Genomic DNA, 47,505 nt, shown 5'->3' on the forward strand with positions numbered 1-47,505 from the left:
CCCGTTCGCGATCAACCGTGCGGCGGCGTTCGGGCTAGCGACCGTAGCGAAGAGCATGCTGCCGAGCCAGCTCGAAGGCTACACGTCGACCCTGTGGCCGTACAAGTATGATCCCAATAAGGCCAGAGCCCTACTCTCGGAAGCCGGGTACGGCAAGGGGTTCAGCGTGACGATCGCGTTCAACGCGGGGAACACCGAACGCGAGCAGACCGCGGTGCTCGCGCAGGCCGCCCTGCACAACGTCGGCGTGGATGCGAAGGTCGAGGGCATCCCGTGGGGGACGTTCGTCAACAACTACCAGGACGGCAAGATGGCGATGTTCGTGTTGAGCGGCCTGGAACTCCCGATCGTGGACGACTATGTCGACCACATCTTCTACTCGAAAAGCGCCGGCGCCAAGGGGAACTTCGCATTTTACAGCAATCCCCAGGTCGACCGACTGATCGACCAGCTCGGCGGCACGACGGATCCCGCCAAGCGCAAGCAGATCGTGTTCGACATGCAGCGGTTGATCAACGCGGACGTCCCGAGCGTGCCGATCTACGACGCGCTCCTGATGTACGCGCACCGGGCGTGGGTGAAGGGGTGGGTCCTGTACCCGTCGGGCAACTGGTACTTCTACCCCGTGGAGAAGCGCGCGTAGGGGAGAGGGCGCGCTGACCGGGTTTGTGGCGCGGCGGCTCCTTGCGGTCCCGCCGATCCTCGTCGGGATTACGCTTGTCACGTTCCTGCTGTTACACGTCGTGCCCGGCGATCCGGCGCGGATGTACCTCGGCGAGGGGGCGCAGGACCCCCGCGTTGTCGCGGCGCTGGATCACGAGTGGGGGCTCGACCGCCCGCTTCCGGTCCAGTACGTAACCTATCTGCGCAACCTCCTGCGGGGCAACCTCGGGTTCTCGATCCACTCGGGCCGCCCCGTGGCGGACGACCTCCGCCACTTCCTGCCCGCGACGGTGGAACTCAGCCTGCTCAGCTTCCTGATCGCCGTCGCCGTCGGCGTGCCACTCGGCGTCCTGTCCGGCGCACGCGTCAACACCGGCGCCGACCACGCGAGCCGCATCGGCTCGCTACTGTTCCTGTCGATGCCGAGTTTCTGGTTCGGCCTGATCGTAATCTACGTGGGCTACTTCGTGCTCGGGTGGCTGCCGTCGCCGACCGGCCGGCTGGGCATGACCGACATCGCCCCCCCGCCGGTCACCGGCCTCTACACGATCGACAGCGTGCTCGCCGGCGACCCGGGCGCGCTCGTGCGGGCGCTGTGGTATCTCTTGCCGCCGGCGTTCACCCTCGCGCTCCCCTCGCTCGGCCTCGTCGTCCGGATGCTCCGCACCAGCATCGTCGAGGTATTGGGCCAGGACTACGTGCGGACCGCGCGGAGCAAGGGTGTGGCGGGCCGCGGCGTGCTGTACCGTCACGCCCTGCGCAACGCGCTCATCCCGACCGTCACCGTGCTGGGGGTCCAGTTCGGCCTCCTGTTCAGCGGAAACGTCCTGGTCGAAGCCGTGTTCTCGTGGCCCGGAATCGGCGGCTATCTCGTCCAAGCGATCCAGTGGCTCGACTACTCGGCCGTCATGGGCTGCACGCTGCTGATCGCGGCGCTGTTTGTCGCGGTGAACGTGCTCGTGGACTTCACGTACGCGTTCCTCGATCCTCGGGTGCACTATGGGTAGCCCAGGCCGGTCGTCCTATGGCTGACGTCGCCGCTCACCCCGCGGTCGCCATCGGCAGCCAGTGGCGGATGGCCGGGCGCCGTCTCCGCCGCAACGGCCTCTCGCTCGTCGGGCTTGTGATCCTGCTCCTCTGGACCGTGATCGGGACCGCAGCGCCGCTCGTCGCGCCGCACGATCCCGTCGCGGTGGACGTCGCGGATCGGCTCCAGCCGCCGAGCCGCGCCCACCTGCTGGGGACGGATTTCTACGGGCGGGACGTGCTCAGCCGGATCGTCTACGGCGCCCGCTACGACCTCGCGATCGCGATCGTGGCCGTCGGGGTGGCGGCGGGGGTGGGGACGCCGTTCGGCGTCGTGGCGGGATACTACGGCGCGCACGTGGACGACGCGATCATGCGCGTGTGCGACGTGCTGCTCGCGTTTCCGAGCCTCGTCCTCGCCTTGGCCCTGGGCGCCGCGCTGGGGCCCGGCCTGTGGAAGGCGGTGCTCGCCGTGGCGATCACGAGCATCGCCGGCTATGCGCGGCTGGCCCGCGGTTCGACGCTCGTCGGCCGCGAGGAAACGTACGTGGAAGCCGCCCGCGCCCAGGGCGCGTCCGATGTGCGGATCCTTTGGCGGTACGTTTTTCCGAACATCGTCTCGCCCGTCGTCGTCCGCTCGACGATCGGGATGGGGTTCAGCGTGTTGTTGGCAGCAAGCCTGAGCTTCGTCGGCCTGGGCGCCCAGCCGCCGACGCCGGAGTGGGGCGCGATGATCAACGAGGGCCGGAACGAGCTCGTCACGGGCGTGTGGTGGGTCTCCACGTTTCCCGGTCTCGCGATCATGTCCGTCGTCCTCGGCTTCAACCTGCTCGGCGACGGAATCCGGGACATCCTGGATCCCCGGGGCGCGACGCGGATCTAGGAGAATCGCCGGGCGCTTCGGGGCCCATCACGCGCTGGTCCACAGCGTGACTGCGGGGTCCAACGAACGCGGTGTGCGTTACTGTCTGGCTGCGCAGGGCTGAAGCCATGTCAAGATGAGATCCGCCGGCCCGGGCGTCAACGAGGTGCGCGGCACCATCGAGCGAACCTAGCACGCCCATTGACGTCCCGTGTAGTCGCCGGGGCCGTGCGGAGTGTGGCACGTCACGCAGCTCTGGCCTAGATCGTAGCACGCTATAGGCTAGGTCCCGTCAGGCGAACAGGGGCGTGCGCGGCCGACAAAGAGAGCGGGGCACCCCGGCGGGACCGGGGTGCCCCGTATCGCGATGCTCCGCAGATGAGGTCTAGCGGGAGGCCGCCGTGATCGCCTCCCGCAGCACCGTCACGATGCGGTCCAACGTCTCCACCGGGGTCATGAGCGGCGGCGCCAGGCAGATCGTGTCCCCGATCGCGGGGTCCGCAGAGCCGGCGCGGAGGCGGGGCAGCAGCCCGCGGGACATCGACTCGCGCACCACCTTCGGTCCCAGACCAAGCGCAGGTTTCTTCGTGGCCTTGTCCTCGACCAGTTCCACCCCGCACATCATCCCGAGGCCGCGCACGTCGCCGACCGCAGGCAAGTCCCGCAGGGTTTCCAGTCCCGAGAGCAGCCGCCGTCCCATCTCGCCGGCCCGCTCGACCAGGCCTTCGCGCTCGATGATCTCGACGTTTCTGAGACCGACCGCGCAGCACACCGGGTGCCCCGAGTAGGTCGCCGCGTGCATGTACTTCCGGTCCGGCGGCGCTTCCTGGATGGCCGCGTGCACGCGCTCGGAGACCAAGATCCCCCCGAGCGGCAGGTACGCGCTCGTGACGCCCTTGGCAAACGAGACCAAGTCGGGCTCCACTCCCCAGTGCCCCATCGCAAACCACCGCCCGGTCCGACCGAACCCGGTAATGACCTCGTCTGTGATCAGCAGCACCTCGTGCTTGTTGCAGATCTCCCGCACGCGGGGCCAGTACGTCGGCGGCGGCACGATCACGCCGCCGGCACCCATCACCGGCTCGCCGATAACGGCGGCCACGGTTTCCGGCCCCTCCTTCAGGATGACCTGCTCGAGCGCATCCGCCGCCTCCAGCCCGGAGTCGCCCTTGCCCGACGCGCGATACGGGTAGGGAGGAGGAGCCTGGATGAAGTTCGGGACGAGCGGTCCGAACATCTTGTGATAGGCGGCCATGCCGGTCGCGCTCATCGCCGCCATCGTCACCCCGTGGTACGCGTGGACGCGCGAGATGATCTTGACCTTCTCCGGTTTGCCGAGCACCTTCCAGAAGAACCGCGCGGTCTTGAACGCGGATTCGTTCGACTCGGCGCCCCCGGTCGTGAAGTACACCGCCGACGTGCTCGGATACGCAAGCTTCACGATGCGCTGCGCGAGCCGAATCATCGGCGTGTTCGACTGTCCCGCGTAGGCCGACGCGAAGGCAATCTTTCGCATCTGCTCGGCCGCCACATCGGCCAGCTCGCCCCGCCCGTGCCCGATGTTGACGTTCCACAGGCCCGCGAGGCCGTCGATGTACTCGCGGCCGTCCGCGTCCTTCAGGATCGCCCCGCGTCCCTCGACGATCAGGAGCGGGTGCTCGTGATCTCTCGGATGGTGGAGCGGATGAATCAGGTGCCGCCGGTCCTCTTGGAGCAGGAGCTGGGTATCGTCCGCCATGGTGCCTCCCTCCGTCATCCCCTCGCGTACTCTCGCCGGAACTCCGACGTCACGCGGTCCGGCAGCGGTCGGCGCGGGATGCGTTCAGGATATTCTCTGCGCGATGCATGGACTCCCTGTATCACGAGTGTGCTTAGAGATCCAGGAGGAGCTGGCAGGGCGCATCGACCCGCCGGATGTACCGCGCGGCCTCCATCCCGGCGCGCGTCTTCTCGGCCTCGACGGTGCGCGACACGGCGGCCCGGTAACCGCCCGGCGCGTACTTGCCGCCGTACATCTGCGTGTACCGAGCGAGCAGGTCGGGGCGGTAGCCTTGAAGGAACCGGGTGAACGAGTCACGGGTCACGGCACCGAGGTGAAGCACGTTGTGGCCGAGGAACTGTGCGCCGTGATCCGCCGCCGCCTCCACGACGGCCCTGAGATTGTCGCGCGAATCCGTGAGGCCCGGCAGGATCGGGGCGAGCAGGATGCCGCAGCGGATCCCCGCGTCGGCCAGGAGGCGGATCGTCCGCAGGCGCTGCACCGGCGGCGCGACACTGGGCTCGATCCGCCGCGCAATGCCGGCGTCGGTCGTGACGAGGCTCACGCACACGGTCGCGCCGGCCCCGGCGGCGAGCCGCCGAAGTACGTCCAGGTCACGGCGGACGAGGGGCGAACGGGTCACGATGCCGACCGGCGTCCGGAACTCGCAGAGCGCTTCCAGGATCCGCCGGGTGATGCGATAGCGCCCCTCGATCGCTTGGTAGGGATCGGTCGCCGTGCCGAGCGCTACCTGGTCCCGCCGCCACGACGGACGTGCAAGCTCGCGCCGGAGCACGTCGGGCGCGTTCACCTTGGCGAAGATCTTGGTCGACCACTGATCGATCCCGTCCTCGTCGAGGAACCAATGCGTGCGGCGGGCATAGCGAAAGGGCAGCCGTGCGCGCACCCCCGGTAGGGATTGATCGACCACTCGAACGGCATGCCCGTGACCCTGTTGATGACTGACTTGACCTCGATCTCGACGATCTCGCGGTGTCTCACGGGCATAATCGTATATGCGAACGTACGTTCGAGTCAAGAGGGGCCGGATGGAGGACGGCAAGGTGGCGCGGAGCGCGTGGGTCCGGTCGACGGCACGGCTCGGGCCCGAGCGGAGAAGCATGCGTGGCGCCTGCCTGTGGCGGCCCGGTCGTGCGTGGGAAACAAAGGGGAACGAAAAACGAGAAGGGGAGCCCGACGCGACTCCCCCTCGTAGCCCGATAGGTGTTGCGCCTTTGATGGCCCTAGGGCTTGTAGCCGGCGGGCCACACGACGAACGTGCCGACCTGCCCGAGCGACGCGTGATTGTACTGCTCGCACAAGAAGTTGACCTGGACCTGAGACTTCGGAACAAACGTGACCTGAGCCGTCTTGCCTTGGTCGACCAGGATGTACTTCCAGCCGTCTTTGGCGATGCCTTCCTTCGCATCGCCGGACACGGTGTAGTCCACCGTCGACCAAAACTGCGAGCCGATGCTGTGCGCCCGGCCGGGATGATCCTTGTCGTCGTTGGTGATTTGGAGCGTCACCCGTTCGCCGACGTTCATCGTGATGACGCTCGGGTCGTACTTGAACGACACCATCGATACCTTGATCACGCGCGTCGGCGGAGTCTGCGCCGACGTCACGAGGCTTGCACCGAACAGCAGCGCCCCCCCGAGGAGCGATGCCATCACCACCCGCGTTCGCAAGAACATCCCTCCTTGAACACGCCGTTTGCCCGATGATAGCAACAGAGCGCGATGGCTCCAAGTAAAAGTCATGTCACGGGGTGACACGCTCTTCACATCTGCCTCGTTCCCGTGCGCGGGCGGTGCGGCGTGCGGGAACGAGGTCCGCATTGGAGCAACCAAAACAAGGGAAGGGGCCCCGGCGGGAGAAATGTTGCCTCCAGAGTCACGGATCCCGTGTGCGTGGGGAGGGGCGATGCCGGACGCTCGCCCAGTCGAAGGGTTCCTATCGTTCCACGGGTTTCGCGTCTGGTACCGCATTGTCGGCGTACGCGAGGATCCCGGCAAGTTCCCGCTGCTGGTGCTGCACGGCGGCCCTGGCGCCGCGCATGACTACCTGGAACCCCTTGAGGCGATCGCCGCCACAGGGCGCCGCGTCGTTCTCTACGACCAGTTGGGGTGCGGGAGATCCGACAAACCGCACAACCCGTCGATGTGGGCCGTGGGACTGTTCGTTGAGGAGATCGGGGTGGTGCGGCGCGTATTGGGATTGACGCGGATCCACCTCCTCGGCCAGTCGTGGGGCGGCATGCTCGCGATGGAGTACGCGGCGACCCGCCCGCCGGGGCTGGCCAGCCTCACCGTCGCCAGCTCCCCGGCGAGCATGCGGCAGTGGGTTGAGGAGGCCAACCGACTGCGAAGCGAGCTCCCGCCGGAGGTGCAGGAGACGCTCCTCCGGCATGAGGCCGCCGGAACGACCCAGGACCAGGCCTACCAGGAGGCGATGCTGGTCTACTACCGCCGCCACGTCTGCCGGGTGAACCCGTGGCCGGACTGCCTGAACCGAACGTTCGCCCAACTGGCGGCTGATCCCGAAGTCTATCACACGATGAACGGGCCGAGCGAGTTCCACGTAATCGGGACGTTGAAGGACTGGACGATCGTGGACCGGCTCGGCGCGATCCGCGTGCCGACGCTGGTCACGTCGGGCCGATACGACGAAGCTACGCCGGCAATTGCCGAGACGATCCACCGAGGCATCGGCGGCTCCGAATGGATCCTCTTCGAGCACAGCTCGCACACCGCGCATATCGAAGAAGCCGAGCGGTATTGCGCGGTCCTGGATCAATTTCTCTCCCGAGTAGAGCAGAGGGGCCCGACCACCGCGCGGTCCGCCGACCGGGCAAGCCCAGGTCCGAGGGATTCAGGGATCTAGATCACATAACGGGGATTCTAAAACCTAGGACCCAGGGATTCCGGGGGTCGGATCATCGTGCCAAAGCGGTTGTGGCACCGCTCATGGTCGAGCGCGGATACGGCCGGATCATCAATGTGTCGTCGGTCACCGGACCGTTCGTGGCGTACGCCGGCGGGAGCGCCTATGCCGCGGCCAAGGCGGGGATGGACGGTCTGACCCGCACGCTCGCCCTGGAACTTGGCCCGCACGGCGTGACGGTCAACTCGGTCGCCCCGGGATGGATCCTGACGAGTCCGACGCCGTCCTCGGTCGTGGTCGACGCAGGACGCTGCACGCCGGTGGGGCGCGCCGGGCGCCCCGAGGAAGTGGCGGCGGTCGTCGCCTTTCTCGCCGCGGAGTCGGCAAGCTATCTGACGGGGCAATCGATCGTGGTCGACGGCGGCAACATCATCCAAGAACACAAAGGTCGCCAAGCGGACGATCGATAGGTCCGCGTTGCCGCCGCGGCGACGGGTCGTCCCGGGACGTACCACGGGGAATCACAGGTGAGCGTCACCGGGCTCGCCGCGGCGTCTGTCTCCGGTCAATTCGTCGAGCGTCCGCAGCCGCGGCATAGGAGACGGAATCAACCACAGGATGCCGGCCACGGCGCCGATCGTCGCGACCCAGAGCGTCGGCCGGAGACCAATGGCGGCACCGAGGAGTCCGCCGACCACCGAGCCGAGCGGGCGGATGCCGTTGTTGACCAAGCTGTACGCGCCCGACACGCGGGCGCGCAGTCGGGCGGGGACCAGGGCCGCAGACATCGACCCATAGCTGATGTCGAGAATCATCACCCCGAGGCCCGATCCGAATCGAGCGGCGAGGAGGCACGCCAGCACGAGGGGGGCGGGCCCGCCGGCCAACGGCACGAGCACCAACGGCAGCGGAAACAGGACGCAGCCGAGCATAAACGTCGGTCCGAAGCCGAGTCGGCCGACGAGGCGCCCCGTCACGATCGAACCGAGCACGGCACCCACCGCCCCCGTGCCGAGCACGAGCCCGAGGATCCCGGGCTGCACGCGGAGCGTCTGCGTCGCGTAGAGCACAAAGAGGGCGGAGAACGCGAAGTTGAAGAAATTGACCGTCGATGTCGCCGCCAGCGCGGCGCGCGCGAACGGCGAGTGCATGATGAAACGCGCACCCGCGATGACCGTCCCCTCCCCTCTCGGTTCGGCCGGCGGCTCGGACGGGGAGATCCTGGCGAGGCAGAACGCCGATACGAGGAACGACAGGGCATCGGCGGCAAGTGCGGCGGGCGCCGAGAAGACCTGCACGAGAAACCCACCGAGGCTCGGGCCGCCGACGAACGACAGCGCGCGGCTGCCGTGAAGGATCGCACTGCCTTCGACGTATCGCTCGCGAGGCACGATCGACACGAAGAGCGTGCTGTAGGCGACGAAGAACACGACGCTCAGCGCCCCGATCAGGAACGCGGTCGCATACAGGTACCCCATCGTCAGCCACCCGGCCCTGTATGCGAGCGGTATCGTCGCAAGCAGCACGACACGACCCAGGTCGGCGGCGATCATCGAGCGGCGGCGTGTTCTGCGCTGGTCGACCCACGCGCCGGCGTGCAGCGAGAACAATAGGTACGGCACCCATCCGGCCGCCGACAGATACCCCATCGCACGCGCGTCGGCGTGAAGCACGAGGACCGCCGCAAGAGGCAGAGCCAGGAGGGTGATCTGATCGCCGAACAACGAGATCACCTGTCCGGCCCAGAAGGTTCGGAACTCGCCGTTTTCGGCAAGGAGCGCGGGAACGAACCTCGGTCCCTGGCCCTTCGAGTGTCCGGGGAGCGACATCGTGGCTCGGCGCTCTATTCCCGAAGTGCGTCTTCGACGGCGCGGCCGGGATCGGGGAGTTCCTGGTGGTCACCGGATGTTGGCTCGGGGTGATCACCCATGTACCGGACGAGGAACACGGGCATCAAGACCATGAACGTGGCGAGGGCAAGGACCCACACAACCGCCGCATGGACCCACTCGGGCACCTGACCCCGCCACTGTGCCAATTCGACGAGGCACCCCAGATATAGGAGCAGGGCCACCGATTGTTGCCATTCCTTCAACGGCCGGCGGGAAGTATCGAGTATGAAGAGCGCGATCAGCAACGCCGCCCACGCCAGCACGTCGGGGAGCGGCATCGACGCTCGGCCTCGCCAGATTAAGTGGACCAAGAGGTACAACCCGATCAGCGTGATAACAAGAGTGTACGGGGTGTCGGGTCGGCGCCGCCTGGGGGTGTCCCGTTGGCGATTCATCGCGAGGGGTGGCGCAAGCGGACCCGGTAGCTCCGGCTTCGCGCGAGTAACGGCGGGCCGATGCGGGCGTCTCGGTGTGGATCGAACGACTCGCCGGCGACCTCGAATCGATCCGCGACAAGCCCGGTTCCTTCGAGCAGCAAGAGAAAGTCCGCCGGCGAGTAGCACCGGACGGTTTCCACCATCGCGTCCTGCTCACACCCGGTCCGCCACCACTTGCTGAGGAACCGGCATGACGCGGGATCGAAGTCATACCTGACCATCACGGATACATCCAACGGCACAGTCCGGACCTCGCCGTCGACCAGCCGCAACACCTCCTCGACATGGCGGCGCTTTCCGGTTTGCGCGGCCCAGAACGCGGGCGAGAACACGTCGAGCAGCATGGCCCCGTGCGCCGCGAGCCACTCCAGTCGGGCGCGCCGCAGCAATCGCCGCTGGTCGGCGTCGCTGCCGACCCCGAAGCCATCCCAGTAGCAGACCACGTCGAACGCCCCCTCGATGGCGGCCGTATAGAAATCCGCCTCGAGCACCGTCAACCGGCCGCGTCGCTGTTCAGCCAGGGCGCCTGCGAAGGCCGCCCGCACCGGGCTAATCTCGACGGCGGTCACGAGGTGGCCGAGATCGGCGATCGCGGCGGCTGTGCCTCCCGCCCCCGCGCCAAGATCGAGGACGCGCTTCCGCCCGCCGCCGCACAGGCGCTCAAGATCCCGGGCCCGGGCCCGGTGTTCGGGGAAGACTCCGGTCGGACCGAACCATGCGCTTCTCGTATCGTAGAAGGCACGTACCCACTCCATCATCTGGACACCCTCTCGGCGGTCAGGCTTCCCTCACCCGAGCGGTGCACCTCACCTTCCGTCCTCCGTTCGGCGAGCGGCCGCCTTCCCCTCGTGGGGCAGCCAAGACGGCACGGTCCGGAATTGGCCGCGTTGGGGAATTCATAAGCTGCTCATGTGGAGGAATCACGCTGGTTTCTTGATGCGGTTGGCAGGATTCGCGTACCGCCCGTCGAATCCGCCGCACCAATTGCAAGCAGGTGGGAGACAGACAAACCAGGAGTCGCGGCATCGCAGGCTAATGCGCCGTAGCAGCCATCGTCGCAGTCAGTGGCACGCGGGGTTGTGGACCTTGGTGGTCCTGTGCCTCGCCACCGGGCCGGCGTTGGCCGGCGGCCCGCCCCTCTGGCCCGGCGTCAAGTCCTCTCGCAGTTGGACCGCTCCGATCGCCCCCGGGGTTCAATATACACACTTCCGCGTCGCCACGTCCAGCGGACCGCTCAGCATCCACCATCTTCGTGTCGATCTGACCAACCCGAGCGTGCGCCTCGGGATGGGGCTCGCCCACGATCAGCTGATCAGCCCGGACGAAACCGTCTCCTCGATGGTCGCTCGCACCGGGGCCGTCGCGGGCGTCAACGGGGATTTCTTCGACATCCGCGACTCCGGAATGCCCCTCAACATCGTGGTCAAGAACGGTGAGTTTCTCCGCAGCCCGGTGGGGCGGGCGGCGCTCGCCATCGACAAAGACGGCGCGGCACGGATCAGCCATTTTCAGTGGGGCGGGTCGGTGTTGTTCCCGTCAACCAACGCGCGATACTGGCTCGCGGGGTTCAACACCGGCGTCGTGCCAGAAGGCATCGTCGCGTTCTCCAACGACCGGGGTTATGGGGCTCCGGTTCCGCCTCCAGGGGTCCGCCAGACGGTGGTCGACCTCGCCCCGGTCCAGCAACAACAACAGGAGGTGGCGCACCCGGTGTTCACGGTGACGGTGTCGGGCCAGCCCGAGCCTCCTGCTCCCGAGACGGCCGCGCAATCCACGCAGTACATGGTCGGGCAGGTGTGGCCGCAGCAGGCCTACTACGCCCCGTTCCCCAAAGGGGTAATGCTGCTGGTCGGCCGCGGGAACGCGGCGGACTGGCTTCAGCAGCACGTCACGGCCGGTATGCCGGTCGAGGTGAACCTTGCGACGACCCCGGATTGGCGAAACCTGCATCTCGCGATCGGCGGCGGGCCGATGTTGGTGCAGAATGGGTATCCGCTCGACGATCCCCACTCGCCGGCCCCACACGAGCGCGACCGCCCGAACCCGGTGCTGGCGGTGGGAATCTCCCGGGACGGTGCCACGATGTTGCTCGTGGCGATCGACGGCCGTCAACCCAAGCTCAGCATGGGTGTGACGCAACCGCAGCTCGCGGCGTACATGCGGTGGCTCGGCGCCTACCAGGCGATGGCGTTCGACAGCGGCGGCTCCGTGACGATGGTGGCGAAGTTCTGGGGCCGCCCGGGCCCCACGGTCGTCAACTCGCCCTCGGACGGACGCGAACGCCCCGTCGGCAACGCACTGTTGATTTTTAGTTCCCCGAACGCGGCGGTGTCGCGGTAGACTGCACCGTCCGTCGCCCGCGTGGTCCTCGGCCCTGAGTCACCGGCACCGCGCCCCACCGGGCCCATCCGGTCGTTTGCGTCCAAGACGCTGGTCTATGCGAAGGTCAACCCGGGAATATCACCTCATGCCCGGGCCGGGAGGCCCGCATCCGACTCCCCGCCCGGTGCGTGAACCTCCTGGGGGGACAGACGCGGAGATGGCCCGGTGATCGTTCGCCTCGCCCGTTTGGGGATGGCGTGCGCCCTGTTCCTTGGCGTTGCGTGCCCCGCTCCAGCTCAGGTGCTGTCGGCCCATCGCGACCTCTACGCGACGTTGGGCACGACGCTCGCGCGGTTCGATGAGCAGCTCGACGCGCGGCCGGCCAGCGCTGCTCCCGTACTCTTCGCCGCAGAGTTGCTCACCGCCAACGGGAACCGCGGCAAACAGCTGCTCCGTCCCGAGGCGCGCATCGGCGTGGACCTGGAGCTGGATCGACTGCGCGCGCTCGGAGTCCAAGGCGTGACCGTGGCCATCCCTTTCCCCCTGCTCTACGACCCGTACTGGCAGGAGCAGGGGGATGCGGCCGCCTCGCGGGACATGGTGGAGTTCTTCCGGTGGGTGGCCGGCGAAGTGCATGGCCGCGGCATGAAACTCCTGGTGGAAAGCGGCGTGATGTTCCCCGGTGTCTATTCAGCGGGTTCTGAGGTCGATGCCAACGCGTACTACCAGACCTTGAGCGATGCGCAGTATGTGGAGGGACGCGTGCAGAACATCATCGCCATCGCCCGCGACGTCGGCCCGGACATCCTGAGCGTCGGGTCGGAGCCCGACACCGAATTCCGCCTGACCGGGAAGGAGTTTCTCCGAGATCCACGAGCGTTTGCCCGCATGGTCCGCACATTTGTGGACCGCACGGCGGCGGCCGGGTTCGGCGCCGTGCCGCTGGCCGCGGGGACCGGCACATGGTACGCTCCCGGCGCGAGCTACGTCGCGGAACTGTGCAAGATCGGCGGGCTCGCCGCCATCGACCTGCATCTGTACCCCATCAATCGGGACTACCTCAACAAAGCGTTGGCCTTCGCGCAACAGGGCCACGCCTGTGGCAAACGGGTGACGATGCTTGAGACGTGGCTCGAAAAGATCGCGGATGATGAGTTGAGCTCGACCGACGCTGCGGTCGACCCGACGATCTTTGCCAGGGACGCGTCCAACGTGTGGGCGCCGCTCGACCAGCGGTTCCTCGGCGTCATGGCGAAGTACGCGCGCGCCGCGGGAGTCGACACGGTCTCGGCATTTTGGTCGCGCTATTTCTTTGCCTATCTGGACCCCGGCCTCGTTGCGCACGCCGACGCGAGCCAGGTCCTCACGTGGGCATCGGCCGCGGCCGCCCAGGCGATGGTCGATGGACGCGTTACCGATACCGGCCTGAGCTATCGGGCCATCATTGCAGGCGGCGCCACCGCCGGGACACCGAGCCGATAACCGTCACCACAGCCGGCTGACAACAAACGCAAATCCCAGCGCGATCAGAATCAGCGCCCCGATGTTCTGTTGCCCAAGCGAGCGGGCCGCGAGAAACGCGATGCCGAGACCGATCAACGCGAGTCCTCCGGCCGACGTGAGCCGGCGCCGTCCGCCGACAGTGCGTCCGACCTGCGGTGAGGACGCGGGTCTTTGCCTCCCCACGACGATTCCCAACCCAATCACGATCAAGATCACCGGCCACCACTGGTCGAGTTCCTGCGGTACGTAGCCGAGGTTGCGGAGCAACAGGATGGCACCGATCAGGAGCAGCACCACCCCTCCCAGAAGGTCGCGCCGGTGCTCCAAGGGAGTTCCCTCCTATCTCGTGGTGTTGACTGAGCGTCTGCGTATGGTAAGCCCCAAACTCACTGCGCGAGGTACTCGCGAGCTTCGGCAGCCCACCGGTGCGGTTCCTGGTTGGTCGGGATCTCCACTTACTGCTAGAACATCGACGTGCCGTCCGGGTCCGCCGGGGCCAGGTACATGAGCGGATCGCGGAACAGGTCGTCGCGCGAGCAACAGAAGATCTCGGTATCGCTGATGCGGAACCCAGCCCGGAGGAGCGGAGCGAGGGCACCGTGCGGTTCCGGCACCACGATGCAGTATCGCGCCTCGTCACTCGACGCAGACGCAGGTTCCGCCGTGGTGCCCGCCCACCGCCACGCGGCGCCGGCGCATGCGACGGAGTCAGCGGACGCCGTCACCCCCATGGGTCCGAGGCGAATGTCGATACCGCCGGTCGCTTCTCTGGCGCACCGCCGCACGTATCCGTACCCCAGCGTGTCGGCGTTCCGTCGAAACCACAGCGGTACTGCGCCGAGAACGCGCTGCCAGTACGCGTGATCTTCGGGACGCCGGCGCCCGCACGCTTCGGCGTCCCAGGCCACTACGTCGGCACCGTCTCCGCCGGCCGGCACGGCGACCACCCCCGCGCTCGGCAGTTGTGCCACCGCCCCGGCCGTTCCCGTGAGGAAGAAGTGAGGCCACCGCGGCCTGAGCCCCGCTCGCACGTACAGGGTGAGCGCGCCGGGGTGCGTGGAGCTCATCGTGCAATATCCGGTCGCCGGTGCCGCCATCAACTGCCGCAGGAGAGTCCCGCCGATGCCGTCGGCCTGCCGGTCCGGCGCGACGAACAGTTCGGAGATAAACGCAATACCGCTACGCACCAGCGCGGCGGCGTACCCGACCGCAACGTCCCCGTCCTCGGCGATCCACAGCGCCCCGGTCGTGCGCTCATGGCGAAAGAGACGGAGGAGCGGCAGCGTCACGTCGTGAGTCGTCGACGAGGTCCGCCCAGGATGCGCGGCGGCACGCCACACGCGGTAGACGGAGGGGAAATCGGCCTCAACGGCGCGCCGAATCCGGACGTCCATGCGGTAGCGCCCCACTACCGGGCAGCGGGCGCGGCGGCGCCGCCGTCGGGCACGGCCGAGAGCCACAGACGCACGTGCCGCGGCGACCGCAATCGCACGACCGCGAGATGCCCGTACTCCCGGCCGTCCAACGCCGCCGCATACGCGCGCCGGTTCAGCCCGTGCGTGCGCAGGGCCCAGAGAATGATGGAGTCCCGGCTCAGCGCGGTCCGCAACTGCTCGCGGTTGCCGTGCCACAGCTCTTCGCGAACGATCATCCGCCGCAGGGTGCGCACGAACACCTGCCGCAGCACAACCGTCAGCGGGAAGTCGAGCCAGACGAGGGTGTCCGCAAGCGGCCACACGATGTCGCGCGCCTTGGCATAATTCCCGTCCACCACCCAGGCGGCTCGCGCCAGCGCACGGGAGACCCGCGCACGAAACACGTCGGTCGGGGTCTCGGTCCATCCGGGCGCCCAGTGTAGCGCGTCCAATTCGATGTGCGGGATCCCGAGGCGCTTCGAGAGTTCGCGCGACACGGTCGTCTTGCCGGCGCCACTCGTCCCGACGACCACGATGCGCCGCATCTGTCCGCGCGTTCGGCCGCGTGACGCCCCAGGCGACATGAGGCGCCTACCTAGTGCCGAAGCTCTCCGGCAATCCGGAGCATCGTTTCCAGCGTGCGCTGGACGTCGCGGTCCGTGGTCGCCCAGGATGAGACGCTGATGCGCATTGCGGCCCGCCCGCGCCACACGGTGCCGCCGCACCAGCACGTGCCGTCTCGCTGGACCGCGTCGATCACCCGCGTGGTCGTATCGTCCACGCCGAACGACACGAGCACCTGATTGAGGACGACCTCGTTGAGCACCTCGTACCCCCCCTGCTCGAGACCTTCGGCCAGGCGCGCGGCCTGCCGGCAGTTTCGCTCGATCAACTCGACGAACCCGCGTCGCCCGAGGCTGCGCAGGGCCGCCCAGACCTCCACGCCCCTCGCCCGTCGCGACATCTCCGGCGTGTAGTGCGCGGGCTCCCGCCGCCCGCCCTGCGGGAGGTACGCGGCGGTGGCAGACATGGCGGCCCGCAAGTGCGCGCCCTCGCGGACGAAGGCCACGCCGCTGTCGTAGGGGACGTTCAACCACTTGTGGGCATCCACGGCCCACGAGTCCGCGCGGTCCAAGCCGCGCGTCTGATGTGCGAACGCGGGAGAGGCCGCCGCCCACAGCCCGAACGCGCCGTCCACATGCACCCACGCGCCGGCTGCGTGCGCCGCGTCGCAGAGCTCAGCGGCCGGGTCGAACGCTCCGGTGTTCACGTTGCCGGCCTGCAGGCACACAATCGCCAGGCCATCGAGGCGCGGCAACGCATCGGGGCGCATCCGGCCTTGCCCATCGACCGGCACGCGCACGACGCGCTCGCGGCCGAAGCCCACGAGGCTGAGCGCCTTGAGCAGGCTGACGTGCACCTCGTCCCCAACGACGACCGTGATCGGCGGCGCGCCGAAGAGACCCTGCGCCTCGACGTCCCACCCCGCGCGCGCGAGCACCGCGTGGCGCGCCGCCGCGAGCGCGGTGAAGTTGGCGACCGTGGTGCCGGTCACAAACGCGCCACCTGCGACCGACGGCAGGTGCAGCAACTCAAGCAGCCATCGCAGCGCCGTCTCCTCGACCGCCGCCGCCACGGGCGACATCACGGAAAACGCGACATTCTGGTCCCACGCGCCGGCCAGCCAGTTGGCGGCAAGCGCCGCCGGCAGCGACCCGCCGGTGACGAAGCCGAAGTACCGCGGTCCCGCGGAGGCCACGGTCGCGGGTGATCCGATCCCGTCGAGCAGCGCAAGTACCCGCTCGGGGTCCGCCGAATGCTCCGGCAGGGTCCCGTCGAGCTCGCGCAACCGGTCCACAGCCTCGGCGGCGGTAGCCACGCGTCGGGCGTCGAGCCCCTCAAGGTATCTCGCCGCGCGTTCCGCCGCGTCGCGCAGGAGCGCTCTCGATGCACTCTCGGCCAACGGCACCACCCCCCACTCTGGTTTCGGTCGTCGCGGGGCCGGGGTCCGATCACCCGGACGTGACGGCGACCGCGCACGACGATCTTGCCAGCCGCTCCCGCGCCTGTTGCGTCGTCCCCGTGGGAACGCGCATTCCGCCTGTTCGCATCGCCGCCGCGGTCGCGCTGCGCGTCAGGCGTCGGTACGCGCGAGGCCAACGTCCTCGTAGATCGCCGCGTTGAGCGCGTTGAGTCGGGCCTGGTGGCGGGGTTCGCCGGGAGTGCCGTTGGCCGCCCACGCTACGACGAGGCCGTGCTCGGGATCGCAGAACGCGCACGAGGACTGATATCCGCTGTGCCCAAACGTGCGGGGCGACGCGTGCGGCCCGTAGCCGTACGGTGGAACGCCCGTGCCGTACATCTTGGAGTCGAGCATGAATCCCAGTCCCCAGTCCATGACGTGCTGAAACGCCTGATCGACCATCCCGGCCCGGTGCCGCGCCGTCAGCGCCTCGACCGTCTGGGCAGAGAGGATCCGCGCGTCCCGCCAGCGTCCTCGTGCGCTCAGCATCTCGTAGAATCGGCCCAACTCCCGCACCGGACCGCGTCCGCTGCCACCGGGCCGGTACGGTCCGCCCATCGCCTCGCCGTCGGCGTCGTTCTGCCGGGCCTCGTCGCCGCTGGTGTCGTAGAGGATGCCGAACCGATTCCCGTACGCCTCCCGCGCCGCCGCCGGGATCCCGATCCACGAATCGCGCATCCCGAGCGGTTCGAAGATCGCCTCGCGAACGATGCGGCTGTAGTCACGACCGTCCAGTCGGCGCACGATCTCGGCGAGGATGTACCAACTCGTCCACGTGTGATATCCGGCCCGCGCCCCCGGGATCCACCCGGGTTCGAGGGGCGCCTCGCAGATACTCGCGATGATTCCATCCCACGAGAGACTCGCCTCGGGGCGGACGCCGCCGCGAAACCCGCCGGTGTGCGTCAGCAGGTGCCGGACGGTCACCGCAGCCTTTCCGTGCACGCCGAATTCGGGGATGAAACGCGCCACCGGGTCATCGAGCTCGAGCGCGCCGCGCTCCCACTGCCGGGCGATCGCGACCGCCGCCACGGGTTTCCCCGACGACATCCACGGCATCAGCGTGTCCGACGTCAGCGGGATCCCCGGCCGCGCCTCACCGACAGCCGCGTCCGCGAGCGTCGCCCCGCCCTCGGACACGTAGAGCTGCAGGCCCAAGTGCAGTTCGTCGGCGATGCCCCGAGCGATCGCGGCGCTCGTCCGGGGAAACCCCGGAACGCGGTCGGCAGGAGAAGCGTCGTGCGGTCCGGGCATCCGGCGGTCCCTCCGGAGAAACCTGTGGGCTTCGGCCCCCCACGCGGCGAGGTGCCGCCCCACCTGTTTCCACGCAGAGCGGGCCGGATCATGCCACGCAGGGGCCCGTCCGTCCTCACGCTCCCCGGAACGGGCGGGAGGACGGCGGCGCCCCTGTGAAACGACTCGCCCTACCCTATCGTGTCGTTGACGGTTGGCTCGCCGGCGACCCCGTCCCCGGCTTCCCGGCGATGTGGATCGAGTTGATGACCTGCGTCAACAGGCCGGCGTGCCCGGCCAGCGCCGCACCGTTGTCGGCGGTCGTGCCCGTCAGCACAAACGCCTTCCCCTGCTGTACGAGACACACTTGGCGGCTCCACCGACTTTCGCCGGTGTTCGCCTTCCACGTGTAGATGTGCTCGTACGCGGGCAGCCCCGCCACGGTCGTGGGCCCCTTGCGGACCGTGGTGAAGTTGATGTGCGCGAAGTGCTGCGTGACCCATTCCGCCTCGCTCTCGCACGACTGCGGCGACATCCCGGACGGGATGCCCCGCACGACGACGTCGAGGCTGTCCGGCAGCCCGCGCCCAGGCGCCGGCGCGGTCGCCGCGAGCGTCACGTTCCCGTTCGGCGCCGCGACCGACCAGGTCGCCGGCACGTTCAGCGTGAACTGGTTCCCGGCGTCGTGCACGGTGCGACCGACCGCAGTTGCCGCGAACGCGGCCGACCCCACGAGCGCGACGCCCACAATGAAACCAACCAGCGATGTCGTCCCTGCGCTCCTGAGCGTGTACGATCTCGACATCATCGGCATCACCCAGGAGGATGTTACCCAGATTCCGGCCCGCGCCAATCAGGCGCGCCGCCGCGGCGCGGGCGTCCGTCCGGGCTCGAGCCCGACGCCGAGCGGTTCCAAGATGCGCACGACCATATTGTAGTAGGCGACGACCTGGACGAGCTCGACAATCCGCTCGGTGTCGAGAAACGTACGCAGCGCGTCGAACACGGCGTCGCCGACGCGCACGGCCCGGGTGGTCTCTGCGCTGTAGCGGATCACGGCGCGCTCCTGGTCGCTGAAGACCGCGGACCGCGCGTAGTCCGCGAGCGCCTCGAGCTTTTCGACGGGCACCCCGGCGCGCCGGGCGATCTCCCAGTGGTGGGTGAACTCGTAGTCGACGCCGGCGACCTGCCCGACGGTCATGATCGCGAGCTCCCGCAGGGCGGGGTCGAGCGCCAGCGACGTGCGGAGGCAGGTGCTGTAATCGACGAGGCGTCGGAGCGGGCCCGGCGCATGCGCGAGCACGCGAAACAGGTTCGCGACTTCCCCGCGCCCCGCCGTCAGGCCGTCGTAGATGTCTCGGTCCTCGGGTCGAAGATCCTCGCGGGTCAGGTATGGCACACGCGGCATCGGCAGCTCCCTTCAGCGTTCCTGGGGAAGAATCGCCTGGACGCTTGTATCGATGACGACGAACTCCGGCCCGGCGCTCCCCAGGATCGCCGGAAGCGCCTCGAGCTCCCCAACGGTACGGATCCGCGTAACGGTGAAGCCGAACGCGCGACCGAGCAGTTCAAGATCCGGATTCGTGAAATCGGTCCCGATCGCGCGTCCCGGATAGTCGCGTGCCTGCTGGACGCGGATCGAGCCGTACATCCCGTTTTCCGACACGATCACCTTCAACGGCAGCCCACGCTGCGTCGCGACCGCGAGCTCGTTCCCGGTCATGAGCAGCCCACCGTCTCCGACGAAGCAGATCACCTGGCGATCCGGCTCGCGCAACGCCGCCGCAACGGCGGCCGGCACGCCGAAGCCCATCGCCCCGGAGATCGGCGCGAGGAGGCGCTGCGGCGGCGTGAACGGAACGACGCGGTACACCGGGGCGCCGAACATCCCGGCGTCGACCGTCACGATCGCGTCGGGCCGCAGGTGCTGCCCGACGAGCGCCACCACGCGCTCGAACGGCACTCCGTCGTCGACCTCGCGAGGCTGGATCGCCGCGATCGCGCGCCGCTCCCTCCCCACACGATCGATCCATGCGCGCCGGCCGGCGGGCGCCTGATTTGGCGGCACCCCGAGGGCCTCGATCAGCGCCCGGGGGTCGCACGCCACGGCGAGATCCGCCGCGAAATGCGTGCCGATGACCGCTGGGTCGGGGTGCACGTGGACGAGCTTCATCTCCGGCCGCACCGACCGCGGGAACGTATAACGCTGGGTGGTGATCTCGCCCAGGCGCGCCCCGAGGACGAGCAGGAGATCGGCGCCGCGGAGCACGCCCATCTGAGACGCCGGGTTGGCGAGGCCCATGTCCCCGGCGTAGAGACGGTGCGTGTTCGCGAAGAGGTCCTGACGGCGAAACGACACGACCGTGGGCACCTCCCAGGCTTCCGAGAACATGCGCAGGGCCTCACGCCCGCCCGCGCGGTCGAGCGCGCTGCCTGCGACCGCAAGCGGCCGTTCGGCTCCGTTCAACCACCGGCGGAGGATCGCGACATCGCCGGCGCCGGGCGCGGCCCTGATCGGCGCCTGTGGGGCGACCGGCGCGGCATCGGTCAGCGCGGTCAGGACGTCCTCCGGCACGGCGATCACGACCGGCCCCGGGAGCCCTGCCGTCGCCGTCTGGATCGCGCGGAGCATCGTCTCCGCGGTCCGGTCCGGGTCCGTGATCTCCGCCGTCCACTTCGCGATCGAGCCGAACATCTGGCGGTAGTCGATCTCCTGGAAGGCACCTCGACCGATGTCGCGCACGGGCACGTCGCCCACGACGAGAAGGAACGGGGCCGCATCCTGCTGAGCGGCGTGGACCGCGATCGCCGCGTTGCTGGCACCAGGGCCGCGGCTGACACAGGCGACGCCGGGACGGCCGGTGAGGCGCGCGTCCGCCACCGCCATAAACCCCGCGCCGGACTCGTGCCGGCAGACGACGGTGTCGATGTCGGCGCGCCCGTACAGCGCGTCAAGGAGGCCGAGGTAGCTCTCCCCGGGGACGCAGAAGACGCGATCGATGCGCTGCGCGGCGAGGCTGTCGGCGATGAGCTGACCGGCCGTTCGCATACGGATCCTGGACTCGCCCGAGAACGGCGCCGGGCTCACCGGCCTTCCGCGAACCGCTCGACGAGGTAACTCCTCAAGAGCATCGTCTCCTTGACGTTCGCGAATCGGACGTCCGACCGGTGGGCGCGTGCCTTCGCGACCGAACCCGGGGTGCCGCGGTGCGCTATGTCCACGGCGCGCCGACCGTCGGAAACCGACGGGGCGCCAGCAGCTCCGCGTAGGACACCGGCGTGGGGAACATCTTCCACGGGTTCATGCGGCCGTCGGGGTCGAAGACGTCCTTGACCGTCCGCATCGCCCTGAGGTCCGCGTCGTTGTAGATCCACGGCATGTAGTTGTTCTTCTCGAACCCCACGCCGTGCTCGCCGGTGATCGTGCCGCCGACGTCCACGCAGAGGCGCAGCATATCCTCTCCCGCGCGGAGCACCCGCTCGGTCTCGCCGGGCACGCGGGCGTCGAACACGATGAGCGGGTGCAGGTTCCCGTCCCCCGCGTGGAACATGTTCACCAACATCAGCCCTTCGCGCGCGGCGATCTGCTGAACGCCCCGGAGCACCTCGGGCAGCCGGGACCGCGGCACGACCGCGTCGTGCAGGTAGTAGTTGACCGCGATCCGGCCCATCGTCCCGAACGCCGCCTTGCGCCCGAGCCACAACGCCTGGCGCTCCTCCTCCGTGTGAGCGGTCCGCACGTCGCTCGCGCCGTGGGCGCGGCAGATCTCGTCCACCGTCGCTCGCGCCCGGGGCAGCGCGTCGCGGACGCCCTCCACCTCGATCAGGAGCACCGCCGCCGCGTCGAGCGGGTACCCCGCGTGCACGAACGGCTCGATCGCCTGGATCGCGTTGTGATCCATCATCTCGAGCGCGACGGGGCCGACCCCGCGCCCGATGATCTCGGTCACGGCCTCGCCCGCCCGCCCCAGGTCGTCAAAGACTGCAAGCAGGGTCACCACGTCCTCCCGCCGGCGCAGCAGTCGCACCCACACGCGCGTGATGATCCCGAACGTGCCCTCCGCGCCGACGACGAGGCCGGTCAGGTCCAGGCCGGGCGCATCCGCGCCGTCCCCGCCCAGCCGGACGAGCGTCCCGTCGGCCAGCGCGAGTTCGACGCCCAGCACGTGGTTCGTCGTGACACCGTACGCGATCGTGTGCGGCCCTCCCGCGTTGTGCGCCACGTTGCCGCCGATGCTGCTCGCGTACTGGCTGCTCGGATCCGGGGCGTAGAGGTACCCTTGTTCGGTGACCGCTCGCGTGATCTCGATGTTGGTCAGACCCGGCTCGACGATCGCAACGCGGTTGTCGAGGTCCACCTCGAGGATGCGGTCCATGCGGTTGAGGCCGACGACGATGCCGCCGATGATCGGCAGCGCGCCGGCTGCGATGCCGGTCCCGGCGCCGCGCGGAATCACCGGCAGGCCGTGTCGGGCTGCGACGCGCAGCACGCCGCACACCTCGGCAGCGCTCGCCGGCAGCACCACGAGATCCGGCACTGCCGTAATGTTCGACGCGTCGTACTCATACGCGAGCATCTCACTGAGACCCGCGAACACGTACGCCTCGCCGACCACCTCGCCGAGGTCCCGAACAACCGCCGCGCGCGCGGGAATGGCGACGCGGGCGGCGGCGATCTCCATCAGCGGCCCGGCTGCGGTCCGGTCACGTCGCAGACGCGCCGGCAGCGCCCGTCGGGAGGTGCGAGGCCTTCCACGCGGCCAGCCCGCCGACGAGATCGGCCACGGCCTCGGTTCCGCGCCCGGCGAGCAGGCTCGCCGCAATCGCGGAACGGTATCCGCTCTGACAGTGCACCACGACCGGCCGGTCCCGGGGCACGTCGGCCAACCGCTCCAACAGGTGGTTGAGGGGGATACAGAGGCTGCCCTCGATCCACTCGAGGTTTCGCTCGGCTGGCGCGCGCACGTCCAACAGCACGGGCGGCCGCCCCGATCCGAGCTGCTCGGCGAGCGTCGCTGCGGTCACCCGTTCGGTGCACCGGACCAGGTCCGGTCGCGCGTCGACCGCGGTCATGCCGCCTTCGAGGTATCCCGCCACATGGTCGAACCCGATCCGCCCGAGCCGCAGCGCCGATTCCTGCTCCCGGCCGGCGGAGGCGATGATCACGATCGGACGATCGTGATCGAGCAGGGTCCCGGCCCATGTCGCAAACTGCCCGCTGAGACCGATGTTCACGCTGTCGAGCAGGTGCGCTCCCTCGAACTCTCCCGGCTCGCGCGTGTCGAGCAGGCTCGCGCCGGCGTTGCGCAGGCGGAGCACCTCCTGGAGCGTGAGCGGGCGGAGTTGCCGCGCGAGCGCCGCCTCCAGCGTCGGGCGCTCCTTGGTGTTGAGAATTGCGTCGTACGTGAAGTACGGGGGAGCGTCCGGTTGGTCGGCGAGCACGATCCGGATGAACTCCTCGCGCGACATCGGCTGGAGCGCGTAATTGTACCGGCGCTGGACACCGATCGTGGACACGGTATCCGTGCTCAGGTTCTTGCCGCACGCCGATCCCGCCCCATGCGCGGGGTACACGAGCGTCTCGTCGGGCAGCCGGAGGAGCTTCTCGTGCAGTGAGTCGTACAGCATGGCGGCGAGGTCGGCTGGCGCCCAGCCCAGCGCCGCCCTGAGGTCGGGGCGCCCGACGTCGCCGATGAACAGCGTGTCCCCCGTCAGCACCGCCTGTGGGACCTGTTCGCTCTTCGTCCGGTCGTACACGACGAGCGAGATCGACTCCGGGGAATGGCCGGGGGTCTCCAGCACCGACAGCCGGACGTCGCCGAGCGGCACTTCGTCCCCATCCCCGATCGGCGAGAACGCGTACTCGGCCGCGGCCCGCCGCCCCAAGTGGATCCGCGCCCCTGTCCGTTCGCGCAGCTCGAGGTGCCCCGCCACGAAATCGGCGTGGAAGTGCGTCAGGATCACGTGGCGGATCTCGAGGCCCTGCGCGCAGGCGTCGTCGAGGTACTGGTCGACGTCGCGCTGCGGATCGACCACGGCGGCGACGCCGCTTTGCTCATCGCCGACCAGGTACGATGCGTGAGCGAGACACTTCAGGTAATATTGGGTCAGAATCACAGCGCACCTCCGCAGCGCGGTGGACGTCGCCCCCGGGCGACCACCGCGTCACCTCGAGCCGTCGCCCCCGAGTTCCCGCGCCCCCGAGGGAACTCCTGCCGTGCCGGGGGCCCTACAGCGGCGGCGTGAAGCGGCCGTCCACCGCAGTCCAGCCGCCGTCCGCGAAGAGGAGCGACCCGGTCACGAAACTCGCGGCCTCCGACGCCAGGAAGACGACCGGACCGGCCATCTCGTCGGCGGACGCCCAGCGGCCGAGCGCGGACCGTTCGGCGTACGCGCGATACCACTCCGGATGGCTCTTGATCTGGCTCGTCAGCGGCGTCTCGACCACTCCGGGGGCGACGGCGTTGACGCGGACCCCGCGCGGGCCCAGCTCCGCGGCGAGCGTGCGGCAGAGCAGCACGATCCCCGCCTTGGTCGCGGCGTACACGCCCTGTCCCGGCTCCACGGTCTGTGCACGGATCGAGGCGAACGCGATGATGCTCCCCCGCCCCTGCTCGGCCATCCACCGGCCGGCCTCGCGCAGCACGTAGAAGGTGCCCTTGAGGTTCACCGCCAGCACCCGTTCGAGCTCCTCCGCGGTGTAGTCGAGGATGGGCTTTCGCACGTTGATCCCCGGGGTGGTGACGGCAACGTCGAGCGACGCGTGGCGCGCCGCGACGTCGTCGAACAGCCGCCGAACATCATCCTCCCGGGTCACGTCCACACTGCGGGCCTCCGCGTGCCCCCCGGCCTTCGTGATCAACGCGACCGTCTCCGCCGCGCTCTCCGGTCTGACGTCGGCGACCGCGACATGGGCCCCGTGCGCAGCGAGCGCCCGCGCCGCCGCCTGGCCGATGCCGGACCCACCGCCGATGACCAGAGCGACCTTTCCGTCCAGCCGAAACAGCCCCGCGTAGTCCACGCCACCCTCCCCCCATCTCGTCCAGAGCCCGGTACAGGAGTTTCGCGGCGGGGAAGACAAATACTTCCTCGTTCGGCGGATGTCAGTCACAAGGAGCAGGCGCCGTGCCCGAGACGCAGACCACTGCAAGTGATCTCATGACCGCGTATGTGGAGGCACATCCTCGATCGCGCGAAGCGTTCGAGCGAGCGACCGGCGTCCTCCCGGGCGGCCTGACGCACGACACGCGGGCGCTCGCGCCGTTCCTCCCGTACATCGCGCGCGCGCAGGGCGCGCGCAAGTGGGACCTGGATGGACACGAGTACGTCGACTACGCGATGGGACACGGCGCGATGATCCTCGGACACGCCCACCCCGCGATCGTCGAGGCGGTACGCCGCCAGATCGGGTTCGGAACGCACCACGGCGCCAACCACGTGCTCGAGATCGAGTGGGCGGAGCGCATCCGGGCGATGGTCCCCGGCGCCGAGCTCGTACGCTTCACAAGCTCGGGCACGGAGGCGACGCTGCTCGCGCTGCGGGTCGCGCGGGCGGCGACGGGACGGTCGAAGATCGTCAAGTTCCGTGGGCACTTCCACGGCTGGCACGACGCGGTGATGCCGGGCCAGTCGCCGCCGTGGGACGGCCTCCCCCAGGGTGTGCCTGCCGCGGTGGCGAGCCAGACGATCGTACTTCCGCCGGACGCGGCAGTGGTCGAGGCGACGCTCGCCGCAGACCCCGACATCGCCGCGGTCATCCTCGAGCCGAGCGGCGCATCCTGGGGCACCGTTCCCCTGTCGCCGGGCTTCCTCCAGGACCTCCGGCAGCTTACTACCAAGCACCAAGTGTATCTCGTCTTCGACGAGGTGATTAGCGGTTTCCGGGTGGCCCCGGGCGGCATCCAGCAGACCTCCGGGGTCACGGCCGACCTCGTCACCATGGCCAAAATCCTCGCGGGCGGGCTCCCCGGTGGTGCGGTGGCTGGGCGGCGCGACCTCCTCGAGCCGATCGGCCTCCCCGGGAGCAACCGGAAAAAGATTCAGCATCCCGGAACCTACAACGCGAACCCGCTGTCGGCGTCGTCCGGCGTCGCGTGCCTCGACCTGATTCGCGACGGGCGGGCCCAGGCCCAGTGCGACCGGACCGCGGCCGCGCTCCGAGCCGAGCTCAACGCCGTGATGGCGAAGCTCGGCGTGCACGGCGCGGCGTACGGCCTGTCGTCGGGGTTCCACCTGGCGTTCGACCCCGCGATCTCACCCGGCGCTCCGGGGAGTGCGTTGGCCCTTCCACCTGACACCCTCAAGAAGCAGCGAGGCCTGCCGCTCTTCGCCCCGCTCACCGTGGCGATGCTGATGAGGGGGGTGCACGTGTTTGCGATGGGTGGGTTCCTCAGCATCGCGCACGGCCCGGAGGACGTCGCACGCACGGCCGAGGCGTTCGAGGGCGCGCTCAGGCAAATCAAGGAGATGCTGCCCGGCTGAACCCACCGAGGCGACGCCGTACTGGAACAATATCCACCCGTGCAGTTGCCGGCGGTACGACAAACCTACTTGTCCGCCAGGACGATCTCGCCCGGAAGGCTCCACAAGGAAATCCTCGTCGCGTCATTAATTCGGAAGCCGCCATCTTCGATGGCGGCTTGCGCATGGATCGGCCGGCAGTCCCTGTAGGCGGGAGGACGTCCGGTGGTGCCATTCATAGGAGCCGACGGGTCGCGCCAGGGCCAGGATGCCGTGCCCGGTGCCAAAGCCGATCTCAAGGACGTTCTCACGTTCTTTTACCCCGAGCCGGTGCAGCGCCGCGTTCCGGGACATCTCCTCAAGGCGGGTGAACACGTCATACCAGCGGCTCACTCGATCATACGTGGCGATCGCGCTGGCGTTCGGCCTGGTCACTCGACGGACCCTTCGCGAGACGTCTTCCAGGACGTTCACTTACGAGTCGGCGCCACGAGCCACCGAAAGGCCCGCTGTACAAATGGCTTCGCCTCTTTCCCTACGCAGACGCCGTGCCCGATGATGAGCTTGTCGAAATCCCATGAAAGCAGCGTTTCAAGCGATCGTCGTGCGAGATCTCGATTGATGAAGGACAGCCTGACGTCGATCGGAACGCCGCCGTGCGGATATGCAACACCAGCGAGTTTGAACAGCGCGTTGCGAAGGCCTTGGCCCTCCACGATCGGATGATTTTGGATCAAATCGTCCAGGATGACCGTGCGGGACTCGCGATGAAAGAAGAGGATTTCTTCCATGAGAGGGTTGCCTTTGAACGCGAGTTGATCGAAGTCGCCCGCCCAACCGTGATACGGCGTGTCCGTCAAAATGCCCGTGAACGGCAGGTGCCCTCTGTTCAACGTCAGGGGGGTAGTTCGCGGTGCCCACAACTGGGCATGCGGAAATAGCGTGTGCCACCCCGCCAGCCGCCAGACGTGCCTCGGGGTCGCGGCAACAAGATATCTAACAGGACCCAACGCCACGATCTGGTTGAGCGTATCGAAGGACACGGGCACAGGAGAACTTACCCATAACGAACCGTCGGAGAGCTTCACGATCGCCATGCGGGTCGTGAAGACGACACCGAAGTCGCGGACATTCGGACCGTCCACGATCCATAGATGGTTACCGAACGCTCGTAGTTCCAACATAGTGCACACTCATGGGGAGAGCCGCGCGTGCCGTCCTTTGCAGGATTCCGACTGTCCATACACGTGTGGTTGTTCTCAACGGACGAACGCTGGCGACGCACTTGGTCGTGGCGACGTGGCGCCCAGCGCGTCGATGCGTCCGACCGGTACTCCCGCGCGCCTCGGGAGTAAGCTCTCGATGCCCGGCGGCGAGTGGACGGTCAGCATCGTCATCGCGCGGCGACACGTCTATGGCGCGACGCGCATCCGCGCATTCTCGTCTCGCCGTGCGACGCTCGCAGCGGTACTGGCGGTTCAACGAAGCCGCTCCAACACTTCCCGCGCGTGATCGGAGCGCGCGAGAATCGTGACGCGATCGCCGGCGACCAGGTACGAATCCCCGCGCGGCACAATGATCGTCCGGCCCCGGTGGATCGCCATAATCAATACCCCCGCCCCAAGGTTCACGTCCCGCAGCATTCGCCCGGCGACGCGCGATCCCGGCGCGATCACAGGCTCGAGCACGACCGTTCCGGCTGTCGCCGTCGGGGGCCACTGGTCAACCGCGGCAGGGTCGCGTCGCGAGGTCTCGGCGCAGCGATCCCCGACGCGACCGGTTGACTCCGCGAGGGTGCCGATCAACGCATCCACGTCCTTCGCCTGCGAGACCGGCACCAAGATCGACAGCCGATCGCCGCGACGAAGCTCCGTTTGGCCGTCCGGAACAAAACTCGACCCGCCTCGGCGGACAGCCAGCACGAGCGACGACGGTGGCCAGGGCACATCCGCAATGCGCCGGCCCGCGAGTACCTCGCCGCCCCGGAGCTCGAGATCGACAATCCGATAGTCGCGCAGGGATGCCGAGAGGTCGCCGGCCGGCGCGCGCGCGGCTTCCAGGTCTTGCGCCTTGATCGGCGTCCCCTTGCGCTTCGCCTCGGAGATCGTCCGCTCCAGACGTGCATAATACGCGCTCAGAATGTCCCGATGTGTCAGCCACCCGATCAGCCGGCGGCTGTCACGATCGAGCACGGGCAGCCCGTCGTCACCGTGGCGCAAGGTGAGCTGTAGCGCCTGCTCGAGCGTCTGGACCGGCGTGAGCGTTGGCGTGTCCTGCGCGAGCTCACCGGCCACGGCGTCGAGCGCGTTGTCGCGCATCGCCTGCTCGACCTGCCGAAATGTCACGGTCCCGCGGAACGCGCCCGCCGCATCGACGACCGGCAGCGCATCCCAACTGTCGTTGGTGAACCGCGCGATCACCTCGCCGAGCGCCATCTGCTCCGGCAACGCGGCCGGCACCGGCCTCATGGCGCTCCCAACCGTCAGCACCTCCATGAGGTTGGCCGCCCGCCCGCGTCGGATGTCGATGCCCCGACGGCGCAGCTTCAACGTGTAGATGCTCTCGTTCGTGAGAACCCGGCTCACGCCGGTCGCGAGCACCACGGCGAACATCAGCGGGAGGATGATCTGGTAATCGCCGGTGAGTTCAAAGATCATGATGATGGCCGTGATCGGCGCCTGGGCGGCGCCGGCAAACACCGCGCCCATCCCAATGAGGCCGTACGCCCCCGCCGGACCGGCGATCCCGGGAAGGACTTGATGCATCAGGTCTCCGTACGCGGTGCCGAGCATGGCGCCCATGAACAGCGACGGCGCGAACACACCCCCGGATCCGCCGATGCCGATGGTCAGGCTCGTCGCGACCATCTTGCCGACCAACAGGAGTGCGAGAAACCCCAGCATGTACTCCCCTCGGATGGCGCGCTCCAGCACCGGGTACCCGACCCCGTACATCTGCGGCAACACGACCAGCAGCAGCCCGAGCACGAGACCGCCCACCCCCGGGCGGAGCCATCCAGGACCTCGCCAGAGGCGGTCGCAGAGATCCTCCGTCCCGTACAGCACGCGGATGAACGCCACGCCAACGACCGCCGCCAGGGCCCCCAGCCCCGCGTAGATCAAATACTCCCACGGAGAACTAAGCTTGAACGCGGGGAGCACGAGGAACGGATGCGTGCCAAACGCGGCCCGGCCAATGATGTCCGCGACCACCGAGGCCACGACCACCGCGCCGAACGACTCGACTTCGAAGTCCCGCAGGATGAGCTCGAGTCCGAAGAACACCCCGGCGATGGGCGCATTGAATGTGGCGGAGATGCCGCCCGCAGCGCCGCAGGCCACCAGGAGGCGCAACCGGGATTCCGACACACGCACGACCTGCCCAAGCGTGGACCCCAGGGCAGAGCCGATCTGCACGATCGGGCCTTCGCGGCCTACCGATCCACCGGACCCGATGCACAGCGCAGACGCAAGCGCCTTGACCACCGCCACGCGCGGCCGGATCCGCCCGCCGCGCTCCGCCACGGCCAGCATGACTTCCGGCACGCCGTGCCCTCGTGCCTCGCTCGCGAACCGCTCGATCAGCGGGCCGTAGATGAGCCCACCGACGACGGCAGCGACCACAACAAACCATGGCCCCAGTTGTGGGAGCCACGGGTGGGACGCAGGGCCCACCGCGCTGTAGTCGGCTGTCCCGGTGAAGATTCTCGTAAACTCAAGAATGAGTAACCGAAACGCGATCGCCCCCAACCCAGCCCCCGCGCCGATCGCCACCGCGAGCGCGAAGAGCCCCGCGGGGGCCCCACGCAGCCAATCGTACGCTCGCAGGATCGGGCGGTCCGGAAAGTGCAAGGAGCCGATCCCCGATTTGGCCGCGACCGTGCGATGGTCAATCATGTCCTGCCAACCGCTCCAGCATCGTTCCCACGGCCTTCCTGATGTTCGCCCAGCGGAATCCGGTGGGATCCAGTCCGGCGTGTAGGCCCAGACCGTCACCCAAGGCCAGCAGGACCGCTGCGAATGCATTCGCAGGGATGTCCACCACCTCGCCGTCGGCGATGGCTCGCTCGATCCAGGCGCGCAGGACGGTGCGGCGATGCCGGACCGTGGCGGTGAATCGCTCGCGCACGGCCCTGTCCGTGAGCATTTCGGCCCACAGGTCGGCTCGGACTTGCACGCGGGCGGGATCATCTCCCCGCTCCAGCATGGCACGGACGAAGCGCCGGAGCCGGTCGACACTCCGGACGGACTCCGCCTCAAGCCGCTCGACGATCCGGTCAAGCGTCTCCGCGTCCTCCGCGAGGAGCGCCAGCAGCAACGCCTGCTTACTCTCGAAATACCCGTAGAACGCGCCTTTACTCATCCCTGCCTCGGCACAGATCTCATCCACCGACATCGCGCGAAACCCTTTGTGGCTCGCGCATCGCCAAGCCGCGTCCAGGATCTGTTGCCGGCGTTCGGTGCGCGCACTCAAAGATATGCGGGGCACCATCGCACCTCCAGAGTCTCCGCGCTTGCAAAACTGACCAGTCAGTTTATACTATAAGCCAAGCCTCAGGCAAATTTCAATCGGTCGGTCCGACTCGCTGGAACGACATCCGGCCGGGGGAGAGGAGAGCAAGGGCTCGGGTGGGTTAACCAATCCCGGACCTGATCCCAACGTCGTGGCGCTTGTTGCCCACGCCGACGGCGGGCCCGCGGCGGCAACCATCGTGGTCAACGGCACGCTAGAAGATCTGGCGATTGTGCAGCCGGTCGCACCGCGGTTGGTCGCGAGGCTCAGGATTCCCGCCGCCAGCACGGTGGAAGAGCACATATCCGCCCTGAGCGACGCCGGACCATACTACCCGGTCGTTATGATCGTGGGTCCTCCCTAGGATGCGCCAGCCGACGCGGCACGGCGCTCTTCGGCGATATCCCGAGCTCTCTTCGGCAGGGCGACACCCGGTGGGCGTGTTCCGTGGCTTGCGTGCAGCGCTGGCCCAGACGATGCAAGATCGCGTGCGCCGGATGTCAACTCGACCCGATACGTAGCGAGGGCCACTCCTGGGAAAACCATTGTTAGACCGTTCTGGGGAGATCGTCAACTGGAGAGGAGGACGCGATGATGACGTTCAAGGCGAGCCGTTTCGGCTTAGCCGGAGGGATCCTATGGGGTGCGGCGATGCTTGTCGTCACGCTTATCTCGGTTCCCACCGGATATGCTGGAGCATTCTTGAAAGCGATGGAGAGTGTGTACCCTGGCTATCATGTGAGTCTGCTTGGAAGTATCGTAGGCCTCGTCTATGGATTCGTCGACGCGTTCATCGGGTTCTCGCTGTTCGCCTGGCTGTACACACGCCTCGCAGGTAACGCGTAGCCGAGAAAGCCGTCGTCGTTCCAAAAGTGGACTCCGCCTTGTGGCTGCGTCGCGCTGAGGGTGCACCCTCCGACCTCGGTCGGATTGACAAACTGACTAGTCAGTTTATACTCTAAGCTTGTGAACGGTCACAAGACGGGAGCGCTGCGTTTCCCGATCCCTGGGAGGTGATGTGGAAATGGCACGATGCTGGCTGGGAAGTCTCGCTGTGTTGCTGCTCCTTGCGCTGGGGCCCACGAACGGCCTTGCCGCAATGTCGATGGGCGGCGCGCCGATCACGCAAACCGGAAAAACTGCGCACTTTCGCTTGATGCTGCAGATCGGTCCGATGGAAACCATGTATTCGAAGGCCGACGCCGCCAAGATGCACCCCACGACGGGCGAGATCATGGTGGGCGGCGCCATGGCGATGTCGGGGGGCGCCATGATCGGCCAAACGGGGGCGATGACGACAGATACGCGCCATCTGGAGGTCCACGTGGCCAGCCTCGCCACGGGCAAGGTCACCACCGATGCGACGTGCCAGATTACGGTCACGAACGAAGCCACCAAGGCGAGCCAGGTCGTCCCAATCGCCATGATGTACGGTGTCAAAGAGGGCACGTCCGACTGGCACTACGGGAACAACGTGTCCATGGCGCCGGGATCCTACACGGTGAAAGTCGTGGTGAACGGAGAACCGGCCCTCTTCCACGTGACCATTCCCAAGAGTTAATCGCCCTGAAAGCACATTTCGGGAGCGGAGCTGAAATTGCGTCCTGCTCTCGATGACCAGGAGCGAGACTGGTAACGCGTCGGCGGGGATCTTGCACGTCGCCGCAAAACCTTCGGGGCGATGGTGAGTTCCTACCGCACCAGCAGCTCGGTGGCGGATGTCCATGATCGCGCACCTGTCGGGTTTTCGCGACAATGTTCTCGCATTCTGCAGCGCCGCCGTGGCCGGCCCTTTCGTGGTACACAGGATCGTTCGGATTGCCGCCGGGAACGGCCGTGCCGGGCGACAGAGAGCGCAAGACCTGGCCAGCCACTCGTCCAGTAGGGAACGGCCGCGCCGACCGACGGCGGGTCGTGCCCTACCAAGACGTGCCCGGGGCGCGAACGGATCAAGACCTGCGCAGGACAATGCAGGTGATCCGAGCCGGCGCCTGCGAAAGGTAGGGTTTGGTCGTACCGTGGCGGAACAACTTTCCGATCCGCGCGGTAGGGCGGTCCCGAGCCTCACGTAGGATCAGGGGAAACGCAATGGGGACGATTCACAAGCAGACCGGCCAGAACGGCAACTTCCTGTGGGACGGGGTGGATGTCGAGCCCTATCGGGGCGGCGGGGCCACCGAAGGAGGTTGCCGCGCGGTCATCGTCGGGCCCAACGAGGGCGCGCCGCATTTTGCGATTCGCTACTTCGAGATCCCGCCGAACGGGCAGTCGTCGTTGGAGCAGCACGCCCACGATCACGGCATCGTCGTCCTTCGAGGCCGCGCGCAGGCGCAGTTGGGGCGGGACGTGCAGGAGGTCCGGCCGGGCGACGCCATCTACGTCCCGCCGAACGAGCAGCATCAGTTCAAAACGATCGGCGAGGAGCCGTTCGGATTTCTATGCGTCATCCCTTCCAAGGACTTGCTCCAGAAACTGCACCGTCTCGAGGAGGACGAGCTCGCGCGCCGTTGACCGCCAGGCCTTTCTCGCCCTCTCCCTTACCTCTTACGGGTGCACCACGACCTTGAGAGCCGCGCCGCCGGTGCGCACGAGAGCGTAGCCGCGCCCGATGTCTTCCAGCGGCAACCGGTGCGTGATCAAGCGTTCGACCGGCAGGCCGTCCGCGAGTAGCCGCATCGCCTCCCGCGTGTCATTCGGGCCGGCCGAGTAGGACGGAACGATCGTCGTCTCCCGAAAGAACAGATCGTGCACGGGGAGCGGCCAGCGGCCGTCCGGCGGCGTGGGAGCAAACACCGCGAGGGTGCCTCCTGGCGCGACCGCGCGGCGTCCCGCCTCGAGGGCGTCGACGGTGCCGGGGCACACGATCACAACGTCGGCGCCCTCGCCGTCCGTCAGGTGGGCTACTCCCTCGTCGAGTCCGGTCTGCGAGGTATCGATCACCGCATCCGCGGCCCGGGCGCCGTGCGCGAGGCGTTCCGGCACGCGATCGGCGGCCAGGAGCTGGCCGGGACGCACGAGGGCCCGGAGGGCCTGCAGGTGCAGCAACCCCATCAGGCCCAAACCGACCACCAACACGCGGTCCCCGTCCTGCACCCGGGCACGGCGAATCGACTTCACCACGCACGCCAGCGGTTCTACAAACGTCGCGGCGTCGTCAGACAGGTCATCGGGTACGCGCAGGGCGTCACCCGCCACGGCGGGTGACTGCACGACCGCATACGTCGCGAGACCGCCGGGCACCAAACGCCGCGGCCGCCAGGTCGCACAGTGAACGAAGTCGCCGCGCCGACACCGCCGGCACGTCAGGCACGGCGCGTGATGGTGCACGGACACACGGTCCCCCGGTCGGAACGCGACGTCGTCGCCGACGTCGATGACTTCGCCGACGGGCTCGTGGCCGAGCGGCACCGGGGCCTTCCGCATCATGTACCAATCCATAATCTCGCCGGGGCACAGGCCGCACGCCTTGACGCGGATCAGCATGTCGCCTCGTCCGAGCGGGGGTACCGCGACCTCCTCGAGACGCAGATCGCCGGGTCCGTGGTAGATCGCCGCGATGGTCGTGGCCGGTCGCGTTACGCCCACGTGGAGCCCTCCGGAAGGACGGCGTACTTGGCGCCGACGCCGCGGTCGAGATCGTGAAAGACCTGGACGATGCCATCGAGCGGGCGCGTCTCGCTGATCAAGTCGCGCGGCCGGAACGTCCCCGACGACAACAACCCGAGCGCCGCGTGCACGTCGTCCGTGCCGTAGTGGAACGTGGCGATCAAGTCGACCTCACCGTAGTGAAGACGCGTGGCGTCGAACTCGGGGGTGGTGCCGCCGGGCAGTCCCCCGAACAGCAGCACCCGGCCCCCGCCGGCCACCCACCGAGGCGCCGCCGTCCAGATGTCGGGCGATCCCGTGCACTCGATGAGCACGTCGGGGCCGTCGCCCCACAGCGCCCGGAGCGCCTGACCGGGGTCGTCCGCGCGAGCGTCGATCGTATGCGCGGCCCCCGCCCGCACAGCCTGCTCCCGTGCGGCGGCCCGCCGTCCCACGGCAGCCACCTCCAGGCCGCGGCGGCTCGCTTCCCGAATGTGCAGGAGCCCGATCGGACCGAGCCCGACGACGGCGACGCGTCCACCGGAGAATCGGCCTAAACGCCGCCAGCCGTGCACGACGCAGGCGAGCGGCTCGAGAAAAGCCGCCTCGACGTAGGAGAGCATCTCCGGTTTCGCAAAAAGATGCCGGCGGACGATGCGCCGGGGCACGCGCATCTGGTCGCCGTACGCCCCGACGGCCATGTCGTCGAACAGCGTTTCGCAGAGGTTTTCGCTGCCGCGCCGGCAGGGACCACACTCTCCGCACGGCGCGGTCGGCATGAAGACAACGGCCTGCCCCACGGTGAATCCCCCGACCCCGTCGCCGACGGCGGCGATGTCCCCCGCAGCCTCGTGCCCGAAGGGTCCGAAGGGAACCCGGGGATGCCCCCGGCGGTAGGTCTTGAGATCGGTGCCGCACGTCAGCGCGGCGCGCACGCGCACGACGACCTCGCCAGGCGCCGGAACCGGCACGGGCACGTGCTCCAACGTCAGATCGTAGGGAGCCCGAAGCACTGCCTGGCGCATGGTCACCCCGCATCCCTCACAAGTGAAATGATGCGCCGGTGGAAGGAACGGGTCAAGAGACCTCTGTGGACGGCGCCCGGAGCCAGGCGAGATCTATCCAGGTGCGCTCACGGCGCACCGGCCGCTTCGCGTTGCGGGTGAAGATCGCGACCTCGCCCCAGGGTTCGTGGGGCTGCGTCCACTGTGCGAATCCGAGACGCGCAAGCGACGCGCTGCGGCAGACGACGCCTTCGAACGCCGCCGCATGCCACGTGCTGGCCGCCCGCTGGGTGTCTGCTTTGGTCACCCCGGTGGGGTACGCCGATGGCAGCCCTGCCGTCGCGAGGCCTGCGGGGGTCGCCGCATCCACCAGCTCACCGCGCCAGCCGAGCTCGTGCAACACCGGGAGGGCGTCCGGCTGCAGATCTTCGAGGACCACGCCGGAGCGGCTGAAGAGATCGTTGGCCACCGACCGGGCGACCGCCAGGCTACAACACGCATACAGCGCGGGGAAGTCCGGAGTGTTCCACCGGTTGTCGCGCCTGGTCTGACTGTACGACGCATCCTCCGACATCGTGTGCCGGCGCGCCAGCACCCGGTAGACGTTGTGGGTGTGCGGCATGAGCCGCGCGGCGGTCATGCCTGATACGACAGGGCGAGATCGTACCGATCTGCGACGTCCGCAATCCGCCCCCGCCGGATCCAGTCGATCGCGCGCTCCCCACTGAACACTTCGGCGGGGCGGCGGATCACTTCCGGAAGCCGCTCGGGACGGAAGAGCGCGACCAACCGCTTGAGGGCGTCCGCGGCGCTGTCGAGCTTGGCCAGCTTCGCCTCCGGGATGGACCCCGTGCCGTGCGACCATCGACGGATCGTCTCGCCCGACACCTCGAGCACAGGGCCGAATTCGTCGTGGCTCATTCCGAGCCCGCCGAGGAGCTCGGCGAGCAGGGCTGGCCCCCGCGACACCTTGGCCTGGGCGATGAGGACCCCGGACACCGTGGCGGAAAACATCCGGAGCGTCCCATCGTCCGCGGGACCGGGCCGACAGTGCGTACGAGTGGGAACCGCCGCGACGGGATCGCCACGGTAGAACCGCCACTTGATCATCAGGAGGCGGGTCGCCTCGCGCCGATGCCCCCGCTGGTAGCACAGAAACGGCGCGAACGCGTCCTGCACCACGGCCCCGGCAACGACCAGACCCGTGTCCGGCCGGAGGCCCGCCTGCTTCCCGAGTGCGGTGAAGAACTCGCTGATCTCGACCACAAACACCCGGATCCCCTCGGCGCTGCCACGCTCAAGGAGTCGGTTGAGCGTACGATGTGTCGCGAGGCGGCGCTCCAGGTCTGCCTCGGCTCGGCGAAGTGCCACGGACTGTGGCATCGGCGGCCATCCTCCCGATGAGGATCAATTGTGCGGTTCGTTCGCTATTAGTGTGCCACAAATGAGCCACACAATCAACCTCACGCCTCCGCCGCCTCTGCCGGCGACTCGAGCGAGATCCGAGCGAAGACGGCGCGGGGGCGCGGCCACCCACACCCCCGCGCCTTCTACGGAGTTGCCCCGATCGTGCCCGTCAGTGTGGACTGTTCCCGTCCTCCGGCCCACGCCGCGGCAAGGCGCCGGAATCGAACGGTTGCGACTGGTCAGATTGGCCGTAGCCGTTGCCGTAGCCGTAACCGTTGCCGTAACCGCCACGGTTCTGTCGGCCTTGGGTACACGAACGGTCCTGTTGCCGGGCGGACCCCCAACGGCCATCGCGCGCCGAAGATGCGGTGCATCCCCTGCCCTGATCCTGGTACCGGCCGCCCCAGTTGGTCGTGTGGGCCGGATAGTTCGGTTGGTACCTCGGCGACTCGGCGTACGCCGGCAGCCCGCTCAACACCACACATGCCGCTCCCATGATCACGAGTCGTAACACCCGTGCCTTCACCAGCGTGCCTAACGTCATCCCGATCACCTCCGATTGATGCGTCGTCCGCTTCCCGTGCGGCCCCGGTGTCGGACCGGCGACGGGCTGCTGACACTCTGAGGGTACACGACGCCCTTGAAGGACTGTCACAGAGGCGATGAATATCGGATGAATGTCCTGTGAAGGCGGCCGTGACGTCAGACCGCCGAGCCGAGATGCCCGCTCCTCGGATGCCTCACGCTGACCGCACGCGTGTGTCGCCAACGCGGGTGCCCCCGGTCGCCGGGGGCACCCGCACGCTTAGAGGCGGCGCCCTACGCGCCTTGGATCGGCGCGTAGTCGTTCGGGCGCTCGCCCCCGTAGTGCTTCTCGATCTGGACGAGGTTCGTATACGCCACCGGCCCCTGCGCCAACTGGGACGTCCCACGCTGCGATGTCAGGACGTTGGTGCAGCCGCCGCGATCGAGGCTGCCGATCTTGCCCGGCTCGGCCGGTGTATACCACGCACCCTCGTGGAGCAACGCCACGCGTGCGCGCACGCGCTCCGAGACCACCGCCGCGGCCAGGACCTGTCCCCGATCGTTGAACACCCGCACCACGTCCCCGGTCGTGATCCCGCGGGCCGCCGCGTCCGTGGGATTGATGACCACCGGCTCGTACCCCTTGACCTTGCTGTACTGATGGAGCTCCTGCACGTTGTCGTAGGATGAGTGCCGCCGCCAGATCGGGTGTTTGGTGATCAGGTGGAACGGGTACGTTGCCGCCTTCGGGCTGCCGAGCCACTCAAACGGCTCCATCCACTGGGGCGTGGGCGGACAATCCGTATAGCCGAGCTTCGCGATCGCCGCCGAGTAGATCTCGAGCTTCCCAGACGGCGTGTTGAGTGGGTTCGCGTTCGGGTCCTTGCGAAAGGCCGCGAAGCCCACGTACGGGGTCTCGTCAATCGGCAACATGTAGTAGCCGACCTCTTTGAACCGCTCGTAGCTCATCGGAATCTGGGCGGACGCGTAGATCTTCCGCAGCCACTGGTCCGCGGTGTCGAGGCCCATCGTGAACCTATCCTTGAACCCGAGTCGCGCCGACAGGTCCCGAAACACGTCAAAGTCGGATCGGGATTCCCCGAGCGACTCGATCGCCTTGTGCTGGTAGACCACGTACCGCCACGTCTGGCTGATGTCGTCGCGTTCAAGGAGCGTGTTGATCGGCAGCACGATGTCCGCGTGCCGCGCCATCGGCGTCCACCAACTGTCCTGCACGATGATCGTCTCCATCTTGCGGAACGCCTGGAGGTTTCGGTTGACCTCGTCGTGTTGGTTGAGCGTGGAGCCCCCGACCCAGTAGATGAGCTTGATCTCCGACTTCCCCGGCTGCGGATACTGGTAGGTGTTGCCGTTGTGATGCAGCGTCACCGGCGCGTTCAGGACCGCGTTCGCGAACTGCTGGTCCAGCACGATCTGCGTCACCGGATTCTGCACCCCGGGGAATCCCGCGGGGCCCCGGCCCTTGATGCGCGCGTCGCCGGCCGATCCGAAGCCCGGGATCGACGCGGTGAGCCCGCCGCCCGGGAGCCCGAACTCGCCTTTCAGGGCGGCCAGCGTGATGAGCATCCGCACCTGCTGCTCGCCGTGATCTTGCCGCTGGATCCCGAACCCCGTCGTGATCTTCACGCGGGAGGTGCCCGCGTATTCGTGCGCGAGGGCCCGGATCCGCTCCGCGGGGATATCCGTCAGCGCCGCCGCCCACTCCGGCGTCTTCGGCTGCTTGTCCGTCTCCCCCATCACGTACTGCCGGAACGGCTCGAATCCGACCGTGTACGTGTCGATGAACCCCTTGTTGTAGAGGTTTTCGGTGAGCATCACATACGCCATGGCTGCGATCAGCGCCGAGTCGGTGCCGGGTCGGATCGGGATCCACTGCTGAGACACCTCGGCGGTCTCGGTGTAGACGGGGTCGATCGTGATGAGCTTCCCGCCCCGCTGCTTGAACGCGGCGATCCACTCGTACGTGCGGCCCTGCAGCGGCCCGACGACCTTCTGGACGTTCATCGGGTCGCTGCCCCACACGATCACCAGGTTGCTGTTGGCAACCGTGTCCGCCCACGAATCGTCGGGAAAGATCACGCCCCAGGAGTACGGCGCCGCCCACTGCCACGCGGCGTAACTCTTGTTGCCGATGCGGTTCGTGTACCCGCCGTAGAGGCTCAAGAAGCGGCTGAGCTGGCCTGTCTTGGTGTTCAACAGCCCGGTCGTAGACCACCCGCCGATCATGCCGCCGAAGATCCCCTCGTTGCCGTAGCGCGTCTTGACACGCTTGAGTTCCTGCGCCACGAGGTCCAGCGCTTCGTCCCAGCTCACCCTCCGATAGCGCGGCACCCCCCGGGTCGCGCGATTGCCGCCCGCGCCGGGCTTCCAGTCCGCCCGTACCATCGGGTACAGGATCCGATCCGGCGCGTATGTGCGGTGGTGCCAGTTCAACGCCATCGGCGACGCCACGTTGTTGGGGTAGTCGAGGCTGCTGACCCGGGTGATGCGCCCGTTCAGCACGTGCACGTCGATCAGCCCCTCGTTGTCGGCGCTCGCGAGGACCCGCTCGGTCCCGGCGGGCGGTTCCAGTGGCGACGCCGCAGGCATGGCGGCCGCCGCCGCAGGCCGAGGCTGGAGCGCGGCTCCCAGCAATGACGTACTCGCCGCCGCGGCACCGACACCCCTCAGGAACTCCCGGCGGCGTACCCGGCCCCGCGGTGCCTTCGCGTCGGTCCGCTCGGATGATTCACTCATGGTTCCCCTCCTTCGGCGGGCGCGCGACCGTCTGCGCGCTCGCCCTCATGGTCTCACGCTACCAACCCCCGGCCGGGTGGAGTATCCGGTCTCTACCTGATTTGACGGGAAGCCAGCGTTCATCGAATCTTCACGACATCCGCGCGGGTTCTTCGCACCGTCGGGCCGGCCCGTGGGGACAACATGAGTGCGTGGATCACGCGCGGAGAGGGGGTACAAACCATGTTGATTGCGCTGCTTCTACTCGCGGGGCTGGCAATGTGGGCAACCGGTCACCTCATTCTCCAGTAGGCACACGTACGCCCCGGCGGAGGAACGCCTCCGCCGGGGCGTGGATCGCCCCCGCCCTCCCTATCGTCGTCCGGACTGGCGCACCCCGTTTCTCACGAACAGGCGCTTCATCTTGCGCAACCGGTTGTCAGCCTCCCGCAGGAGCCCTTCGGGGGTCTGCGCGTCCTTCGGCCATGTCGCGAGTCCGCACGAGAGACTCGCGTAGGAGCCGGCTTCCCGCATGTGGGGCACGGTGATCCGCACCGGACGGAGCCGCGCGACCAGCTTCTCCGCCTGGGCGGCCGTCGTCTCCGGGAGGAGCATGCCGAACTCGTCCCCGCCCCACCGCGCCACCATGTCGGAGCCGCGCACGTAACGGACCAGCAGATCCGCCACGTGGGCGAGCAGCTCGTCGCCCGCGGCGTGGCCGTGCACGCTGTTGATGATCTCAAACCCGTCGATGTCGAGCAGCACGACGCTGAGTTGGCGCCCCGTGCGCCGGTTGCGAGCGATCTCCGACCCAAGGCGATCCAGAAAACTCTGCCGGTTGGCCACGCCCGTGAGGGCGTCGGTCGCCGCGAGTTGCTTCAACTGCTCGTTGAGCCGCGCCACCTCCACCGCTCCCGCCAGATAGCGCCCGACCACCGTGAGGAGACTGAGGTCGGCCTCCGTGAACGCGCCCGGGGCGGCGGCGTAGGCGCTCAGGACCCCGATGGCGCGGTCGCTGACGACCAGTGGGGCGTAGATGCCTGACTTGACCTTCCCCCCACGCGGGAGCGTCCCGCCGTCAGGGGACAGGTTCGAGATGAGCAACGGGACCTTGCGGTCCATGACGGTCCCGTGCAACCCCTTGTCTCGGGGCAGCGCCGCGCCCCGCGATTTCGCCCAGAGGCCCGAGGCGGCCCGAACGGTCAACGCGTTCGGCACGCGCTCGTCCAGCAGCGCGATCGTGCACGAGTCGAACCCCGTCTCCTCGTGGAGCGCCAGCATCACCCGCTCGAGCAGGGTCGGCAGCGACCGGACCGCCGCGAGGTCGTTTGCGAGACGCGCAAGAAAGAGGAGCGCCCGGTCCGGCTTCGCGGCGCCGGCTCGGGCTCCGTCCCCGGAACGTGACGAAGACACTTTCGACATGTGTCGGGTCCCCTGGACAGGTCAATTTGCTCGTTAGTAGCGTGCCCATCTTCCGCGCCCGTGAGACGCCCGCGCGGCCGGTAACGCCGTGCGCCCCCGGATTCGGGGGCGCACGGTCGTCGCCGGGACGCATGTGCCGGCGTTAGGTGGGCTGGATCGGCGCGTAGTCGTTCGGACGCTCCCCGCCGAAATGCTTCTCGATCTGCACCAGCCCGGTGTGACAGACCGGCCCCTGCGCGAGCTGCGACGTGCCCCGCTGGGCGGTCAGGCTGTTAGCGCACCCGCCTACGTCCAAGCTGCCGAGCTTGCCCGGCTCCGCGGGTCGGTACCAGGAACCCTCGTGCAGGATCACGACCCGCGGGCGCACCCGTTCGGTCACCAACGCGGCGGCCAGCACCTGTCCGCGGTCGTTGAAGACCCGGACGACGTCGCCGGTCTCGATGCCACGGCCCGCGGCGTCCTTGGGATTGATGAACACCGGCTCGTACCCCTTGATCTTGCTGTACTCGTGGAGCTCCGCCACGTTGTCGTACGACGAGTGCCGGCGCCACCGCGGGTGCTTGGTCAGGAGGTGCAGCGGATACTGCTTCGCCTTCGCGCTGCCGAGCCACTCAAACGGCTCCATCCACTGCGGCGTCGGCGGGCAGTCCGCGTAGCCGTACTTCGCGATCTGCTGCGAGTAGATCTCGATCCGCCCCGATGGCGTGTTGAGGGGATGCGCGGCCGGATCTTGGCGAAAGTCCGCGAAGGCGACGTACGGCGTCTCGTCGGTCGGCAGCGTGTAGAAACCGACCTCCCGGAAACGTTCGTAGCTCATCGGGTTCTGGGCCTGCGCGTAGAGTCTCCGAAGCCACAGGTCCTCGGTCTCGAGGCCCATCGTGAACTTGTCCTTGAACCCGAGCCGCGCGGAGAGCGCCGTGAACACCTCGAAGTCCGACTTCGATTCGCCGAGCGGCTCGATGACCTTGTGCTGGTACACGACGTACCGCCAGAACTGGGTGATGTCGTTGCGCTCGAACACGGTGTTGATCGGCAGGACGATGTCGGCCATCCGCGCCGCGGGCGTCCACCAGCTGTCCTGCACGATGATCGTCTCCATCTTCCGCAGCGCACGAAGGTTCTCGTTGATCTGGTCGTGTTGGTTGAGCGCGGCGCCGCCCACCCAGTAGATCAGCTTCACCTCCGCCTTCCCCGGTTGCGGGTACTGGTACGTGTTGCCGTTGTGGTGCAGCGTGACCGGGGCGTTGAGGAGCGCGTGCGCAAACTGCTGATCCAGCAGCACCTGTGTCACCGGATTCTGGACGCCCGGGAATCCCGCGGGACCCCGGCCCTTCAAGCGGGCGTCGCCGGCGCCGGCGAACCCGGGAAGCTCGAACGACAGGCCGCCACCAGGCAGGCCGAATTCGCCTTTGAGCGCGGCCAGCGTGATCAGCATCCGCACCTGCTGCTCGCCGTGATCGTTGCGTTGGATGCCGCGCGCACAGGAGATCTTCACGCGGGGCGTCTGCGCATACTCGTGGGCGAGCGCGCGGATCTTGTCCACCGGGATCTCGGTCAACGCCGCCGCCCACTCCGGCGTCTTCGGCTGCTTGTCCGTCTCCCCCATCACGTACTGGCGGAACGGCTCGAAGCCGACCGTGTACTTGTCCACAAAGTCCTTGCTGTAGAGGTTCTCGGTGAGCATCACGTACGCGATCGCCGCCATCAGCGCTGAATCGCTGCCGGGGCGGATCGGGATCCACTCGTCCGAGATCTCCGCGGTTTGCGTGTACAGCGGGTCGATCGTGATCAGCTTGATACCCCGCTGTTTCATCGTCGTGATCCAGTTCCGGACCCGAGCGTACGACGGGGCGCGGACCTTCCACGAGTCCATCGGATCCGAGGCCCAGAAGATGAAGATCTTCGTGTTGGCGAGCGTGTCGGCCATCGAGTCGTCGGGGTACATCTGCCCCCAGGAGTACGGAGCGCCCCACTGCCAGCACGCGTAGCTCTTGTTGCCGATCAGGCTCGTGTACCCGCCGTACAGGCTCAGGAAACGGCTGATCTGGCCGATCTTGGCGTTGAGGTTGCCGGCGGACTGCCATCCGCCGAACACGCCGCCGAGGATCGCCTCGTTCCCGTACCGCCCCTTCACGCGCTTGAGCTCCTGGGCGACGAGGTCGAGGGCCTCACTCCAGCTCACGCGCCGGTAGCGAGGCACTCCCCGCGTCGCGGGGTCGCCGCCGCCGGGCTTCCAGCCCACGCGCACCATGGGGTACAAGATCCGGTCGGACGCATATACGCGATGGTGCCAGTTGAGCCCCATCGGCGACGCCTCGTTGTTGGGATAGTCGAGGCTGCTCACCCGGACGATCCGCCCGTCTTTGACGTGGACGTTGAGGAGCCCCTCGCTGTCGGCGCTCGTCAACACCCGCTCGGTGCCGGCCGGCGGTTCGAGCACGGCCGGCGGCGCGCCGGGCGCGGGGGCGGCCGCGGTCGGTGTCAGCACCGCCGGCACGCCGAGCAGCGACGCACCGCCCGTGGCCGCGCCGATCCCCAACCCGCGGAGGAACCGGCGACGGCTCAATCCCGAACGAGCGGTGACCGTGCGAACCCCTTGCCTGGGCGTCTCCATGAGATTCTCCTCCTCGCCTGCTCGCCTACGGGGCGGACCGGATCGGTCCGCCCCGCTCCTGCTCGACGACCTCCGCCCGGAGCCGGCAGGCTACCGAATCACCGGCAGGTCGGTCGTCATCAACTCGTTGCTCACGTGTTTGAGAATCGCCTTGGCGTCCGCCTCGCTGGCGAACGACCGGATGACCACCTTCTCTCCTCCCGAGAACGTAATAGTCAACGATCCCCCCTCGACGGTGAGCTGTCGGACATGATCAAGGTTGATCAGGGTTCGCTCATCGCCGAGGGTGAGCCACATCGCCCCACCTCCGGGCGCGGTAGTTGAGCGGCCAGGCCACCGCGGTCTTCGGCGGCGCGAACGCCGTGATGGTTGGCGGCATGCCGACGTACTTCTCGATCTGCACCAGCGCGGAGTGCGACGGGTTCCCGTCCGACAGCTTCGAGTTCGGCGCGTCCGTGCTCACGGCGTTGATGCTCCCGTGGCGATCGAGCGTGCCGAGTTGCCCGGGGGTCAGCGGATCGTACCACCCACCCTCGTGCATTGCAACGACGCCACGGCGCGTCCGCGCGGTGACCACGGCGCCGGCGAGGGTCTGCCCCCGGTTGTTGAACACCCGCACGACGTCGCCGTTGGCGATCCCGCGGGCCGCCGCGTCCGACGGATTGATCCAAATCGGCTCGCGCTCGGCGACTTCGTACCGCTCCCGGAGACGGGTCTGATCCAGCTGCGAGTGCAGTCGGTCCTTCGGATGGGGCGACAGTAGATGCAGCGGGTAGCGCGCCGTCTTCTCGCTCCCGAGCCACTCGTCCGGCGCGAGCCAGGTCGGGTGGGGCGGGCAGTCGTCGTACTTGAACCCCGCGATCGCCTCGGAGTAGATCTCGATCTTCCCCGACGGGGTGCCGAGCGGATGGTTGACCGGGTCGGCGCGGAACTCCGCGTATCCCACCAGCTGGTTCGCCGCATCCGTCACCGAGAACTCCAGGTATCCTTGCTGCCAGAACGCGTCGAATTCCGGCATCGCGAGCCCGCGGGCCTTCGCCTGCTGCTGGGCCGTCGCGTAGAACTGGCGCAGCCACGCCATCTCGTCCTCCTTGCCTTCCGTGTACTGGGCGCCGACGCCCAGGCGCCCGGCGAGCGCGGCACAGATGTCGAAGTCGTCGCGCGCCTCGAACAGCGGCGGCACGATCTGCGGCATCGCCGCGATGAACCGGCTCGTGCCCACGATATCGTTGCGCTCGAGCGTGGTCGTCGCCGGGAGCACAATGTCGGCGTGCTTCGCCGTCGCCGTCCACGCGTACTCGTGGACGATCGTCACCTCGGGGCGCTGCCACGCTTGCACGACCCGGTTGACGTTCTGGGCGTGATGGAACGGGTTGCCTCCCGCCCAATACACCAACTTGATGTCCGGATACGTGACCTTCTGCCCGTCGTAGTCGATCGTCTTACCGGGGTTGAGCAGCATGTCCGTCCACATATTGACGGGGACGAAATCCTTGACCGGGTTCGTGCCAGTGGTCAACCCTGGGACGGCGGGGGCGGTCCCGAGCGGCGCCCCCACCCGGGACGGAAAGTCGATCTGCACGCCGCCGCCCGGCAGCCCGAGCTGGCCCAGCATCGCGGACAGCGTGATCATCATCCACACCGGCTGTTCTCCGTGGACCGCCCGCTGCAGCGGATAGCCGCCCATCAGCACCGTGCGGGACTTCGCCATGCGGCGCGCGAGCGCGCGGATCGTCTCGACCGGTACGTCGGTGATCGGCGCGGCCCATTCCGGCGACTTCGGCTGCCCGTCAGCCTTGCCGCTCAGGTAGTCGGCGAACTTGTCGAACCCGACCGTGTACTTGTCCAGGAACGCCCTGTCGTGGAGGTTCTCGGTGTAGAGCACGTGCGCCAGCCCGAGCATGAGCGCGGTGTCGGTGTTCGGCCGAATCGCGATGTGTTGGGGCTTCAGGAACTGGTCCGTGTCGGTCTCGAGCGGGTTCACGGACACGACCGGGATCTTCGCGTCGCGCAGCTGCCTCACGAAGTCCATGACGAGGTGTCCACCGTCCCCCGACAGCACCTCGGCGTTGACGAACGGATCGTATCCGAACATGACCACCAGCTGGCTGTTCTTGATGAGGCTCGGCCACGCCGACGCTTTCGGCGACGCGTCTCCCACCACGTGCGGGCTGATCACCGGCAGCGTGGGCGCGCTGTAGGTGTTGACGTAGTACACATAGCCGCCGAGGAGCACCAGCAGGCGCTGCATGGCCTGGCTCGCGCCGTGCAGCCGGCCGGGACTCTGCCACCCGTAGCTACCGCCGAAAATGGCACGGTTGCCGTACTGCATCTTGACCCGCCGCAACTCGTCCGCCACGATGCCGAGCGCCTCGTCCCACGAGACGCGCACGAACGGTTCGACGCCGCGCCCGGCGGTGTCACTACGTGACCGATTCCGATAGAACCCCTCCCGGATCATCGGGTACTTCACGCGATTCGAGGTGTACAGCAGGTCCGGCATAACCGTGACCATGGGGTTGGGGTGCGGATCTTTCGCGAACGGCAACGTCCGCATGAGCCGGCCGCCGACCACCTCCGCGTTGAACAGGCCCCAGTGCGCGTTGGTCAGTTTGGTCAGCGTCCCGCCGGCGATCGCGGCGTCTGCGGGCGCGAGACGGATCAATGGCGCGGCGACCAGACCGCCCACCGCGATTCCGCCCTGCCACAGGAGCTCACGCCGCGTGATGGTTCTCATTCCGTATCCCCCCAATCTGATTTGCCGTCTGCTCGCCTCCAGGTTCGACCGTCAGGCCCGCCCGGAGCGGCGTGCAAGGGATGTTTAGTTTGGCATGACCCCTCGAGGACGGCATCCAAAAACAGGGTACGTCCGTGCGATGGGCACGACAATCGGGCGAGGGTCGTATTCCTGCGCTACGGAGCGGCGGCCGGCCCCTGGCGGCGCCCCCACCAGACCCGGGAACCGTCCGGCCGGTGCACGGCGACGTTGGCGCCCCCCGCGTGGGCCACGCCGCAGATTCCAATGTGTCACCGGACAGCGCCGGCTGGAAGTACGCGAGGTCGTACTCGGCCGGACGGGCCTGCGGATCGAGGCCGAGGGCGCCGAGGGCGTCATCAAGGAGGTCGAGGTACGCGGCGTTGTTCATGTGTCCGCGTGGATCAGTCTGGTGCGCCGGCACGCGATAGGCGCCGATGCTGGCCCCGGCGGGCGGAGCCTCG

General features: G+C 68.1%; 41 protein-coding genes. 12 read left to right on the forward strand and 29 right to left on the reverse strand.

Annotated elements, in window-relative coordinates; genetic code table 11:
• The 3 genes from VKZ50_00075 to VKZ50_00085 form a co-directional block, all read left to right on the forward strand.
• The coding region (locus tag VKZ50_00075) for an ABC transporter substrate-binding protein (protein ID HLJ58110.1) at positions 1–643 on the forward strand (643 nt) is incomplete at its 5' end.
• Between the two features lie 25 nt (positions 644–668).
• A complete protein-coding gene (locus tag VKZ50_00080) occupies positions 669–1,670 on the forward strand; it encodes an ABC transporter permease (GenBank protein ID HLJ58111.1) in 1,002 nt (333 codons plus the stop codon).
• 17 nt (positions 1,671–1,687) lie between these two features.
• A complete protein-coding gene (locus VKZ50_00085) occupies positions 1,688–2,572 on the forward strand; it encodes an ABC transporter permease (GenBank protein HLJ58112.1) in 885 nt (294 codons plus the stop codon).
• Between the two features lie 364 nt (positions 2,573–2,936).
• Here the strand turns inward: VKZ50_00085 and VKZ50_00090 are convergent, their stop codons facing one another.
• From VKZ50_00090 to VKZ50_00100, 3 genes are all read right to left on the reverse strand, one after another.
• Positions 2,937–4,289 carry an aspartate aminotransferase family protein gene (locus VKZ50_00090; protein ID HLJ58113.1) on the reverse strand — a complete coding sequence of 451 codons (1,353 nt, stop codon included), beginning with the start codon at positions 4,287–4,289 and terminating at the stop codon, positions 2,937–2,939.
• A 133-nt stretch (positions 4,290–4,422) separates the two neighbouring features.
• Complete coding sequence (locus VKZ50_00095) at positions 4,423–5,241, reverse strand: radical SAM protein (GenBank protein ID HLJ58114.1); 819 nt, start codon at positions 5,239–5,241, stop codon at positions 4,423–4,425.
• Positions 5,242–5,554: 313 nt separating this feature from the next.
• Complete coding sequence (locus tag VKZ50_00100; GenBank protein HLJ58115.1) at positions 5,555–6,001, reverse strand: hypothetical protein; 447 nt, start codon at positions 5,999–6,001, stop codon at positions 5,555–5,557.
• Between the two features lie 235 nt (positions 6,002–6,236).
• Here VKZ50_00100 and VKZ50_00105 point away from each other — a divergent pair, with 235 nt between their 5' ends.
• Positions 6,237–7,196 (forward strand): proline iminopeptidase-family hydrolase, encoded by a 960-nt coding sequence (locus VKZ50_00105; GenBank protein HLJ58116.1) that lies wholly within the window; start codon positions 6,237–6,239, stop codon positions 7,194–7,196.
• A gap of 71 nt (positions 7,197–7,267) precedes the next feature.
• The gene (locus tag VKZ50_00110) at positions 7,268–7,666 is read left to right on the forward strand and encodes an SDR family oxidoreductase (GenBank protein ID HLJ58117.1); all 399 of its coding nucleotides are present in this window, start codon (positions 7,268–7,270) and stop codon (positions 7,664–7,666) included.
• Between the two features lie 51 nt (positions 7,667–7,717).
• Here VKZ50_00110 and VKZ50_00115 read toward each other — a convergent pair whose 3' ends face one another.
• From VKZ50_00115 to VKZ50_00125, 3 genes are all read right to left on the reverse strand, one after another.
• A complete protein-coding gene (locus VKZ50_00115; protein ID HLJ58118.1) occupies positions 7,718–9,025 on the reverse strand; it encodes an MFS transporter in 1,308 nt (435 codons plus the stop codon).
• A 14-nt stretch (positions 9,026–9,039) separates the two neighbouring features.
• Positions 9,040–9,366, reverse strand: coding sequence for a hypothetical protein (locus VKZ50_00120; GenBank protein ID HLJ58119.1), 327 nt, complete (start codon positions 9,364–9,366; stop codon positions 9,040–9,042).
• A 113-nt stretch (positions 9,367–9,479) separates the two neighbouring features.
• Positions 9,480–10,283 (reverse strand): methyltransferase domain-containing protein, encoded by an 804-nt coding sequence (locus tag VKZ50_00125; GenBank protein HLJ58120.1) that lies wholly within the window; start codon positions 10,281–10,283, stop codon positions 9,480–9,482.
• A gap of 331 nt (positions 10,284–10,614) precedes the next feature.
• On the opposite strand from VKZ50_00125, the gene VKZ50_00130 reads away from it, so the two are divergent.
• Positions 10,615–11,865 (forward strand): phosphodiester glycosidase family protein, encoded by a 1,251-nt coding sequence (locus VKZ50_00130; protein HLJ58121.1) that lies wholly within the window; start codon positions 10,615–10,617, stop codon positions 11,863–11,865.
• Positions 11,866–12,072: 207 nt separating this feature from the next.
• Positions 12,073–13,329 carry a hypothetical protein gene (locus VKZ50_00135; protein ID HLJ58122.1) on the forward strand — a complete coding sequence of 419 codons (1,257 nt, stop codon included), beginning with the start codon at positions 12,073–12,075 and terminating at the stop codon, positions 13,327–13,329.
• A gap of 3 nt (positions 13,330–13,332) precedes the next feature.
• Here VKZ50_00135 and VKZ50_00140 read toward each other — a convergent pair whose 3' ends face one another.
• The 11 genes from VKZ50_00140 to VKZ50_00190 all read right to left on the reverse strand — a co-directional run bounded on the left by VKZ50_00140 (position 13,333) and on the right by VKZ50_00190 (position 25,042).
• Entirely contained in the window at positions 13,333–13,677 is a 345-nt protein-coding gene (locus VKZ50_00140) for a DUF5668 domain-containing protein (GenBank protein ID HLJ58123.1), read from the reverse strand.
• A gap of 134 nt (positions 13,678–13,811) precedes the next feature.
• Positions 13,812–14,744 (reverse strand): GNAT family N-acetyltransferase, encoded by a 933-nt coding sequence (locus VKZ50_00145; GenBank protein ID HLJ58124.1) that lies wholly within the window; start codon positions 14,742–14,744, stop codon positions 13,812–13,814.
• 14 nt (positions 14,745–14,758) lie between these two features.
• Positions 14,759–15,310 carry an AAA family ATPase gene (locus VKZ50_00150; protein ID HLJ58125.1) on the reverse strand — a complete coding sequence of 184 codons (552 nt, stop codon included), beginning with the start codon at positions 15,308–15,310 and terminating at the stop codon, positions 14,759–14,761.
• A 50-nt stretch (positions 15,311–15,360) separates the two neighbouring features.
• Entirely contained in the window at positions 15,361–16,728 is a 1,368-nt protein-coding gene (locus VKZ50_00155) for an aminotransferase class V-fold PLP-dependent enzyme (protein ID HLJ58126.1), read from the reverse strand.
• A gap of 171 nt (positions 16,729–16,899) precedes the next feature.
• Positions 16,900–18,042: a serine hydrolase domain-containing protein gene (locus VKZ50_00160; protein ID HLJ58127.1), complete on the reverse strand. Its 1,143-nt coding sequence runs from the start codon at positions 18,040–18,042 to the stop codon at positions 16,900–16,902.
• A gap of 175 nt (positions 18,043–18,217) precedes the next feature.
• Positions 18,218–18,829 carry a hypothetical protein gene (locus tag VKZ50_00165; protein HLJ58128.1) on the reverse strand — a complete coding sequence of 204 codons (612 nt, stop codon included), beginning with the start codon at positions 18,827–18,829 and terminating at the stop codon, positions 18,218–18,220.
• A 45-nt stretch (positions 18,830–18,874) separates the two neighbouring features.
• Entirely contained in the window at positions 18,875–19,429 is a 555-nt protein-coding gene (locus VKZ50_00170) for a carboxymuconolactone decarboxylase family protein (protein HLJ58129.1), read from the reverse strand.
• A 12-nt stretch (positions 19,430–19,441) separates the two neighbouring features.
• Entirely contained in the window at positions 19,442–21,070 is a 1,629-nt protein-coding gene (locus VKZ50_00175; protein ID HLJ58130.1) for a thiamine pyrophosphate-binding protein, read from the reverse strand.
• A 163-nt stretch (positions 21,071–21,233) separates the two neighbouring features.
• Positions 21,234–22,703: an FAD-linked oxidase C-terminal domain-containing protein gene (locus tag VKZ50_00180; protein HLJ58131.1), complete on the reverse strand. Its 1,470-nt coding sequence runs from the start codon at positions 22,701–22,703 to the stop codon at positions 21,234–21,236.
• Positions 22,704–22,725: 22 nt separating this feature from the next.
• Positions 22,726–24,138 carry an MBL fold metallo-hydrolase gene (locus VKZ50_00185; protein ID HLJ58132.1) on the reverse strand — a complete coding sequence of 471 codons (1,413 nt, stop codon included), beginning with the start codon at positions 24,136–24,138 and terminating at the stop codon, positions 22,726–22,728.
• Positions 24,139–24,250: 112 nt separating this feature from the next.
• Positions 24,251–25,042 carry an SDR family oxidoreductase gene (locus tag VKZ50_00190; GenBank protein ID HLJ58133.1) on the reverse strand — a complete coding sequence of 264 codons (792 nt, stop codon included), beginning with the start codon at positions 25,040–25,042 and terminating at the stop codon, positions 24,251–24,253.
• Positions 25,043–25,146: 104 nt separating this feature from the next.
• On the opposite strand from VKZ50_00190, the gene VKZ50_00195 reads away from it, so the two are divergent.
• Positions 25,147–26,502 (forward strand): aminotransferase class III-fold pyridoxal phosphate-dependent enzyme, encoded by a 1,356-nt coding sequence (locus tag VKZ50_00195; GenBank protein ID HLJ58134.1) that lies wholly within the window; start codon positions 25,147–25,149, stop codon positions 26,500–26,502.
• Positions 26,503–26,951: 449 nt separating this feature from the next.
• On the opposite strand, the gene VKZ50_00200 is transcribed toward VKZ50_00195, so the two are convergent.
• From VKZ50_00200 to VKZ50_00210, 3 genes are all read right to left on the reverse strand, one after another.
• A complete protein-coding gene (locus VKZ50_00200; protein HLJ58135.1) occupies positions 26,952–27,665 on the reverse strand; it encodes a DUF4336 domain-containing protein in 714 nt (237 codons plus the stop codon).
• A 294-nt stretch (positions 27,666–27,959) separates the two neighbouring features.
• Complete coding sequence (locus VKZ50_00205; protein HLJ58136.1) at positions 27,960–30,377, reverse strand: chloride channel protein; 2,418 nt, start codon at positions 30,375–30,377, stop codon at positions 27,960–27,962.
• Positions 30,370–30,972: a TetR/AcrR family transcriptional regulator gene (locus tag VKZ50_00210; GenBank protein HLJ58137.1), complete on the reverse strand. Its 603-nt coding sequence runs from the start codon at positions 30,970–30,972 to the stop codon at positions 30,370–30,372. Before VKZ50_00210 ends, VKZ50_00205 begins: the two co-directional genes overlap by 8 nt.
• A gap of 172 nt (positions 30,973–31,144) precedes the next feature.
• Here VKZ50_00210 and VKZ50_00215 point away from each other — a divergent pair, with 172 nt between their 5' ends.
• The 4 genes from VKZ50_00215 (at position 31,145) to VKZ50_00230 (ending at position 33,504) form a co-directional block, all read left to right on the forward strand.
• Positions 31,145–31,357 carry a hypothetical protein gene (locus VKZ50_00215; GenBank protein ID HLJ58138.1) on the forward strand — a complete coding sequence of 71 codons (213 nt, stop codon included), beginning with the start codon at positions 31,145–31,147 and terminating at the stop codon, positions 31,355–31,357.
• Positions 31,358–31,584: 227 nt separating this feature from the next.
• Positions 31,585–31,839 carry a bacteriophage holin gene (locus tag VKZ50_00220; GenBank protein ID HLJ58139.1) on the forward strand — a complete coding sequence of 85 codons (255 nt, stop codon included), beginning with the start codon at positions 31,585–31,587 and terminating at the stop codon, positions 31,837–31,839.
• A 178-nt stretch (positions 31,840–32,017) separates the two neighbouring features.
• The gene (locus VKZ50_00225) at positions 32,018–32,554 is read left to right on the forward strand and encodes a hypothetical protein (protein HLJ58140.1); all 537 of its coding nucleotides are present in this window, start codon (positions 32,018–32,020) and stop codon (positions 32,552–32,554) included.
• Positions 32,555–33,081: 527 nt separating this feature from the next.
• A complete protein-coding gene (locus VKZ50_00230) occupies positions 33,082–33,504 on the forward strand; it encodes a cupin domain-containing protein (GenBank protein HLJ58141.1) in 423 nt (140 codons plus the stop codon).
• Between the two features lie 33 nt (positions 33,505–33,537).
• Here the strand turns inward: VKZ50_00230 and VKZ50_00235 are convergent, their stop codons facing one another.
• From VKZ50_00235 to VKZ50_00275, 9 genes are all read right to left on the reverse strand, one after another.
• On the reverse strand, positions 33,538–34,578 hold the full coding sequence (locus VKZ50_00235; GenBank protein HLJ58142.1) for an alcohol dehydrogenase catalytic domain-containing protein: 1,041 nt from the start codon (positions 34,576–34,578) through the stop codon (positions 33,538–33,540).
• Positions 34,569–35,603, reverse strand: a complete 1,035-nt coding sequence (locus tag VKZ50_00240; GenBank protein ID HLJ58143.1) for an alcohol dehydrogenase catalytic domain-containing protein — start codon at positions 35,601–35,603, stop codon at positions 34,569–34,571. Before VKZ50_00240 ends, VKZ50_00235 begins: the two co-directional genes overlap by 10 nt.
• A gap of 52 nt (positions 35,604–35,655) precedes the next feature.
• Entirely contained in the window at positions 35,656–36,222 is a 567-nt protein-coding gene (locus VKZ50_00245) for an RES family NAD+ phosphorylase (protein ID HLJ58144.1), read from the reverse strand.
• Positions 36,219–36,965: a hypothetical protein gene (locus tag VKZ50_00250; GenBank protein ID HLJ58145.1), complete on the reverse strand. Its 747-nt coding sequence runs from the start codon at positions 36,963–36,965 to the stop codon at positions 36,219–36,221. The genes VKZ50_00245 and VKZ50_00250 overlap by 4 nt, the downstream gene beginning before the upstream one ends.
• 843 nt (positions 36,966–37,808) lie before the next feature.
• Positions 37,809–40,271 carry a molybdopterin-dependent oxidoreductase gene (locus tag VKZ50_00255; protein HLJ58146.1) on the reverse strand — a complete coding sequence of 821 codons (2,463 nt, stop codon included), beginning with the start codon at positions 40,269–40,271 and terminating at the stop codon, positions 37,809–37,811.
• 351 nt (positions 40,272–40,622) lie between these two features.
• The gene (locus VKZ50_00260; GenBank protein ID HLJ58147.1) at positions 40,623–41,672 is read right to left on the reverse strand and encodes a sensor domain-containing diguanylate cyclase; all 1,050 of its coding nucleotides are present in this window, start codon (positions 41,670–41,672) and stop codon (positions 40,623–40,625) included.
• A 142-nt stretch (positions 41,673–41,814) separates the two neighbouring features.
• Entirely contained in the window at positions 41,815–44,286 is a 2,472-nt protein-coding gene (locus VKZ50_00265) for a molybdopterin-dependent oxidoreductase (protein ID HLJ58148.1), read from the reverse strand.
• 90 nt (positions 44,287–44,376) lie between these two features.
• The gene (locus tag VKZ50_00270; protein HLJ58149.1) at positions 44,377–44,583 is read right to left on the reverse strand and encodes a hypothetical protein; all 207 of its coding nucleotides are present in this window, start codon (positions 44,581–44,583) and stop codon (positions 44,377–44,379) included.
• Positions 44,561–47,023: a molybdopterin-dependent oxidoreductase gene (locus VKZ50_00275; GenBank protein ID HLJ58150.1), complete on the reverse strand. Its 2,463-nt coding sequence runs from the start codon at positions 47,021–47,023 to the stop codon at positions 44,561–44,563. The genes VKZ50_00270 and VKZ50_00275 overlap by 23 nt, the downstream gene beginning before the upstream one ends.
• Positions 47,024–47,505 lie beyond the last annotated feature (482 nt).

Source organism: bacterium (assembly GCA_035295165.1).
In the GTDB taxonomy this organism is placed as follows: domain Bacteria; phylum Sysuimicrobiota; class Sysuimicrobiia; order Sysuimicrobiales; family Segetimicrobiaceae; genus JAJPIA01.

Excerpts from the sequence above, each read along its gene's own strand:
- VKZ50_00225 (HLJ58140.1), top strand. The coding sequence starts at position 32,018 with ATGGCACGATGCTGGCTGGGAAGTCTCGCTGTGTTGCTGCTCCTTGCG.
- VKZ50_00270 (HLJ58149.1), bottom strand. The coding sequence starts at position 44,583 with ATGTGGCTCACCCTCGGCGATGAGCGAACCCTGATCAACCTTGATCAT.
- VKZ50_00255 (HLJ58146.1), bottom strand. The coding sequence starts at position 40,271 with ATGAGTGAATCATCCGAGCGGACCGACGCGAAGGCACCGCGGGGCCGG.
- VKZ50_00090 (HLJ58113.1), bottom strand. The coding sequence starts at position 4,289 with ATGGCGGACGATACCCAGCTCCTGCTCCAAGAGGACCGGCGGCACCTG.
- VKZ50_00210 (HLJ58137.1), bottom strand. The coding sequence starts at position 30,972 with ATGGTGCCCCGCATATCTTTGAGTGCGCGCACCGAACGCCGGCAACAG.
- VKZ50_00260 (HLJ58147.1), bottom strand. The coding sequence starts at position 41,672 with ATGTCGAAAGTGTCTTCGTCACGTTCCGGGGACGGAGCCCGAGCCGGC.
- VKZ50_00085 (HLJ58112.1), top strand. The coding sequence starts at position 1,688 with ATGGCTGACGTCGCCGCTCACCCCGCGGTCGCCATCGGCAGCCAGTGG.
- VKZ50_00230 (HLJ58141.1), top strand. The coding sequence starts at position 33,082 with ATGGGGACGATTCACAAGCAGACCGGCCAGAACGGCAACTTCCTGTGG.
- VKZ50_00275 (HLJ58150.1), bottom strand. The coding sequence starts at position 47,023 with ATGAGAACCATCACGCGGCGTGAGCTCCTGTGGCAGGGCGGAATCGCG.
- VKZ50_00205 (HLJ58136.1), bottom strand. The coding sequence starts at position 30,377 with ATGATTGACCATCGCACGGTCGCGGCCAAATCGGGGATCGGCTCCTTG.
- VKZ50_00115 (HLJ58118.1), bottom strand. The coding sequence starts at position 9,025 with ATGTCGCTCCCCGGACACTCGAAGGGCCAGGGACCGAGGTTCGTTCCC.
- VKZ50_00160 (HLJ58127.1), bottom strand. The coding sequence starts at position 18,042 with ATGCCCGGACCGCACGACGCTTCTCCTGCCGACCGCGTTCCGGGGTTT.
- VKZ50_00180 (HLJ58131.1), bottom strand. The coding sequence starts at position 22,703 with ATGGAGATCGCCGCCGCCCGCGTCGCCATTCCCGCGCGCGCGGCGGTT.
- VKZ50_00145 (HLJ58124.1), bottom strand. The coding sequence starts at position 14,744 with ATGGACGTCCGGATTCGGCGCGCCGTTGAGGCCGATTTCCCCTCCGTC.
- VKZ50_00200 (HLJ58135.1), bottom strand. The coding sequence starts at position 27,665 with ATGTTGGAACTACGAGCGTTCGGTAACCATCTATGGATCGTGGACGGT.
- VKZ50_00170 (HLJ58129.1), bottom strand. The coding sequence starts at position 19,429 with ATGCCGCGTGTGCCATACCTGACCCGCGAGGATCTTCGACCCGAGGAC.
- VKZ50_00175 (HLJ58130.1), bottom strand. The coding sequence starts at position 21,070 with ATGCGAACGGCCGGTCAGCTCATCGCCGACAGCCTCGCCGCGCAGCGC.
- VKZ50_00150 (HLJ58125.1), bottom strand. The coding sequence starts at position 15,310 with ATGCGGCGCATCGTGGTCGTCGGGACGAGTGGCGCCGGCAAGACGACC.
- VKZ50_00105 (HLJ58116.1), top strand. The coding sequence starts at position 6,237 with ATGCCGGACGCTCGCCCAGTCGAAGGGTTCCTATCGTTCCACGGGTTT.
- VKZ50_00240 (HLJ58143.1), bottom strand. The coding sequence starts at position 35,603 with ATGCGCCAGGCAGTGCTTCGGGCTCCCTACGATCTGACGTTGGAGCAC.
- VKZ50_00220 (HLJ58139.1), top strand. The coding sequence starts at position 31,585 with ATGATGACGTTCAAGGCGAGCCGTTTCGGCTTAGCCGGAGGGATCCTA.
- VKZ50_00165 (HLJ58128.1), bottom strand. The coding sequence starts at position 18,829 with ATGATGTCGAGATCGTACACGCTCAGGAGCGCAGGGACGACATCGCTG.
- VKZ50_00120 (HLJ58119.1), bottom strand. The coding sequence starts at position 9,366 with ATGCCGCTCCCCGACGTGCTGGCGTGGGCGGCGTTGCTGATCGCGCTC.
- VKZ50_00265 (HLJ58148.1), bottom strand. The coding sequence starts at position 44,286 with ATGGAGACGCCCAGGCAAGGGGTTCGCACGGTCACCGCTCGTTCGGGA.
- VKZ50_00125 (HLJ58120.1), bottom strand. The coding sequence starts at position 10,283 with ATGATGGAGTGGGTACGTGCCTTCTACGATACGAGAAGCGCATGGTTC.
- VKZ50_00250 (HLJ58145.1), bottom strand. The coding sequence starts at position 36,965 with ATGCCACAGTCCGTGGCACTTCGCCGAGCCGAGGCAGACCTGGAGCGC.
- VKZ50_00245 (HLJ58144.1), bottom strand. The coding sequence starts at position 36,222 with ATGACCGCCGCGCGGCTCATGCCGCACACCCACAACGTCTACCGGGTG.